This is a genomic window from Streptomyces sp. NPDC006265, from assembly GCF_040613555.1.
Lineage (GTDB): Bacteria > Actinomycetota > Actinomycetes > Streptomycetales > Streptomycetaceae > Streptomyces.
In genome coordinates, this window is record NZ_JBEXSH010000003.1 from 1 (window position 1) to 43618 (window position 43618).

General features: G+C 67.6%; 65 protein-coding genes. 11 read left to right on the forward strand and 54 right to left on the reverse strand.

Annotated elements, in window-relative coordinates; all coding sequences use genetic code 11:
- Positions 1-352: 352 nt before the first annotated feature.
- From ABZ281_RS00615 to ABZ281_RS00630, 4 genes are all read right to left on the reverse strand, one after another.
- The gene (locus ABZ281_RS00615) at positions 353-1966 is read right to left on the reverse strand and encodes a cation acetate symporter (protein ID WP_356650671.1); all 1614 of its coding nucleotides are present in this window, start codon (positions 1964-1966) and stop codon (positions 353-355) included.
- Entirely contained in the window at positions 1963-2412 is a 450-nt protein-coding gene (locus tag ABZ281_RS00620; protein ID WP_356650673.1) for a DUF485 domain-containing protein, read from the reverse strand. Before ABZ281_RS00620 ends, ABZ281_RS00615 begins: the two co-directional genes overlap by 4 nt.
- A gap of 355 nt (positions 2413-2767) precedes the next feature.
- Positions 2768-3277, reverse strand: coding sequence for a GNAT family N-acetyltransferase (locus tag ABZ281_RS00625; RefSeq protein WP_356650675.1), 510 nt, complete (start codon positions 3275-3277; stop codon positions 2768-2770).
- Positions 3278-3297: 20 nt separating this feature from the next.
- Entirely contained in the window at positions 3298-4791 is a 1494-nt protein-coding gene (locus tag ABZ281_RS00630) for an MFS transporter (protein ID WP_356650677.1), read from the reverse strand.
- Positions 4792-5261: 470 nt separating this feature from the next.
- Here ABZ281_RS00630 and ABZ281_RS00635 point away from each other — a divergent pair, with 470 nt between their 5' ends.
- From ABZ281_RS00635 to ABZ281_RS00675, 9 genes are all read left to right on the forward strand, one after another.
- Complete coding sequence (locus ABZ281_RS00635) at positions 5262-6050, forward strand: ABC transporter ATP-binding protein (protein ID WP_030844842.1); 789 nt, start codon at positions 5262-5264, stop codon at positions 6048-6050.
- Entirely contained in the window at positions 6047-6193 is a 147-nt protein-coding gene (locus tag ABZ281_RS00640) for a hypothetical protein (RefSeq protein ID WP_356650679.1), read from the forward strand. Before ABZ281_RS00635 ends, ABZ281_RS00640 begins: the two co-directional genes overlap by 4 nt.
- An 81-nt stretch (positions 6194-6274) precedes the next feature.
- Positions 6275-8017, forward strand: a complete 1743-nt coding sequence (locus ABZ281_RS00645; RefSeq protein ID WP_356650681.1) for a recombinase family protein — start codon at positions 6275-6277, stop codon at positions 8015-8017.
- Positions 8018-8248: 231 nt separating this feature from the next.
- Positions 8249-8521, forward strand: coding sequence for a hypothetical protein (locus ABZ281_RS00650; protein ID WP_356650683.1), 273 nt, complete (start codon positions 8249-8251; stop codon positions 8519-8521).
- Positions 8522-8638: 117 nt separating this feature from the next.
- Positions 8639-8980, forward strand: a complete 342-nt coding sequence (locus ABZ281_RS00655; RefSeq protein WP_356650685.1) for a hypothetical protein — start codon at positions 8639-8641, stop codon at positions 8978-8980.
- On the forward strand, positions 8970-9437 hold the full coding sequence (locus ABZ281_RS00660) for a hypothetical protein (protein WP_356650687.1): 468 nt from the start codon (positions 8970-8972) through the stop codon (positions 9435-9437). Before ABZ281_RS00655 ends, ABZ281_RS00660 begins: the two co-directional genes overlap by 11 nt.
- Positions 9430-9978 carry a hypothetical protein gene (locus tag ABZ281_RS00665; RefSeq protein ID WP_356650689.1) on the forward strand — a complete coding sequence of 183 codons (549 nt, stop codon included), beginning with the start codon at positions 9430-9432 and terminating at the stop codon, positions 9976-9978. The genes ABZ281_RS00660 and ABZ281_RS00665 overlap by 8 nt, the downstream gene beginning before the upstream one ends.
- Positions 9979-10057: 79 nt before the next feature.
- Positions 10058-10450 carry a hypothetical protein gene (locus ABZ281_RS00670; protein WP_356650691.1) on the forward strand — a complete coding sequence of 131 codons (393 nt, stop codon included), beginning with the start codon at positions 10058-10060 and terminating at the stop codon, positions 10448-10450.
- A gap of 76 nt (positions 10451-10526) precedes the next feature.
- A complete protein-coding gene (locus ABZ281_RS00675) occupies positions 10527-10691 on the forward strand; it encodes a hypothetical protein (protein WP_356650693.1) in 165 nt (54 codons plus the stop codon).
- A gap of 48 nt (positions 10692-10739) precedes the next feature.
- Here ABZ281_RS00675 and ABZ281_RS00680 read toward each other — a convergent pair whose 3' ends face one another.
- From ABZ281_RS00680 to ABZ281_RS00920, 49 genes are all read right to left on the reverse strand, one after another.
- A complete protein-coding gene (locus ABZ281_RS00680) occupies positions 10740-12248 on the reverse strand; it encodes a hypothetical protein (RefSeq protein WP_356650695.1) in 1509 nt (502 codons plus the stop codon).
- On the reverse strand, positions 12245-12442 hold the full coding sequence (locus tag ABZ281_RS00685) for a hypothetical protein (RefSeq protein ID WP_356650697.1): 198 nt from the start codon (positions 12440-12442) through the stop codon (positions 12245-12247). The genes ABZ281_RS00680 and ABZ281_RS00685 overlap by 4 nt, the downstream gene beginning before the upstream one ends.
- 2 nt (positions 12443-12444) lie before the next feature.
- The gene (locus tag ABZ281_RS00690) at positions 12445-12651 is read right to left on the reverse strand and encodes a hypothetical protein (RefSeq protein WP_356650699.1); all 207 of its coding nucleotides are present in this window, start codon (positions 12649-12651) and stop codon (positions 12445-12447) included.
- Positions 12648-12887, reverse strand: a complete 240-nt coding sequence (locus ABZ281_RS00695; RefSeq protein WP_356650701.1) for a hypothetical protein — start codon at positions 12885-12887, stop codon at positions 12648-12650. The genes ABZ281_RS00690 and ABZ281_RS00695 overlap by 4 nt, the downstream gene beginning before the upstream one ends.
- Positions 12884-13354, reverse strand: coding sequence for a hypothetical protein (locus ABZ281_RS00700; protein WP_356650703.1), 471 nt, complete (start codon positions 13352-13354; stop codon positions 12884-12886). Before ABZ281_RS00700 ends, ABZ281_RS00695 begins: the two co-directional genes overlap by 4 nt.
- An 8-nt stretch (positions 13355-13362) precedes the next feature.
- Positions 13363-13656, reverse strand: a complete 294-nt coding sequence (locus tag ABZ281_RS00705; RefSeq protein ID WP_356650705.1) for a hypothetical protein — start codon at positions 13654-13656, stop codon at positions 13363-13365.
- Between the two features lie 252 nt (positions 13657-13908).
- Positions 13909-14406: an HNH endonuclease signature motif containing protein gene (locus tag ABZ281_RS00710; RefSeq protein WP_356650707.1), complete on the reverse strand. Its 498-nt coding sequence runs from the start codon at positions 14404-14406 to the stop codon at positions 13909-13911.
- Positions 14403-14918 carry a hypothetical protein gene (locus tag ABZ281_RS00715; RefSeq protein ID WP_356650709.1) on the reverse strand — a complete coding sequence of 172 codons (516 nt, stop codon included), beginning with the start codon at positions 14916-14918 and terminating at the stop codon, positions 14403-14405. The genes ABZ281_RS00710 and ABZ281_RS00715 overlap by 4 nt, the downstream gene beginning before the upstream one ends.
- A 9-nt stretch (positions 14919-14927) precedes the next feature.
- Complete coding sequence (locus ABZ281_RS00720) at positions 14928-15644, reverse strand: transglycosylase SLT domain-containing protein (protein WP_356650711.1); 717 nt, start codon at positions 15642-15644, stop codon at positions 14928-14930.
- 82 nt (positions 15645-15726) lie between these two features.
- Entirely contained in the window at positions 15727-16008 is a 282-nt protein-coding gene (locus tag ABZ281_RS00725) for a hypothetical protein (RefSeq protein ID WP_356650713.1), read from the reverse strand.
- A gap of 2 nt (positions 16009-16010) precedes the next feature.
- A complete protein-coding gene (locus ABZ281_RS00730; RefSeq protein ID WP_356650715.1) occupies positions 16011-16751 on the reverse strand; it encodes a peptidoglycan recognition family protein in 741 nt (246 codons plus the stop codon).
- Positions 16751-17296: a hypothetical protein gene (locus tag ABZ281_RS00735; RefSeq protein ID WP_356650717.1), complete on the reverse strand. Its 546-nt coding sequence runs from the start codon at positions 17294-17296 to the stop codon at positions 16751-16753. The genes ABZ281_RS00730 and ABZ281_RS00735 overlap by 1 nt, the downstream gene beginning before the upstream one ends.
- Positions 17296-17601, reverse strand: coding sequence for a hypothetical protein (locus ABZ281_RS00740; protein WP_356650719.1), 306 nt, complete (start codon positions 17599-17601; stop codon positions 17296-17298). The genes ABZ281_RS00735 and ABZ281_RS00740 overlap by 1 nt, the downstream gene beginning before the upstream one ends.
- Positions 17602-17612: 11 nt before the next feature.
- Positions 17613-18839: a fibronectin type III domain-containing protein gene (locus ABZ281_RS00745; RefSeq protein WP_356650721.1), complete on the reverse strand. Its 1227-nt coding sequence runs from the start codon at positions 18837-18839 to the stop codon at positions 17613-17615.
- Between the two features lie 24 nt (positions 18840-18863).
- Positions 18864-19037, reverse strand: a complete 174-nt coding sequence (locus tag ABZ281_RS00750) for a hypothetical protein (protein ID WP_356650723.1) — start codon at positions 19035-19037, stop codon at positions 18864-18866.
- Positions 19034-19438, reverse strand: a complete 405-nt coding sequence (locus tag ABZ281_RS00755; protein ID WP_356650725.1) for a hypothetical protein — start codon at positions 19436-19438, stop codon at positions 19034-19036. The genes ABZ281_RS00750 and ABZ281_RS00755 overlap by 4 nt, the downstream gene beginning before the upstream one ends.
- A 1-nt stretch (position 19439) precedes the next feature.
- The gene (locus tag ABZ281_RS00760; RefSeq protein WP_356650727.1) at positions 19440-19688 is read right to left on the reverse strand and encodes a hypothetical protein; all 249 of its coding nucleotides are present in this window, start codon (positions 19686-19688) and stop codon (positions 19440-19442) included.
- Between the two features lie 112 nt (positions 19689-19800).
- The gene (locus ABZ281_RS00765) at positions 19801-20052 is read right to left on the reverse strand and encodes a hypothetical protein (RefSeq protein WP_356650729.1); all 252 of its coding nucleotides are present in this window, start codon (positions 20050-20052) and stop codon (positions 19801-19803) included.
- Between the two features lies 1 nt (position 20053).
- Positions 20054-20347, reverse strand: a complete 294-nt coding sequence (locus ABZ281_RS00770; protein ID WP_356650731.1) for a hypothetical protein — start codon at positions 20345-20347, stop codon at positions 20054-20056.
- Between the two features lie 5 nt (positions 20348-20352).
- Positions 20353-20922 (reverse strand): hypothetical protein, encoded by a 570-nt coding sequence (locus ABZ281_RS00775; RefSeq protein WP_356650733.1) that lies wholly within the window; start codon positions 20920-20922, stop codon positions 20353-20355.
- Positions 20919-21659 carry a hypothetical protein gene (locus ABZ281_RS00780; RefSeq protein WP_356650735.1) on the reverse strand — a complete coding sequence of 247 codons (741 nt, stop codon included), beginning with the start codon at positions 21657-21659 and terminating at the stop codon, positions 20919-20921. Before ABZ281_RS00780 ends, ABZ281_RS00775 begins: the two co-directional genes overlap by 4 nt.
- Before the next feature lie 5 nt (positions 21660-21664).
- A complete protein-coding gene (locus tag ABZ281_RS00785; RefSeq protein ID WP_356650737.1) occupies positions 21665-21856 on the reverse strand; it encodes a hypothetical protein in 192 nt (63 codons plus the stop codon).
- Positions 21853-22128 carry a hypothetical protein gene (locus tag ABZ281_RS00790; RefSeq protein ID WP_356650739.1) on the reverse strand — a complete coding sequence of 92 codons (276 nt, stop codon included), beginning with the start codon at positions 22126-22128 and terminating at the stop codon, positions 21853-21855. The genes ABZ281_RS00785 and ABZ281_RS00790 overlap by 4 nt, the downstream gene beginning before the upstream one ends.
- A 2-nt stretch (positions 22129-22130) precedes the next feature.
- The gene (locus ABZ281_RS00795; RefSeq protein ID WP_356650741.1) at positions 22131-22499 is read right to left on the reverse strand and encodes a hypothetical protein; all 369 of its coding nucleotides are present in this window, start codon (positions 22497-22499) and stop codon (positions 22131-22133) included.
- Positions 22500-22616: 117 nt separating this feature from the next.
- On the reverse strand, positions 22617-22904 hold the full coding sequence (locus ABZ281_RS00800) for a stage V sporulation protein S (protein WP_356650743.1): 288 nt from the start codon (positions 22902-22904) through the stop codon (positions 22617-22619).
- Between the two features lie 65 nt (positions 22905-22969).
- Positions 22970-23548 (reverse strand): crossover junction endodeoxyribonuclease RuvC, encoded by a 579-nt coding sequence (locus tag ABZ281_RS00805; RefSeq protein ID WP_356650745.1) that lies wholly within the window; start codon positions 23546-23548, stop codon positions 22970-22972.
- 1 nt (position 23549) lies between these two features.
- Entirely contained in the window at positions 23550-24017 is a 468-nt protein-coding gene (locus tag ABZ281_RS00810) for a hypothetical protein (RefSeq protein ID WP_356650747.1), read from the reverse strand.
- Positions 24014-24922, reverse strand: coding sequence for a hypothetical protein (locus ABZ281_RS00815; protein WP_356650748.1), 909 nt, complete (start codon positions 24920-24922; stop codon positions 24014-24016). The genes ABZ281_RS00810 and ABZ281_RS00815 overlap by 4 nt, the downstream gene beginning before the upstream one ends.
- A complete protein-coding gene (locus ABZ281_RS00820) occupies positions 24904-25269 on the reverse strand; it encodes a WhiB family transcriptional regulator (protein WP_356650750.1) in 366 nt (121 codons plus the stop codon). Before ABZ281_RS00820 ends, ABZ281_RS00815 begins: the two co-directional genes overlap by 19 nt.
- Entirely contained in the window at positions 25269-25583 is a 315-nt protein-coding gene (locus ABZ281_RS00825) for a hypothetical protein (RefSeq protein ID WP_356650752.1), read from the reverse strand. The genes ABZ281_RS00820 and ABZ281_RS00825 overlap by 1 nt, the downstream gene beginning before the upstream one ends.
- On the reverse strand, positions 25583-26629 hold the full coding sequence (locus ABZ281_RS00830) for a hypothetical protein (protein ID WP_356650754.1): 1047 nt from the start codon (positions 26627-26629) through the stop codon (positions 25583-25585). The genes ABZ281_RS00825 and ABZ281_RS00830 overlap by 1 nt, the downstream gene beginning before the upstream one ends.
- A gap of 202 nt (positions 26630-26831) precedes the next feature.
- On the reverse strand, positions 26832-27242 hold the full coding sequence (locus tag ABZ281_RS00835) for a hypothetical protein (RefSeq protein ID WP_356650756.1): 411 nt from the start codon (positions 27240-27242) through the stop codon (positions 26832-26834).
- Positions 27239-27616, reverse strand: a complete 378-nt coding sequence (locus ABZ281_RS00840) for a hypothetical protein (RefSeq protein ID WP_356650758.1) — start codon at positions 27614-27616, stop codon at positions 27239-27241. The genes ABZ281_RS00835 and ABZ281_RS00840 overlap by 4 nt, the downstream gene beginning before the upstream one ends.
- Before the next feature lie 22 nt (positions 27617-27638).
- Positions 27639-29522 (reverse strand): DNA polymerase, encoded by a 1884-nt coding sequence (locus ABZ281_RS00845; RefSeq protein WP_356650760.1) that lies wholly within the window; start codon positions 29520-29522, stop codon positions 27639-27641.
- A 91-nt stretch (positions 29523-29613) separates the two neighbouring features.
- Positions 29614-30357, reverse strand: coding sequence for a hypothetical protein (locus ABZ281_RS00850; RefSeq protein ID WP_356650762.1), 744 nt, complete (start codon positions 30355-30357; stop codon positions 29614-29616).
- A gap of 3 nt (positions 30358-30360) precedes the next feature.
- Complete coding sequence (locus ABZ281_RS00855; protein WP_356650764.1) at positions 30361-30717, reverse strand: hypothetical protein; 357 nt, start codon at positions 30715-30717, stop codon at positions 30361-30363.
- Positions 30718-30809: 92 nt separating this feature from the next.
- Positions 30810-31280, reverse strand: coding sequence for a hypothetical protein (locus ABZ281_RS00860; RefSeq protein ID WP_356650766.1), 471 nt, complete (start codon positions 31278-31280; stop codon positions 30810-30812).
- A gap of 102 nt (positions 31281-31382) precedes the next feature.
- Positions 31383-32969, reverse strand: a complete 1587-nt coding sequence (locus ABZ281_RS00865; protein WP_356650768.1) for a DEAD/DEAH box helicase — start codon at positions 32967-32969, stop codon at positions 31383-31385.
- Positions 32969-33940: a toprim domain-containing protein gene (locus ABZ281_RS00870; protein ID WP_356650770.1), complete on the reverse strand. Its 972-nt coding sequence runs from the start codon at positions 33938-33940 to the stop codon at positions 32969-32971. Before ABZ281_RS00870 ends, ABZ281_RS00865 begins: the two co-directional genes overlap by 1 nt.
- Entirely contained in the window at positions 33918-35150 is a 1233-nt protein-coding gene (locus ABZ281_RS00875) for a DnaB-like helicase C-terminal domain-containing protein (protein WP_356650772.1), read from the reverse strand. The genes ABZ281_RS00870 and ABZ281_RS00875 overlap by 23 nt, the downstream gene beginning before the upstream one ends.
- A complete protein-coding gene (locus ABZ281_RS00880) occupies positions 35147-35425 on the reverse strand; it encodes a hypothetical protein (protein ID WP_356650774.1) in 279 nt (92 codons plus the stop codon). Before ABZ281_RS00880 ends, ABZ281_RS00875 begins: the two co-directional genes overlap by 4 nt.
- Entirely contained in the window at positions 35422-35697 is a 276-nt protein-coding gene (locus tag ABZ281_RS00885) for a hypothetical protein (RefSeq protein WP_356650776.1), read from the reverse strand. Before ABZ281_RS00885 ends, ABZ281_RS00880 begins: the two co-directional genes overlap by 4 nt.
- A complete protein-coding gene (locus tag ABZ281_RS00890) occupies positions 35698-36159 on the reverse strand; it encodes a hypothetical protein (protein WP_356650778.1) in 462 nt (153 codons plus the stop codon).
- Entirely contained in the window at positions 36156-36821 is a 666-nt protein-coding gene (locus ABZ281_RS00895) for an AAA family ATPase (RefSeq protein ID WP_356650780.1), read from the reverse strand. The genes ABZ281_RS00890 and ABZ281_RS00895 overlap by 4 nt, the downstream gene beginning before the upstream one ends.
- On the reverse strand, positions 36818-37348 hold the full coding sequence (locus ABZ281_RS00900; RefSeq protein WP_356650782.1) for a hypothetical protein: 531 nt from the start codon (positions 37346-37348) through the stop codon (positions 36818-36820). The genes ABZ281_RS00895 and ABZ281_RS00900 overlap by 4 nt, the downstream gene beginning before the upstream one ends.
- A 167-nt stretch (positions 37349-37515) precedes the next feature.
- Positions 37516-37926, reverse strand: coding sequence for a hypothetical protein (locus ABZ281_RS00905; RefSeq protein WP_356650784.1), 411 nt, complete (start codon positions 37924-37926; stop codon positions 37516-37518).
- 97 nt (positions 37927-38023) lie between these two features.
- Positions 38024-38875 carry a hypothetical protein gene (locus ABZ281_RS00910; protein ID WP_356650786.1) on the reverse strand — a complete coding sequence of 284 codons (852 nt, stop codon included), beginning with the start codon at positions 38873-38875 and terminating at the stop codon, positions 38024-38026.
- A gap of 174 nt (positions 38876-39049) precedes the next feature.
- Positions 39050-39358 carry a hypothetical protein gene (locus ABZ281_RS00915; RefSeq protein WP_356650788.1) on the reverse strand — a complete coding sequence of 103 codons (309 nt, stop codon included), beginning with the start codon at positions 39356-39358 and terminating at the stop codon, positions 39050-39052.
- Positions 39359-39371: 13 nt separating this feature from the next.
- Positions 39372-39857, reverse strand: coding sequence for a hypothetical protein (locus ABZ281_RS00920; protein ID WP_356650790.1), 486 nt, complete (start codon positions 39855-39857; stop codon positions 39372-39374).
- A gap of 132 nt (positions 39858-39989) precedes the next feature.
- Between ABZ281_RS00920 and ABZ281_RS00925 the strand changes: the two genes are divergently transcribed.
- The gene (locus ABZ281_RS00925) at positions 39990-40676 is read left to right on the forward strand and encodes an SDR family NAD(P)-dependent oxidoreductase (protein ID WP_356650792.1); all 687 of its coding nucleotides are present in this window, start codon (positions 39990-39992) and stop codon (positions 40674-40676) included.
- 217 nt (positions 40677-40893) lie between these two features.
- Here ABZ281_RS00925 and ABZ281_RS00930 read toward each other — a convergent pair whose 3' ends face one another.
- The gene (locus ABZ281_RS00930) at positions 40894-41967 is read right to left on the reverse strand and encodes an SIS domain-containing protein (protein WP_356650794.1); all 1074 of its coding nucleotides are present in this window, start codon (positions 41965-41967) and stop codon (positions 40894-40896) included.
- 278 nt (positions 41968-42245) lie between these two features.
- On the opposite strand from ABZ281_RS00930, the gene nagB reads away from it, so the two are divergent.
- On the forward strand, positions 42246-43031 hold the full coding sequence (gene nagB, locus ABZ281_RS00935) for a glucosamine-6-phosphate deaminase (protein WP_356650796.1): 786 nt from the start codon (positions 42246-42248) through the stop codon (positions 43029-43031).
- Positions 43032-43618 lie beyond the last annotated feature (587 nt).

Below are 43618 nucleotides of genomic sequence, written 5' to 3' on the forward strand. Positions count from 1 at the left end.
GAGCGGCTATTGCCCAGTGGCCGACAGCCCGCCCGTCTGCGGTCGGCAGCCTCCCATCGAGCGGCCAGGGGCCTGCGGCCGATAGCCTGCGGCCCGCGGCTGGCAGTGTCGCGGCGAGCGGCCAGCACCCGACAGCCCACCGCCCGCGGCCGGCGGCCCCGCGGCGAGCGGCCATGGGCCGGCAGCCTCAGGCCAGCCGTCGGCCAGACAGCCGCCAGGCAGCCCACCGCCAGGCAGCCAACCGGCAGGCGCTCAGCCGCCGACCGTCAGACAGCCCGGCCTGGCGCGCCGGTCCCCCTCTGCGTCCGCCCGGCGGCACGGCGAGCCGTTTCCGGCTGCCGTGCCGGCCGTGTCACTGGTCCCTGCGGACCGCACCCGCCAGGATCCAGCCCTCCACCGCCTCGTACCGGTGGCGCTGTTCCTCCGACTTCCGGTGGCCGGAGGCCATCGTGCCCAGCCAGCCGCAGGCGAAGCCCAGGGGTATGGAGACCAGGCCCGTGGTGGTGAACGGGAACCAGTTGAAGTCGGCGTCGGGGAAGGCCGAGACGGGTGAGCCGGAGACCAGGTTGGTGCCCGGCATCAGTAGCAGGACCGCCAGGGAGCCGCCGATGAGCGTGCTGAGCAGGCCCGCTCGCGTGAAGCGGCGCCAGAACAGGCTGTAGACCAGCGCGGGCGCGATGGCCGAGGCGCCCAGGCAGAAGGACAGCGTCACCAGCCATTGCAGGCTGCGGTGCTGGACCTGGGTGGCCAGGAGGATCGCGGAGACGCCCACGGCCAGCGCCGACAGCCGTGCCACGGTCATCTCGCGCCGCGGCGACATCTCCTGCACCCGGGCCGCGAACACGTCGTGCGCGAGGGAGTTGGCGCAGGCAAGGATCATGCCGGCGACGGAGGCGAGCAGGGTGAGGAAGACCGCCGTGGTGACGGTCGTGAACAGGAACGTCTCCGCCGACGACACGTCCGCGCCGAACGCCGCCTGCGATCCCAGCAGATACGCCGTGTTGCCCTGCGGGTCGACCTGCGCGATCAGCTCCCGCCCGACCAACGCGGTCGCGCCGAAGCCGACGACCGTGATGACGAGGACGAACAGGGCCACGCCCGACACCGCCCAGGACATCGAGCGCCGCACCTGGCGGGCACTGGAGGCCGTGTACATGCGCATGGTGACGTGCGGCAGGACGCCACCGCCGAGGACCACCGTCAGCTGCGCGGTGATCATGTCCAGGTCGGGGCTGGGACCGCCGGAGAACTGCAGGCCCGAGGAGACGAACGCCGAGCCCACGCCGCTGTTCTGGGCGGCCGCGGCGAACAGGGCTCCCGGGTCCCAGTCGAACCGGTTGAGGATCAGCACCGCGACCACCATGCCGGAGCCGAGCAGCATCACGATCTTCAGGATCTGGATGAGGGCGGTGCCCTTCATGCCGCCGATCGCCGCGTAGCTGATCATCAGCGCGCCCACGCCGATGATGCAGCCGGTCTGCAGTGACTCGCCGGAGAAGCCGAGGATGAACGCCATCAGCTGCCCGGTGCCCGCCAGCTGGACCAGCATCAGCGGCAGCAGCGCCGCCAGGGTCACCGCGCAGGCCGCGATGCGGACAGCGCGTCCCGGCATCCGGCGGGTCAGCGCGTCGCCCATGGTGAACCGGCCCGCGTTGCGCAGCGGTTCGGCCAGCAGGAACATCAGCAGCATCAGCGACAGGGCCGTGCTCAGGGCCAGCACGATCCCGTCGTAGCCGAACAGCGCGATGACGCCGCCGGTGCCGAGGACGGTCGCGGCGGAGATGTAGTCGCCCGCGATGGCCAGGCCGTTGCGCATGGGGGACAGGGAGCTGTAGCCGGTGTAGAACTCGTCGAGGTCGTCCCGGTCCGGGCCCGTCATCACGCACAGCAGCAGCGTGATGGTCGCGACGGCGGAGAAGCCGACCAGGGACATGGCCTGGGCGTTGCCGCTGAAGTCGGTGGTCACCGCGCCCCCTCCCGCTTCGCGTCCAGCTCGGCGTGCTTGCGTATCCGGTCCGCGATCGGGTCGACGCGGCGGCGGGCCGTCTGCTCGTACAGGGCGATCGCCAGCCAGGTCACGGGGACCTGGATGAGCGCGAGCAGCAGGCCGGTGGGCAGGCCGTCGGTGACGGTGCTCGTCATGAACGACGGCGCGAACGCCGACAGGATGAGGAACAGGATGAAGTAGCCCAGTGCCGTGAGCGTGGCCACGCGTCGCTGCCGGCGATAGGCGCTGCGCAGCACCCGCAGGTCGCTGTGGTGCCCGAGCGCGGTGTGGCGCTGGGGGCGCCGTCCGGCCGGTTCGGGCGCCTCCCGCGGGGCCCATGGGTAGGTGTCGTACGTGTACGGGTCGTAGGGCGGGGACGGATCGGGTGGTCGGTACGGGTAGGACGGGGACGGGTCGTAGGACATCCCGGTTCTCCTTGCGAGGGTTGGATCCGGTGCGGCGGGCCGCAGGGAGGTGGGGGGCGGGAGCCACGCACGCTACTTCGGAGTAGGGGTTCAGCGCGAGGGTTTCCACAAACTGATCGGTCGGTATGCGCTTACCTTTCCGACCTCGGGTGTTACCCGTGTTGACTCAGATATTTCGCAGGTCCCGGTGTGCCACCCGAGGTGGATCGGCGGCACGGACGCCGCTACTTCGGGGCGGTCGTCGAAGGTCGCCCGGAAGGCCGGCCGCCGGCCGACCCGACGCGTGACCGAACTGCCCGCGGTGCAGAGGCCGGCGGGGGTGCGGGGGACGTGAGGACCCGGTCGGGGCCCCGCCCTAGAGACTGTCGGGAGTGGCGTCGAGGGACCGGCGCACGTAGCGGACTCCCGGTTGTCCACCCACCGTCGTGTTCTCCACCCACGTGAAGCCGTTGCGGGTCAGGACCCTCATGGACGCCGGGTTGTCGAGGGTCGTGCGCGCGGTGAGGGACGTCAGGCCGTAGTCGGTCGCCGCCAGCCGGCACACCTGCGCGACGGCCGCCGTCGCCACACCCCGGCCGGCGGCCTGTTCGCCGACGCGGTAGCCGAGTTCGGCGGTGCCGTCCGCCAGATCCATCAGGTTCACCCGGCCGATCAGCTCGCCGTCCTCCCCGAGGACCACATGGAAGCGGCACACGCGCGCGTGCTGCTCGTCGAGGAGCGCCTGATGGCGGGCGGCGAACCCCGCCGCCGTGAAGAAGGCGTCCCCGCGGTCCGGCACCGTACGCGTGAAGTACGCCCGGTTCTCCCGCTCGAACGCCAGCAGCGCGTCCGCGTGATCCGCCCGCAGGGGTTCCAAGGTCACCATGGGCGTGAGGATACGGGCGCTCAGTCCCCCAGCACCGGGAATTTCCGGGGCGCGAGGAACAGCAGCACCAGGAACGCCAGTGCCGCCGCGCCCGCCGCGCCGAGGTAGACCGCGTGCACCGCGTCGGCGATCGCGCGCCGGGTCGCCTCCGGTGCCGTGCCCGAATCGAGCGCCCGCGTCACCGAGTCCAGGTCGCCCGCACCGCCGAGCCTGGCGGCCAGCACCCCGTTGGCAACCGCGCCGAACACCGCGGCGCCGACCGTCTGGCCGGTCTGGCGGCAGAACAGCACGGACGCGGTCGTCGTACCGCGCTCCGCCCACCCCACCGTCGACTGCACACCGACGATGAGCGGCAGCTGGAACAGGCCCAGCGCGGCGCCCAGCAGCAGCATCAGCAGCGTCGGCTGCCACGCCTGCCCGGGATAGGGCAGGAAGGGGAACGCGAGAAGGATCAGGGCGGCCGTGCCGATGCCCAGCATCGCCGTGTTGCGGAAGCCGATCCTGCGGTACACGTGCTGGCTCAGCGCCGCCGACAAGGGCCAGCTCAACGTCCAGACGGACAGCACGAACCCGGCGGCCACGGGCGCGAGGCCGAGCACCGACTGGGCGTAGGTGGGCAGGAACACCGACGGCGCGACCATCAGCAGGCCCAGCGCGCCCAGGGCCAGGTTGACCGCGGCGATCGTACGGCGCCGCCACACCCAGCCCGGGATGATCGGCTCCGCCGCCCGGCGCTCCACCAGCACCACGACCGCGACCAGGGCGAGTCCCGCACCGAACAACGCCAGTGAGGGAGCCGACAGCCACGGCCACGCCACCCCGCCCTGCACCAGGGCGGTGAGCAGAACGCCGCCGCAGGCGAACACCGCGAGTGCGCCCGCCCAGTCCACGCGCGCGCGGGGGGTGGTCTCCCGCTCCGGCTCGTGGAGGTGACGGACGATCAGCCACAGGGCGACCGCGCCGATCGGCAGGTTGATCAGGAAGATCCAGCGCCAGTCCGCGTACGCGGCGAGCACCCCGCCGAGGCCCGGGCCGGCGACCGCGGACACCGCCCACACCGTCGACAGCTTCGACTGGATCCTGGGACGGTCCTTCAGCGGGTACAGGTCGGCGGCGAGCGTCTGCACCGTGCCCTGGAGCGCGCCGCCGCCCAGGCCCTGCACGACACGGAAGGCGATGAGCGCCCCCATGTTCCAGGCCACCGCGCACAGCAGGGACCCGAGCAGGAAGACCACCGACCCGGCTATGAGGACCGGCTTGCGGCCGAAGGTGTCGGAGAGCTTGCCGTACACGGGCAGGGTGACGGTCACGGCCAGCAGATAGCCGGAGAACAGCCAGGAGAAGACGGAGAAGCCGCCCAGGTCCCCGACGATCTGCGGGACGGCGGTCGAGACGATGGTCGCGTCGAGCGCCGCCAGCGCCATCGAGAGCATCAGCGCCGCGACGACGGCTCCGCGCCGGCCGGTCGTGGCGGGACGTGCGCCCTCTCGTGCCGCGGAACTGGTGCTGCCCACCCCGGTGCCTCCCCCTCGCCCCGGCCGCGCCCGCGCCACGGGTTCCGTCGTATGCCTGCCCCTTGCACCTACCTGCCGCGGACAGCTTCCCACTTGACCCTGACGCAGCGGGAGGGTGGAGCCTGACTGTGCCGACGGGTGGAGCAAACCCTGAGACCGCCTCCACCCTGCGGTGGACTGCCCCTAGGGGTACCTCCGTACTACGACCTGGGGAGGGTTCGTACCGGCGGAGGACGAGACGGGCAGGGGTCCGTCCTTAACCTGGCTTTACGCCGCCGGGGGGCGGTTGGCACACCGGCGGGGGTGGGGTTTTCCACAGCAAAAGACTGCGCTGAACACCAGGGCGCGGGACCCCTCCCCGCCGCGAGACTGACAACGCGTCGAACGGACTCCTGGTCCGGCAACGCGCACAGCGGCTGTCGACCAGGCGACCGCCTTCACCATCTGCTGACCGATATAGGAGACATACCGTGACTTCGGCTGTGACCATTCCCAGGCACGGGGGTACTGGAGGGCGTACGGCCGTTGCCGCGCGAGCGCGGCAGGTCGTGAAGGCGTATGGATCCGGCGAGACCCGTGTCGTCGCCCTCGACCATGTCGACGTGGACATCGCACGCGGCCAGTTCACCGCGATCATGGGCCCCTCGGGGTCCGGCAAGTCCACGCTCATGCACTGCCTCGCCGGACTCGACACCGTGACGGACGGCCAGATCTACCTCGACGAGACGGAGATCACCGGCCTGAAGGACAAGAAGCTCACACGGCTGCGCCGGGACCGGATCGGGTTCATCTTTCAGGCGTTCAACCTGCTGCCGACGCTGAACGCGATCGAGAACATCACCCTGCCCATGGACATCGCGGGCCGCAAGCCGGACAAGGAGTGGCTGACGCGGGTCGTGGAGACCGTCGGGCTCGCCGACCGCCTCAAGCACCGCCCCACCCAGCTGTCCGGCGGCCAGCAGCAGCGCGTCGCCGTGGCGCGGGCCCTCGCGGCCCGGCCCGAGATCATCTTCGGGGACGAGCCGACCGGAAACCTCGACTCCCGCGCCGGCGCCGAGGTCCTCGGTTTCCTGCGCCGTTCCGTCGACGAGCTGGGCCAGACCATCGTGATGGTCACCCACGACCCGGTGGCCGCCAGTTACGCGGACCGGGTGCTGTACCTCGCCGACGGCCGCATCGTCGACGAGATGTACAAGCCGACCGCGGAGGCCGTCCTCGACCGCATGAAGGACTTCGACGCCCGGGGGCGCACGTCATGACCGTCATGAAGACCTCGATGCGCAACTTCTTCGCGCACAAGGGGCGGATGGCGCTCTCCGCGATCGCCGTCCTGCTGTCGGTCGCCTTCGTCTGCGGCACCCTCGTCTTCACCGACGGTACTGCACACATACCACCCGGGTAGCGGTACATACGCCCTGCTCAGGTGGCAGAACCTGGGGGTCAGCCGCATGTCGGTAGCGCTGGCCGCTTAGGAGCACCACCGGTGAACAGTCGCCTACTCGTCCCCGCACACAAGGGCCCCGCCCTCACGCTCGCCAACGGTCGCGTCATCCGGCGAGCGATCGTTTACGTCCGGGTCTCCACGGCCCGCGAGAACATGAAGAGTCACACGGAGCAGGCAGCCATCTGCCGGTTCTATTGCGACACCAAGGGCATTCAGATCGTCGGCGATCCCGTTGAAGACCTCGACCTGTCCGGCGCCGACTTCGCCAAGCGACGAATCGCCGAGTGCATCGAACGCGTGAAGCGCAAGGAAGCCGATGCTGTCGTGGTGTGGGAATACAGCCGCTTCGGCCGCACACTGGTCGGCTCGCTCCACTACATCAACGAGCTGACGAACGCCGGTGGCGAACTCCTCTCGGCCACACAAGACATCGACGCCAGCACTCCGGCAGGCCGCTACATGCGGGACCAATTCCTGCGCCTCGCCGAATACCAGCTCGACACCATCCGTGCGAACTGGATGACTGCGCACGCGCGTCGCTTCAAGGATGGGCTACCGCACAGCGGCACACCGAGGTTCGGGTACGTGCGCTGTCCCTCCTGCGAGAAGCGGCCCGGGGAGCGCTTCTACTACTGCACGGCCCGCTGCGGGGGAATCCTCATGCCGGACACCGATCTCCCGCCCGAGTTCGCGCCTCCGATTTATCAGGCTGAGTGGTACGCGAAGGCATACGACATGTGGGCCAATGGTGCCTTCCTGTATCGCATCGCGAAAGACGCGGAGCGTGCCGGCGTCCGGTCCCGCTTCGGTAACGTGATGCGCGAGAACGCGTGGCGTGCAGTCCTCGACTCTGGATTCGCTGCCGGTCTTCTGCGTGCTCGCAGTGAGACGGCGGAATCGCCGAAGAGTACGAGTCCCGCTGAATACGACATCTGGGCGGACGCCAAACACAAGGCTCTCATCGGGCAGGATCTGTGGGACGCATACGTGGATCGGCGCGTTACCCAGTCCAGTCCAAAAACGAGGAAGCGCACCCCGTCGTACACGTTGTCCGGCTTGGTGCGCTGTGGAGAAACCGGCACCGACGGCTCGGTTTGCTTCGAGAGCATGGTGGTAGTGCAGGGCGGCGGAAGCAAGAAAAGCGACGGGACGCGGCGGCCGTACATCAAGCTGTTTCGGTGCGACCGCAAGGAAAAGCACGCGCATGGAAAAACGTCCTCGATGGACATGTCCCGCATCGAGCGGACCGTCTACGAGTGGCTGCTGGCGTCTGCGAAGGGTGAACACCTCGCGCAGATCAGCATGGAGCAGGCCGCGGCAGTAGAGCAGAGCGCCGCAGAAATCCCTCAAGTCGAGCTGCTTATCACGGCGTTGCTGAGGAAGAAGGAGCGTATCAACGAAGGCTACGAGGCCGGCCTAACCACCCTGGAGGAATCCAAGGTGCGTATGGAGTCGGTCAACCTTCAGTTGGAGGAGTTGCGCGCCAAGCTGCGGCTGCTGGAGGCGGAGGTGGCTGCAAACAACGTCCCCGAGAAGGAAGAGTTCCAGGGGCTCGTGGTGGTGTGGGACAGGGCCACGGTCGAGGAGAAGCGAATGGCGCTGGCGAAGGTCATCAACCACGTGCGGGTCGAGGAGCCGGAAATCAGCGCGTGGCACGGGCGAAGCGCCCGAGTGGTTCCCCACTGGGCGCCGCCGAGGGAGCGCTACTTCGACCGTCGGTTCAAGCGTGAGGAAGATGCGTCGCTTGCGGAGGAGGAAGGGGAGCTTGCGTCGGCTGGGTGATCCTCCAGCCAGATTCGGTGAGCGATCTCGCCGAGCACCTTCCAGAAGCCGGCCCAGCACTCATCTTCTGTTGTAGGCCGAACGAGGGCACCTGGGGAACGGTCGTGCGTCAACATGGCACTGACCTTCCCTGGGTGCTTTTCTATGCGACAGCGCCCATATGGGTGGTCGAATTTCTAATCGAAAATGGCACCCCAAGAAGGAGGCGTGGTGCGGCGTCGGTACACACGAATGGCGGGCACCCTGCTGGGCCTGGTCTCGCTGGCGGTGGCCATCTACGTGGCTGTGCAGAGCGTCACGGCCGAACCAGAGCGGGACGAGAGGAGCTATCGGAAGGGATACCACGCCTTCGGAGACGCCCAGTTCGTGGTGAGTGACGAGGACCGGGCGGTTGATGAAGCCCGCTGCGAGGAGCTGTGGGGTCAATTTCCGGCCGAGGAACTGGCCGGCGTCAACAAGGATGACTGGGTGGCCGGCTGCGCCGACTACATCGAAGGTAAATGACTCCGCCTTTACGGTGCGCGGTCAGAAGGTGTCTGGGCCCTGCTTCCTTCGGGAGGTACGGGCCCTTGTCAGTGGGAGCGCCTACGCTGTGCGCTCTGAACCGGGACGGGAGTCGAAGTGACGATCGAGATTGCGCTGACCGAACACGACTGGGAGCGGCTGAGCCGTCGGGCCTTCCGGTGGGGTCCGAACTTCGCCAACCAGGCCGAGTACTTCGAGAACTACACGAGCCGTGAGGCGGAGTTGGAGAACCGGCCGGCGCGGGCCGACTGGGCATGGGCGTATGACGTGGGTCCGGAGTGGGTCGGCGTCCTCTTCGCCAGGGCCTACCTGCGAGGGCTGGGGGCGGATCACGAGGTGGTGTGGGACATGGCCACGTCGGATGAGGCGACATACCTGATCCTGTGCAACCTGGTGCCACGCGGATACGACGAGAAGGAGCAGAGCAGTGGCGAGTGAGCCGTACACGGGATTCGTGCCGGTGACGACGGAAGCCGCGATGAGCCTGAAAGGTGACAACGTCGCGGCGGCGGCTTTTGTCAACGTGGCTTCTCGGTTCATGGAGCAGGAAGCGCCGCTGATGGCGGTGGCGGCTGGCCTGCTGCGGAATGTCCACCGGAGCCTGGGCAAGCGCGAGACGATCGAGGAGGGCACCGGCGAGTTCGCGCATCGTATCTACATCACGAGGAAGCCGTGGGCCGCGTTCGTGGTGATGCCCCGGGCGCTGGGGCCCGGAGACGCGGGTGGGTTCGTGGAGAACGTGGGGCCGGCTGGTGACCACCTCGTTGTGGCCGCCCAGTCGTATAAGCCGGGGTTCCGCGCCGAGCTGGCGGAGCGGTGGGGCAAGCCGCTGATGCTGCTGACGTTCGCCGGCACCGAGGACAAGCACGAGTACGAGGTGTACGAGGGTGAGTAAGGGCAGGCGTTACACGGCCGGGTACCTCGGCGCGTTGCACCCGGACATGCTGCCGGGTGAGACGGAGGCGGTCATTGCCTGGAATGAGGGCGAGGAACCTGACCGGTGGTTCGTCGACCTTGAGGACGACAGGGCTGAGTTCAAGGCGCTCATCGCGGAGATCGCGGAGAACCGAGTTCATCGTGTCGTGCTGCGGGACCGGCACGTGCTGCCCGACAACACGGCCCTGACGGGTGAGTTCTTCGACGTGCTGATGCAGTCGGCCACGGAGCTGCACTATGTCGAGCGCGGCACGACCAACGCGACCGAGAAGCTGCTGGCTCAGCTCGTTCCGCTGCTGCACGAGTGGAACACCGGCGAGGCCGAGGACATGGCGGCCAACGGCTGGTACACGATCCACGCCGACCGTGAGGACGTGACGTGGCTGCGGGCGTTCCTCAGCCGGAGCGACACGCCGGAGGCCGCCAAGTGGTTGGAGCGGTTGCTGCCGGACATCGCCAAGCGCCCGGAAGGGCCGACCAGACAGCGTGACGACGGGTAGTACCTGACGCACGCAGCGCCCCTTGCCTCAACGGAGGTGGGGGGTTTTTTCATGCCCGAAAACAGGAGGGGAAATCGGAATGACCGAGGAGCAGAGGAAGCCGCACGGTCTGATCGGCTACACGAAGTGCCTGCCGGACCCGCGGTGGGACAACAACGAGTTCGTGCAGGCCATGGGTCACGCCTTGCTCGGCCTGGTGCAGATGAAGTTCTCGGAGTTGAGCAGCGCGGGCCAGGCGGAGTTGGAGGCACTCGCGAAGACGGCCGAGAAGACGATCACGGAGAAGGCTGACGTCTTCCAGTTCCAGGCGGACCAGCGGAAGAAGGGCTGGAAGCCGAGCGGCGTGCTGAGCGCGCTGGCGACCGCGTACGCGGTCCTGGCGCTGAATACCCCCGACACGGGGGTCACGGCCTTCGCGTTCCACGCGTGCTTCTGGGAGCACGAGGGCTGCCCCATGGACAGCGACCGGTAGGTGCCGGCCGCGTAGGTCGTCTGCCCCCGTTTCCGGTTCGGAGCGGGGGCTTCGTCATTGTGAGGAGGGAGTGGCGATGAGGGTCCTGGAGTTCGCGGCCATGTGGGTCCTGGAGTTCGTGTTCCAGAGCGACGTGTCGACCGTGACCACGATGGTGGTGCTGGCCGGCGGGACGTTATTCGGTGCGCACCGGTGGATGACCGCGGAGGAGCGCAAGGCCCGGCGGAAGCACCGGCGGTAGCCGGTTGCGGTACGGGCGTGGTTCCGGTCGTTGAGTGGCGGGAGGGGGTTACTCCCTCGGCGCAGGCTCCTCGACGACCTCCGCGTCCATGATGCCCATCTGGGACAGGGCGTCTTGGGTTGACACTGTCCCGGCCGGCGAGAGGGCGGGGGGCCCATCGGAGCGTGCTCCGAAGAGGCGGGAGATGATCCCGACCTCGTTGCCGGTCCCCTGCCCTCGGCCTTCCATCTTCATCGAGAACGTAAATCCTGCCTCTTCGATGTCTGCCTTGAGCTTCACGTACTTGGCGAGACGGTCCATCTCGCCCGACAGATTGGGGTCCGCATAACCGCCCTCTACCTCCTCTGACATGCGCATAGAGAAGACGCGCATGGCTTGCATGGTGATAAGCGAGTCGAGCAGTGCGATGTACTGCTCTTTGGTTTTGACCTTGATCGGCATCTCGTAGACGCACGATTCTCCGGGGGAGTACTCGGGGCATTTCTTCGCGAGGAAGCACCCGTCGCAGACCCGGACGTTGGGGTCGATGGCGTTGATGCGGTGCTCGGTGCGGGTCTTTCGTTCCCCGGAGTCGGGGTCCGTGTAGCGGTGGACGAACTCCTCGGTCGTGATGCCGGGCAGGAGCTTCTTCACCCGTTCGGAGGGGGCCGGAGTTGCTCCCTCGTTCCCGGCTTCCTGGCGGATCGCCGTAACTGACGCGAGGTGTTTTTCCCTGTTCCCGGGTGTGGCTGTTTCGGTGGTGGGAGTTACTCCGTTGCCATGGCGCTGCGAGATGTGTGCGATCTGCTGCTGCCAGGACCACAGGCTGAGGCGGAGGTTCTCGGTGGCGTCGTCGGCCTCGATCTTGTCGATGTCGAAACCGGCGCCGGAGATGAGGGTGCGGTGCCGCTTGCGGGCTTGGGCCTTGTAGCGGGTGGGGTAGCGCTTCATCTCGCTGCCGGTCCAGATGAACGTCTCGCCGTGCTGAGCGGCTGAGAGCCAGGTGGTGGAGGAGACGGAGTACCAGTCGGCCGAGAGCATGAGGGGCGGGGAGCTGAAGCCCATGCCGTGGAGCTTGATGGTGCGGCTGATGGAGCGCAGCAGGGGGATGATGTCCCTGTCGCCGCAGGTGGCCTGGCCGACGGCGATGTAGGGCCAGTTGTCGGCCATCTGCTTGAGGATGTCGATGCCCCATTCCTCGTGCCAGACGACGATGGCCTTTTCGGGGTCGAGGTGCTGCCGGCGTTGCGCGATCCAGTCGCGGCCCATGGGGAGGGCGTCGAATTCGGTGTATACCTGGACGCGGTCCAGGTTCTGCTCCACGAATTCGTCGTAGTGATCGGCGATGTCCTGGATTTCTTCGGGTGTGACCTCGACGCCGGCCCGGTTGAGGGTGTGGCAGCCACTGTCCAGGAACACGGACTGGGCCGGGGGGTAGTGGTCGTTGATGAGCCAGGGCTTGGAGAATTTGACCCTCCGGCGTAGCCCCATGTAGCTCATGCCGACGTGGGGTGCCTCCTCGGCTGTGAGGAGGTTGCGGTGGGAGGGGATCTCCGCGCCGGCAAAGTACATGATCACGTGTGGTCCTCGAAGATTGCGTCCATGAAGGTGGACCGCCGGAAGCTCGGGTTGTCCTGGGCGAACATGGAGGCGAGTCCGTCGGCGATTTCCTGGACGGTCGCGCTTCTGGTGGGGCGCCGCTTGCCCTTGGGTGGGAGGGCGGCGCGCAGCAGTGCGGCAGCTTCGCGGTAGTGCTTGCGGGACATGGCCACGATCAGGCGTCCTTTTCGGCTTCGCGTTCGGCGCGGGTGCCTTGAAAGGCGGACCAGTGGGCTGCGACGTTGGCGTAGAGGCTCATGAACGCCACCCACAGGATCGAGTTGCGCCACCAGAGGAGGGTGGGGATGGCCAGCAGCGCCCACGTGAGGGTGAGGGTCAGGTGGACGCGGGCCATCACGTGGGCGCTGGGGCGTGGGGTCATTCGGGGTCGGTGAATTCCACGTGGGTGGCGCCGTCGTGGCCGTGGATGTGCTCGACGTGCTCGACCTGGTCGTAGAGGGCGTGGGTGGCGACCTGGGTGCGCCAGCGCAGGGCGCAGGTTCCGTCGGGCCACTGGACGCCGTCGGCGATGTGGCCTTCGCCGGAGACGCCGGTGACGTCGGTGCGGCGGATCAGCTTGAAGCGGCGGGGCGCCTTGTCGGCGGGGATGACGGTCACGAGGGCTCCTGTGTGCGGGGGTCGGTGAGGCGGAGGGCGGTTTGGCGTTCGATTTCTCCGGTGAGGTCGTCCCAGCGGCGGGGGGTGCCGTCGTAGTCGGGCCGCCATTGGGGCTGGGTGTAGGCGGAGTGGGTGAGGACGGCGGTGTTCCAGCCGGCGCGCAGCAGTGCGGCGGCGATGCTGGGGTTGGGTTCGAGGACCAGGCCGATGTGCCAGGAGCGGACGCGGTCGAGTGCTTCGAGGCGGCCGGCGGCGCCGGGGATGGTCTGGTGCAGGTAGCCGATGTGGCCGCGGAGTTGTCGCTTGGCCAGCCAGAGGGCGCACTGTTCTTCGGTCCAGGTGGCCGAGAGGAGGTAGAGGCGGCTGTTCTTCGCGAGGGCCTGGTAGAGGCTCCAGCCGGTGTCGTAGTGGCCTTCGCCGTCGGGGACGCGCAGGACACCTTCGACGACCATGACGGCGGCGAGCACGGCTGGCCTTAGATCTTGAGCTGGTCGACGAGGGACCGGTTGGCGGCGGCCTGCTGCATCTGTGCGGTCACGGCCATCAGTTGGTGGGCGGTGATGGCGGCTTGCTTGCTGGCCTCGATGTCGGAGACGACCTCGGACGCGCCGAACTTCATCTCGATGACAGTGGCGATGTGCTCGGGGGTGACGGCGGTGGTGAGGTCGTTGATGGCTTCCCACTCGCCGTTTTCGTGCTGGACGACGACGAAGGCGGTGCGGCAGGTGATGGGCTGGCGGTCGGCGCCGTTGGGGGTGTCGAGGGGCATGGGGGTGCTCCTAATCGAGTTCAGGGTGAGTGCGGTGTGATGTGGGGCCGGCCGGGCAGAGGCAGCCGTCTACGGGGCTCCAGGAGGGGCAGGTGTCGCGTACGCCGGCGGTGTGTCGGCAGGGCAGGTTCCAGGTGGGGGCGGTGCAGCGGCAGGCGTCGGGGTTGTGCCAGGCGCTGACCGTGTCTTCGCACTGGGTGCACACGAGGTAGGGGTTGGCGAACTCGATGCGGGTGTGGGTCCGTGTGTGAGTCACTGCCAGCCCTTTCGTGTGGTGCTCCAGGTGCTTTCCTGGGTTTCTGCGCGTTTGGCTGCTCGCCGTTCGCGGTCGCGGGCTCGAATGCAGGTGATGCACTCACGCCGGCCGGAGTGCCACCGGGTGTTTTCTTCGGTGTACTTGTGGCCCTTGGGGCAGTGCGTTTTGCGGGCGTTGCGGGCGGAGAAGGACTCGCCGCGGGCGACGTTCTCGGTAGCCGGTACAGGTTCGAGATGGTCGGGATTGCAGCAGCTTCGAATTCGGCACCGGTGGTCGACGTGCCAGCCCGGGGGAACGGTCTTCTGGTTGGCCAGTTCCCACGCGATGATGTGGGTGCCTTTGGTGTGGCCGTTCGGCAGCCGGAATTTTCCGTAGCCGTAGTCGTCCTTGGCGCCGAGCCAGATGTGGCAGTCGTCGAATTCGGTGCCGGGGTCGACCTTGTCGAAGAATCGTTTCGTCCAGTCGCGCTCGGCGGGCCGGCGGCGTGCGCTCACTGGTAGAGCCCTCGCTTGTGCCGCATCTTCTGCTCGTTGACGCTGCGGATGGGGCAGTAGTCGCAGAGGTAGCGCTGGTTGGTGGGGTTGGACTTGTCCCACTTCGGCAGGCCCTCGGCCTTGCGGTCGCCGGCGGTCGGCGGGGTGATGAGCTTCTTCTCCGAGTGGAAGTCGGAGCAGGTCTCGGGCCGGTGGCGAGAGCGCCAGCACTGCATGGCGTCGGCCTTGAGGGTGTCGACGGCCTGGTAGACCCAGGGCTCCATTCCGGTGGCGCCCTCCTGCTGCCAGACCCGCTTGAGGATTTCGTCGCGGATTTCTGCTGAGGAATGCCAGCGGTCCTCGTCTACGCCGTCGATCGGGTAAAGACGACCGAAGTGCCGTTCACCGTTGGGGTACTGGTGCTTGGCTACGGCGTATTCGAGGACCGAGTCTCCGCGGGGATCACCCTGATAGGCGGGAAGCACTTCAGTGGTGTGGCAGTCCTTGCAGAGGAGGAGGCGGATCTGCGTCATGTGGGGACGCTAATACCACCTATTTTTTGTCCAGAAATCCCAGGCTCCGCACGGGCTTCCGTACCGCGCGTTCATATAGGAAAGCCCCCACCGCATCTGGGTGAGGGGATTGCTCTGCCAGTCGCTGCCGGCGGACGACATCTTCGATCCGGGCAGTGCCTGGAAGAGGCCGTAGGCGCCGGAGGAAGGGTTTGTGGCCCGGTGGTTCCATCCGCTTTCCCGGCTGACTACGTTGCTCAGGCACTGGTACTGGGCGGAGGAGAGCCGTGAGCGGGCGTAGCTTCTGGCGCCGGAGACGGTCGTGGAGGGGCCGGCCAGGGTGGCGGCCTGCTGGCGCTGGGCGCTGCGGGCGGCTCGCTGCTCGGCCTGCCGGGCTCGTTCGCGCTCCCGTGCCTGTTCTCGTGCGTGCTCGCGGGCGGCGGCTGCTGCGGCTTCGGCGCGTTCGCGGGCCTGGCGCTCCTGTTTCGCCTTTTCGGCCTTCTCGACGGCCTGCCGGTGAGCGGCGGCCTGGGCGCTGGCCTGGGCGGTGATGGCGGCACGTGTGTCGACGGTGAGCGGCCGGTCGAGCATGGTCATCGACGGGGCGAGGGCGACGGTACGCGAGGGAGGGTCTTCGGCGTCTGCCGGCTGGGCGAGGTACGCGGCCGTCAGGAGGACGGTGAGGGCGGCTGCTGAGGCGACGCGGGCTTGACGCCAGGAGAGAGTGGGGATCTTCGGGCGGGACACGGGATGCCTTTCAACGGGGACGTGACCCCGGCCATCCCGCAGGCGTTCCGGCGTCGGTCACCCTAGGGGTCCCGAAAATGAATCAGGTAGCCGGCGGTTTTCCCCAGGGGGTCACCGTCGGGTCGGGCTTGGTGTAGGCGGGCGGGCGGGCCAGCCCGAGGAGCCAGCCGAAGGCCGGGTTGACCTTGGCTTCGAGCAGGCGGAACAGGCCGTAGTAGACCACCGCGAACACGGCGGCCAGGGACTGTGAGAGAGCCTGCTCATCGACGTCGATGTAGATGTGCGCGAGGAGCGCGCCCACCCAGCCGACGACGATGGGTACCGCGGTCCGCCACAGCGAGACCAGAACGTCGTACACGGTCATTTCTAGGCCGCTTTCTTTTCCAGAGCGACGATGCGCTTCTCCTGCGCCGCGATGAGCTTTTCAAGGGCGGCCACCCTCGTCTCGATGGTGGAAACCGGGGGAGGGGTGGGGGTGGTCGGGTTCCAGTTCGCCGCGTGCTTGAGCCGCTCGGCGACGCGGTCGCGGATGGAGGGCATCGTGAAGCCCTTGGGGTCGATCTTGTCCCGGGACCACTCGGCGTGGGCGAGGGTGGACTTGGCGCTCCACCCGTGTGCGCGGCAGATGGCTGCGGAGGCGCGGACGATGGCTTCGATCTGCTTGGCCGGCCACGGGTCCTTTCCGTCGCCCATGTTTTCGCATTCGAAGCCGTACATCCGCGCGTTGCCGTCCACGCCGTCGGCGTTGCCCTTGGTGGGCTTGGCGGGGGCGGTGCCGTAGCTCTCGTTGATGAGCTGCTGGAGGACGTTGGGGTCTCCGCCGCCAGCGTGGTTCGCGCGTCCGTAGCCGACGAGGTAGACCACGCCGTCTTTGCCGATGACGCCGTGGCACAGGGGGCCGGGCAGGGCCGTGTAGCCGGTGCGGCAAATGGTGACGGTGTTCTGGGTGCCCTTGGTCACGGTGTGGTGGATCAGGACGCCGTGGACGGGGCCCCAGGCGCCCTTGGAGTTGCGGTTGTGAGTGCGCCAGGAGCCGACCTCGACGACAGTGATGCCCTCGGAGCGCAGGGCGTTGAGGAAGGCGGTGGCGGTGAGAGGGGTTGCCATTACGCACCCTCCTGCGGGGAGTTCCGTTCAGATGTCGCGAATTGCATGAAGAACGGCGGCTGGTAGAACCGGCCGGGGTAGCCGACCTCCATCCGCTCGGTGCGGTACAGGTCGACGAATTCCTGCTGCTGCTGGTGGGTGAGGTGCTGGAAGTAGAACTTGGCTTCCTTGCTGCCGGCCGTGAGCGGGGCGACCTGGGCGTAGTACGCGGCTTCGAGCGCGGCGTGCGTGGCGTCCGCTGTCTCGCCTCTGGCGAGTGCCGAGTCGCGCAGCTCCTGGGCGGTGAACCCGCCCAGCCAGCGGGCCTTGTGGACGGCCTGTTCTTCGTCGGTCAGCGGGCGGGAGAGGTAAGCCTTGTAGTTCTTGTCGGTGGGCCCGACGACCCATCCGTCCCGCACGAGTTTCATGAAGCGGTCGGGGTGCAGGGAGCCGCAGAAGGAGCAGGAGGGGCCGCCGTGTCCGCTCGTCCAGGCGTCCAGCCCTTCCTCTCGTTTCCAGGGGCCCATCTCGTGCATGCGGCGCGGGCACGTGTGCGCGCCCGTCATCACACACGCTCCGGCCAGTGCCAGGTGCCGACGTCCTCGCCCTCCTTGCGGGAGGTCGCCCAGAAGGTGTCGTTGCCGTCGAGGAGGACTTGCAGGTTGGCCGTGCCGACGTCCCAGACGCGCACGACGACGGCAGGGAAGATCTGGCCTTCAGAGACGTCGTTGCCGACGTGGGCGATCGTGCCGTCTTCCTGGGCGTAGGCGCCGCTCTTGTAGGCGTCCTTGCGGCGTTTGTTGATCCGGACCGCGTCGTCTGCGGAGGCGCGGTAGTGGACGGTGCGGCCGATGGTGGGGGGTGTGCTCACGTGCTGGCCTTTCAGGACGAGGGAATGGTGCCGGCCAGGGTGTTGGAGGCGGGGCTGATGCCCGCGCTGTTCCCGGCGACGGTCGTGAAGGAGTAGGTCTGGCCAGCCGCGTACTGGAGCTGTACGTGCGGGGCGGTGCCCAGGGGGGCGTTGACGGTCGCGACCTTGCGGGTGCCGTCGTAGAGCGCGTACCACTCGGGCGGGCCGTTCACGGTGCCGATGGCCGGCGGCGCGATGGTGATCTCGACCAGGCCGTTCGAGGTGGGGGCCGTGGTGAACGTCGGTGCGCCGGGCTTGCCGGGTGCGTTGTTGGACGCGGGGATGGTGCCGCGCAGCGGGGTGGAGAACTCGCTGACCGCGGTGCCGTTGGTGTCGGTGCGCACGGCTCGGACCTTGAGGCTGAAGCGGTGGCGCGGCACGGTGTAGTTGGGCGTGGTGAAGGTGACGACGGTGGTGCCGGCGCCGGGCTGGTTGACCTCGCCGAGCTTGACGTCGCTTTCGTTGAGCCCGATGCGGGTGAGGTCCATGGCCTCGGTGGTGTCCTGGCTGGTGTTGTCGAAAATTTCGTACTTGGTGACGTTCGCGATCTTCGTCCAGCGGAGCTGGATTCCACCGCCCCCGGCGGAGGTGATGACCGGCAGCGGGGCCGCGTAGTCGATGTCGTTCGGGGGCCGGGGCGGAAGGGTGACGTGCTGAAATTCGTAGCCCACGGCCGGCGTGGTGAGGGTCAGCGGGTCCGAGGCGGGCCCGTACTCGCCGGCCTGGTTGTGGGCGGCGACGGTGAAGGTGTACTCCGTCTCGGGTTCGATCTCGGTCAGTACCGAGTTCTCCGGGTCGGTGTTGTCCCAGTACTGGGTGATCGTGGCCGAGGACTCGCTGCCGGGCTGGTAGATCTCGCCGGTGCCGTTGACGGTGACCAGGTGTCCGGCCACGCCGATGCCCTGGAGGCCCCTGACGCCCATGTAGTAGCTGTCGTCGAGGTCGGCGGCCATGTCGCCGATGTTGGAGCGCCAGAACAGCAGCACCTTGTAGGGCTCCGTGACGCCGCGGGAGTGCGGGTTGGCGTCCTTGTCGAGGTACCACAGAGGCTTGGGCGGGACGACCTGCTCTCCGTAGTCGGCGGGGCGGTCGGTGACATGCTGTTCCGCGGTGCGCGGGGGGTTGACCAGGCCGACCGGGCTGCCGGCTTCGGCAGTCAGGGCGCTGGTCGTATTGAGGTTCCACTTCTCGTTCGCCATCAAGACGGCCTTTCACGTCGTGACTCAGACCTGGGCGTCGTCGTCTTCGCTGTCGTTGTTTCGAGCAGGCTTTCTGCGGGGGCGTACTACCGGCTCGGGGTCTTCCGGGAGGTACTTGGCGATCAGGCGGAAAATGACGAGGCCGATGGCGCTGATGAGGATGGAAACCATCTGCGCAGCCACGTCGGACATCGTCATGGGCCCTCCCGCCGGTATCGGAGCCAGGCCGAGAAAGCGGCCAGGGAGATGGCGATGAACGACACGACGTTGGCGAGCTGCATCCACGGAGTTGCGGGGCTGTTGAACAGGCTGACCGCGGCGAACGCGAGGAGGTAGGCGCCGAGATAGCCCATCAGGCGCAGGCTGGATGTCTTCAGGGAGTACATCGCCGAGACCACTCCCAGAGCGACGCCGAGGGTGGTGTAGATGAGCGCGATGTAATACGCGCAGCTATCGCTTGGTGCGTCGACCACCGAGAACGGTGTTGAACCCAGGGCCTTTTGCAGCGCAGCGGCAGCCGTGAAAATACTCAGGCCCGCGCCCAGCATCCGCTTCGTGAATGCCGGGGGGTAGATGAGTACTTCGTGGTCTCGCTTCACGTCACATCCCGAAGTAGAGGTGCGCCGGCGGGTTCGGCACGTAGCCGGGAGTCCGCGTGGCAATGCCGTCCGGGCGCCGCTTGACGGCCGTCTCGTGCACGCCGTACCAGAGGTCGTTCAGGTCCTGGCGGACGGCGTAGGTGGTCGGCTCGACGCCTCCCCCGCGGTCGGTGTTGATCTTCTTGTAGGTGCCGTCGGTCAGACCTTCGTTGAGTTCTCCCGCCAGAGGGCGGTTCGGTGCGTAGCTCATACCGGCGGGGCCTTTCTGCTCTGGTTGGCGCGGCGGCGGGCGCGGAATGCCGCCCACTTCGCCTTCAGCCGCTGGGAGATGGAGACCAGGAAGCTGGACAGTGCTCGCATGCTCATTTCTTCTCTCCGAGCCGCCTGACGGCCGGGGCCGCCCTCTTCTTCGAGCCGCCTGCCGGAACCCCCTTGGCCATGGGCCGCCCCGCCGAGACGCCAGCTTCGAACTCCGAACGGGCGGACGGCGTCTTCGGCGAATACCGGCCGGCCGTGCGCTGGTCCTGGAGGTTGTTCTTGGCACCGACGACGCCGGTGGAGTTGTCTCCGCGGCCGTGCTTGCGGCGGTCGGTAAGGCTCGTGGCCTTGGGCATTTCAGATCACTCCCAGCGCTGGAAAAGAGGTCCCGGAATACCCGGACTGGCGCTGCGAAAAGTCCACGCGGGCGCCGGGGTACACGTCGTCGAGGCGTGCGATGTCCGTGATGGAGAGCACGTGCTGGGCGTATCCGAATCGCGGCGGTGTCCTGCCGATATTCGGGATGGGCGGTTTCATGCGGCGGACGGCGTCCGGGGGCATGTCGGTCCACTCGCGCAGAGCGTCGCTGACCTGCTGCTCCCGGGCACTGGACCAGGGCCGGCGGGCGTAGATGGAGTCCTGTTGCAGCACGGCCGTCACCTCCAGGCCGGCTGGAAGCGCAGGAGCTGCTGACGGCGCTGCTCGTTGATGGCCGTGTAGGAGGGGGTGATCTCCTGCGTGTAGACGCGCTGGGCGGTCGCGAACCGGGACTGGGTCGACACCAGCGTCTCGGACTTGCCGTCGTTGACCAGCGGCGAGCCGATCATCGAGCCGTGCTGCGTCCAGCGTTCGCCGCGGGCCTGGGCCTGGAGGGCGGCGGCCGGGTGGACGTCTGCGGTCCAGTAGTAGTCGGCCGGGTCGATCCTCTCGCCCTTGTGCACGCCACGCTGGTACGACTTCTGGGTGGCCCTGTTCCCGATGTTGTTCAGGAGCCGGTCCTGGCGGCGGGTGCCGGCGCCGATCGTTCCGAGGTATCCGTCGGGGTACTCCGCGCTGGGCACGTGACCGGTGTCCATCAGCCGGCGCGCGTCGAGGATGTCCCGGGCGCCGGACATGAGTGTGCCGCCGGAGCCGCCGGTGTACGTGATCGCACCCGCCTGCGCCTGGGAGTAGGGCGGGTTGTACATGATGTTGGAGTTGGCGCCTGCGCGGTTGGGGTAGCTCATCGCATCCACCCCTGGTTCGTCTTGTAGAGAGGGTTGCCGGAGCGCTTGGGGTCGGTGGCGGGCCGGCTGATGGACTGAAGGGCCTTGGCGGCGACGAAGACGCCGACGCCTGCCGCGCGGCCGGCGCGGGCCATGCCCGGGGTGACGCGGCCGGGGCGGCTGGTGGAGGACGGCGGGGCAGGCGGCCGGGCCGGCCTGGTCGGACGCGGGGGGACGGTGGAGGGAGCGGGCTCGGGCGGCGCCGGGGGCGGGCCGAACCGCATGCTCGTGCTCCGGTACGCCAGATTGTTGATGGGCGCCCGGCGTCCGGGCCCGCTGGGGGTGTCAGGCAGCGGGGGCGGGGTGAGGTCGGGCACCGAGCTGGGGTCCACGCGCGGGGGCGTGCGGGTGGCCTGTGCGGCGCGCTGCTGGGCCTTGGTTGCTCGGGCCTCTGCCGCGGTCTGGCGGTGGGTGGCGGCCTGGGCGTTGGCCTGTGCGGTGGCCACGCGAGCCGTACGGGTCTCGGCGCGGGCGGCGGAGATGTCGGCGCGTGCCTGAGCGGCCGGGGTGAGGCGGGCAGGGCTGGCCGGGGCGGCGGGCGGGTCGGGAAGCTGGGGCTGGGTCCAGCCGCTGGGCGTGCTGGCCGGCTGTGGGTCGCTGGCCGGCTGGGGCCGCGAGGTGCGGTAGGGCCGCATGGGGCGCTCCCCGAAACCGTCGAACGAGTTCTGGCGGAACTGGTCCGGGTTGAACTCCGGCATGGGGGTCACCTCCCTGTGGTGGCTCCGTGGGCAAACTCGGCGGCTGCGGTGCTGTCGTGTGGTGCGGTGGCGGTCGTGGTACTGCCCGCGTTCGTCGGCGGTGCCGGGGCGAGGGAGCCGTCATCGGTCGTGCCGGTCATGCGGATGGCGCTGCGGAAATCGGCCACCGGGCTGGGTGAGGTGACTGCGGTGCTCACGAGCGCAACCACCCCGCCTGGTCGCCTACGGGGGCCTGTGGGCTCCCCTGCGACCGGCTGCTCCCGCCGCCGGAGAACGCGTTGGCGCCGACGTTGGCGAACTGCGTGGCGGACAGCAGGCGGCTCCCGGAGCTGGCGCTGGCGGTGCCGGCGCTGATGGAGCCGCTCGACGCGGCCGAGGTCACGGCCGAGCGCGTGGCGGTGGTGGCTGCACCGCGGGCCGCGGTGGACAGTCCGACCCTGGCGGCGACGCCGGCGAGCAGAGGCCACATGGTCAGCCTCGCTTCCCGGTGGCGGCGCCCCCGCGGAACTGGTCCTGGCTGCCGAATGCGCTGGGCATGCGGTAGCGGCCGGTGGTCGCGCAGCAGACGCAGCCGGGTCCGTGCAGGGACCGCTTTACCTGGACGACGCCGGCCGGGCCGAAGGTCTCGGCGGACGAGGTCGTGCGGTTGCTGCGGTGCGTGTTACGGCCGAGATCGCCGTCGCCGGACTTCGACATGCCCTGGCGGCTGACGGTCTGGCCGCTCTCGGGGCGAATCCAGGTCACTCGGTGCAGCTCGTCGCCCATGGTGGGGAACTGACCCGTGGACAGCGGGCCACCGAGGTTGGTCTTTCCTCGGTTGGGGGGAGTCCAGTGCGTCATGATCTTCCTCCGCGCGGCGTTGCGTGGCCCGGGGGAGTCAGAACATGAGCAGTGTGTGAGTCAGCAGTGAGTGGGCCTGATGTGGCGAGTTTAGGTCTCGGATTTTCGGAGCGATATTCACGTGCCCATCACGCGGATCGCGATGCCCAGGATCTCGCCTTCCGGAGTCTTGCTGCGGAAAAAGGTGATCTCCTCAATCAGCTTCGTTCCGAAGGAAGACACGAACGACTGGGCGATGGGGATAGCCTTCACGGCCTGATTGATGGCGCCGGCGCCAACGGCCTTGAGGACGACCTGGTGACCTGACTTGATTGCGTGGGCAATCGCGGAGCCAAGCTCCGGAGGGGGAGTCACGCTCTTGACGCGGAACTCCTTCTCCTTCACCTCGGCGGGCTGAGTCTGCACGACAAATACGCTCCCTGCATTTTAGAGCTGATGCAGGGAGCGTATGGCGGAGCAATTACCGCGTGTTATGCAGCGTTCTTGGCCCGGGTCTTCTTCGGGGGGTTGCGGATCGTGGCGAGCACTTCCTGCTGGAACTTCAGCTCGGGCGGCTCCGGGGTGGCCAGGGCGTCGGCGATCCGGGCGAGTGCATAGGCGTCGGCCGCGTCGTTGCTGGACGGCTCATGCTGCCAGCGCATGTACACCGCCAGCATGATCTTGTCCTTGTCCGCCCTGCCGCTGCCGGTCACGAACTTCTTCACGGTGGTCGGTGCGACGGCGTGGATACGGCGTTCGAGGTGCATGGGGAACTGCGTGGCCAGGGCCAGCTTGAGCGCACAGCCGAGTTCGCCCAGCTCCTCGCGCCTGAACTTGGAGCCGTAGGAGTAACCCTCGTAGCAGATGTGGGTGATCTGGCCGAGGCGCTCGATGACGGCGAAGTGCTCGCGCAGCAGGGCGTGGACGGTGACGAGGCGCCGGATGCCCGTGCCGACCTGCTTGGGCGAGAAGTCGAAAATGGTCTCGGAGGCGGTGCCGTCGGTGGGGCTGTAGCGGACGATCGCGCAGCCGGAGTACGACTGGTCGATCCCGATGGCGTAGCGGGGCACGTCAGGTCCCCCACTTGCTGTAGCGGCTGTCGGCGGTGGAGTTCTGCCGGCGGGAGAGGTCTCGGGAGCAGAACTGGGCGCGGGCCTCTGCGTTCTTGTGGACCATCTCCAGGCCCTCGGCCAGCGCCACGGCGTCGAGGTGGCGCTTCTCGTCTTCCTGGACGTGGTCGTCTGCGGCGGCGGCGGCCTTCCGGCCGGCGACGGTCTTCTCGGTGGAGGCGGCGAGCGCGGCGCGGGCGCTGCTGTAGTCGAGGTTCTGCTTGGCGGCGCGGACGTTGGTGCGGGCCTCGACCAGGCGCATGGCGGCGTAGGCGGTCCAGCTCACGTACTCGCCGTACAGCGTCATGAGCTGGCGGTCGTCGAGGGAGGTGATGTCCGCGGGGAGCTGCGGCATGAACCCGTCGGGCTTTTCTTCCTTCTCGAAGCCGAGCTTTTCGAGCTTTTCCCAGAGGTCGTCGGCAGCACTCACTTGTTGTCCTCCTTGAATTCCAGGCACGAAGGGCAGCCGGAGCGGCCGTTGATGTTGCAGAAGGGCGCGGTGTCCGTCTGGAGGCAGTCGACGATCGCCGCGGCGGCTTCGATGAGGGGCTCGCTGAACGATTCGTCGTAGGTGACGGTGAATGACTTCGTTTCCTGGGTGGATTTGAAGTCGTAGAAGAACACCGTGCGGTCGCACGGCAGATCTTCGAAGTGGTTGGCCAGGTACATGTAGAGCTGGGTCTGGCGTACCGCGCTGGGCAGCGGCCGGCGGAAGTCCCGCCAGAGCCGGGTCAGGTCATGGACCTTTCCGTGCTCGGTTTCCACTTCGTAGCGGGCCAGGAATTCGGGCCGTTCGAACCGCAGTGAGCCCAGGCCGAGAGTCTTGATCTCGATCAGGGCACCGTCTTGCGGGGCGTAGCCGTCCGCCTTGCCGCCGATCCGCAAGGGGTGGGCGTTCAAGGGGACTTCGGCGTACAGCAGGGCCGCGGGGGGTGCGTCGCATGCACCGCAGCCGTCGGGGGTGGTGTCGCACCAGAAGACGTCCTCGCAGTACTGGCAATACCAGTCGCCGGCGAGGCGTCCCATCTCGCGGAGCCACGTTTGCCACTTCGAGTGGGTCTGGTGGCCTTCCTGGAAGATGTTCTCGCGGGTGAAGGTGGTCCGTTGCCGGTCCGGAGATTCGGCCAGCAGGCGCAATCGGTGGAAGGCGGCGAGGTGGCACCAGTCGCTCTTGATCATCTCGCTGGGGTGGAGAACGTCCTGCCGGCGCCCCGAGGGCTTGGCGGCCTTGTCCAGGACGTGCTTTTGGAGGTCTCCGAAGAGGGGCTCGGCCATCTTCGAGGCGGCGATGTACTCGGTGAAGGCGGGGCCGCCCTTCACGACGCGTGGGGCCACTGGGTCTCCTGCTGTTCGGGGGTGACGTCGTCGCTGGGCGGATGCCAGGTCCAGCGCTCGGGCATAGCCGGGTAGCGCATGCGCAGTGCGAGCCGGGCTTCGGGCGTCATGCCGCCCCAGATGCCGTAGTTCTCGCGGTTGACCATGGCGACGTGGAGGCATTCGGCGCGGCGGGGGCAAATGGCGCCGTCGTACGTGCCGTTGCACACGTCGAGGGCGAAGGTTTCGTCCGAGAAGAAAATGTCGCGCCGGCGGCTGGGGGTGAGGGATTCGTCGCGGCATTTGGCTTCTCCCCGGTGGTGCTTCGGGGACCAGTCCGGGGCGTTGATGACGGCGCGGATTCCCATTAGGTGTCCGCCTCCAGTTCCAGGAAGCGCAGGAAATTTTCTTCCGAGATGACGACCCAGTGCCTGCCGCACATCTCGATCGCGAAGGCCATTTCCCGCATGTCGAGGAGGGCGTGCCTCTCGGCGCTCAGCAGATCCCGGTTGGTGAGGCCGAAGCGGGCTGCCGACGTGGTCTTGCATTCGATGGACCATTTGTTGTTCCGGACGTCGTTCTTCACCGCCCACCCGGCGCCGGAACGGGCCGTGGTGACCCCGCCCACCTTGTGGGCAAGTCGCTTCTCCTGAGTGCGCGAGGCTTTGATTCGGCGGTCCATCAGGCCGCACCGGGCTGCACCAGGGCCAAGACGTCCGCGGCGAGCTGCTCTTGCAGGTCGAGGTCTTCCAGAAAGGAAGCCCGCATCTTTTTCTCGCCCTGCCACTGATGACCCGCGTACTTGTACCAGCCCCCGGCGAGGGTGATCAGGCCGTACAGGACGCCCATCGTGACCATCTCGGCGGCGGTGTCGTAGTCGCCCTTGCAGATGCCGGAAGTGGAGTCGGCGAAGTAGAAGCGGACGGAGGCCACCTGCTGCGGGGCCGCGGACTTCGACTTGATCGTTTTCATCTTGATGACCTGGCCCACACGGAGACTTCCGCCGCCCGGCCGCTTCTCGTCGATCCACTCCGTGCGCGAGGCTTCAAGGCGCGTGTAGTACGCGTAGTTCTTGGCCTTGCCGCCCGGTGAGGTCTTCGGCGTCATGCCGGCCGGTGACCATCCCCCGATCTGGTCCCTCCACTGATTGATGATCAGGGCCAGCAGGGGGCGCTCTTTGTCGACGAGGCTGCGGCGGGTGGCTGAGCCGACCTTGCGGAAGAACCGGCCTGTCACGCGGGCCCCGGCGCTGATGGTGGCCTGGTCCATGTCCTTCTCGGCCTCGTCGTCGGCCACCAGGGCGGGGTAGCTGTCGAGGACCACGGCGTCGAATGCGCGGGACTCCGCGGCATTCAGCATGGCCGTGTAGGCGTCTTCCATCGCGTTCGTCGAGTAGACCGCTACGCGGTCGACGTCCACGCCGAGGGTGGCCGCCCACTCGATGTCGTAGTGCTCGGCGGCGACCCAGAACGTCTGGAATTCCGGGTCCCGCTGTTGATTCGCTGCGATCGTCTTGTGGACGATCGTGGACTTCCCCGAGCTTTCGGCGCCGAGAATCTCATTCCACTGATTCGCGGGCCAGCCCCCTCCCAGCATGACGTCGAGGGAGAGGGAGCCGGTGGTGAATCGCGAGACCGCGGGCATCGTCGAGGCGACGACGACCGAGCCGGGGCCATGTTTCTTATTGATCTGCGCCATGACGGCGCGGGCCTCATTACTGAGCGGCATACGACGACCGTATGGACCGAAAAAATGACCGCACAGCGCCAAACGGGTGGCCTATTTTCTATTTACGGGCAGCCCGCAGGTTCGTCGTCCGTTCCGTAGCAGTGGTGCACGCGCGGATCGCTGGCGGTGTCCACGGCCGACCAGATGCAAAGGGCCGCCCCGGCGACAAGACATACGGTGGCGCAGAGCAGGAGAATGCGGCTCACATCCGGCCCACGATGACGTCGGGCCGGTACCCGGCGCCTTTCGGCTGGTGCAGCGAGGCCCTCGCCGGTGCGTCACGGTTGGAGATGGCCACGCCCTGGGTGGAGTTCTGGACGGGGTAGTGGCACTGGTTGCACCGGGCCTGGGCGTTGACGGTGGGCCGCCAGTACTCGTCGCTGCCGCAGGAAGGGCAGATCTCGTGGGACTTGGCTGACTGCGCCTTCGTCGTCTGGTAGACCGCCTGGGGCTGCTGGGCGGGCTGCTGTGGCTGCGCCGGGGGCTGCGCGGGGCCGTAGGTGGGGTGAGCCCACCACGGGGCGCCCGTGGGCGTGAGGCCGGCCTGGGGGACGGCCGGCGCGGGCGCTGCTCCGCCTGCCTCACGGAGCTTGTTGAGCCAGAAGTCACTCATCGCGAAACTCCCAGGGTTCCCTTTTCGAGTAGGTGGCCGATGACAGTGGCTACCGCGGTGCGGCTGACGACCGTGAACATCGCGCGTTCCGGGTCATCCTCGTCAATCTCGTCGTCCTCGCCGTCACGGTTGAGTCGCACCAGCCGGTACAGCATGTCGGCCGCGATATCGGCGTGGGGGAAGACTTCGTCGGCCACCGTGTTGAACTCTTCGATCCGCATATGCGACTTGTAGTGCTCGACCTGGTCCACTTCCGGGCCGGCGGGCACCAGGCCGAGCATCCGGCACACCTCGTGGTAGTCGCTGCATGCGACGACGTCGCGCAGCATTCCACGGAAGATGGCCGGTGCTTCGGAGATTTCGGTGTCGGGCATGCTGCCAGAGTAGATCGAATGATTATTTGGCTTCACTCCAGCGATTGCAGATTTTCACGTCCGTGGTGACCGGCACGGAAAGGAGCTGCATGTCGGGGCCGGCCATCGCTTCGTGCAGCACCTTGGCGCCCTCTTCCGCGATGTCCACCGGGCACATGGCAGCGATTTCATCGTGGACCGTGAGCAGGATCTGCATTCCCGGCAGGAGGCTCTTGTGCAGGCGCACCAGGGCCAGCTTGGTGATGTCCGCGTTCGACCCCTGAATGTGGGAGTTGACGACCTGGCGCTCCGCCTTGCCGCGGCGGCCGTGGTCGTGCGACAGCAGGTCGGGCAGGCGGCGCTTGCGGCCCAGCAGCGTGCGCAGGAACGGCTCCGGCCGGCGCGAGCGGACCGTGCGCAGCAAGCGTTTCTTGTAGGCGTAGACCTCGGGGAACTGCCGCTCGTGCTCGGCCAGGATCTGCTTCGCGCGGCGCAGGGTGGTGTGGGACATGTCGGCGACTTTCTGCGGGCCGGCGCCGTAGTTGATGGCAAACGCGATGGCCTTGGCGACCTGCCGCATTTGCTTGGTGACGTCTTCGGGAGCCACGCCGAACACCGCGGCGGCCGTGGCGGTGTGGGCATCGACGCCGTCCCAAAACCCCTGCCACAGGGCGCCCTTGCCGGCGAAGTGGGCCAAGATGCGCTGCTCGATCTGGGCATAGTCCGCAACCAGGAGGCAGAAGCCTTCGAGCGGGTCGATCAGGTCGCGGATGGCCTTTCCCCACTCGGTCTCCGCCCTGGGCCAGTTCTGGACGTTGGGCTTCGAGGAGCTGAAGCGCCCGGTCACCGTGCCGTACTGCTTGAGGATGGGGTAGATCCGGCCGTTGAAAATCTGGGTCGGCTTGTCGTCCTCGGGATTGCCCAGGTACCCCTCCACGTAGGTGGAGAGGATCTTCGTGACTTCCTGGTAAGAGAGGATCGCGTCGACCACGTCGTTGCGGCCCTTGTAGGGCTCCAGGGCCTCGGCGTCGGTACTGGGGGCGCCCTTTTTCGTGAGCTTCCGCGGGCGCAGGCCCTGCTCCTCGTAGAGGATGCGCTGCTTCTGCGGGGTGCTGCCGATGTTGAAGACCTTGCCGGCCGCGCGGTAGACGTCGCCCTCGCACTGGGTCATGCGCTCACGCAGCGAGGCGCGGAGCTGCTCCAGGGCCTTGATGTCCACCGGGACGCCGGCCGAGCCCATGTGGAGGAGACAGGCCAGGACGTCCATCTCCAGGGCCCACGTGTCCTCCAGGCCCTCGGCGGTGATACCGGGCCGGATCTGGAGCCACTGGAGCCAGGTGGAGGCCGCGTCCATGTACGCGTAGTCGGCGACCGTGCCGAAGCCGTGCTTCTCGATGCAGCGGCCTACTTCTTCCAGGTCGTAGACCAGGTTCCAGCGCTCTTTGTCGAGCGGCTTGAGGCCGATGGGCCGGTTTTCATTGAGCATCCACGCGCCGACGATGGTGTCCCCGTACGGCGGCGGAGGGTATTTCCCCTTGTAGTACTTCGCGACCGACAGCAGGTCGAAAGGCGCGTTGTGGGCGATTTTCATGCGGTCGGAGAAAAGCAGCTCCTCCAGGGCGTCGAACACGGTGCTGGGGCGGAGCTGTGGTGGTGGCTCCTCCCACTCGGCGGGGAGGTGTTCCCACTCGCCGGTGCGTTTGTTCTTCCGGCGGGTCGCCTTCCGCAGCAGGTGGTACCCGTTGGGGTGCCCCATGGGAATGACGACGGTGCGGCCGTCGGTGGCGAGCGAGATCCATACGACCTCGTTGACGGCGGGCACTCCGCGGTACGCGCCGGTGGTCTCGACGTCGAATGCGAAGCCGTCCTGATTCCTGAAGTGGGCGACGGCGTCTTCGAGTTGAACGGTGTCGGTGATGAGCTGCACGAGTACCCCGGGCCGGTGGAGAGACGGGAAAGCCCGCGCCGGCAGAAGCGAGGGGACGGCCGGCGCGGGCAGCTTTCGGGGGCGGGGACGGTCAGGCGTCGTCCATCAGCAGGCGGACGATCTCCTCCATGCCGTCCTCGTCGAGCGGCTCCTTGACCTTGTCGCCGTACTCGTGGCACTCGGCCTGGAAGGTGCGCAGCTCCTCTTCGCCGAGCGGGGCGACGTTGTACTCCTCGTCCAGGTCCCTTTCCTTGACCCGCTCCAGCGTGTACTCGACGCTCTTTTTCTTCGTCTCCTTGCGGATGGTGAAGTACAGGTCGGGCCGGTTCAGGGGGCCGCGCTTGTCGTCGGCCGCGATCTCCTTGAGCTGGCGGGCGATCTTGATTCCGACGTCCCACACCTTCATGACCGGGACTTCCGGGTCCTCCAGGGACACGACGTCGAAGCACGCCGAGAAGCGCTTGGCCTTGTCGCCGATCTGGCACAGCGGGCAGGTCGGGTTGCCCCAGCAGCGCACGGACTTGGAGCCGTCCTCGATCTCGTCAATCCAGTGGCTCGCGAAGACATCGAACGGGCCGTCGCCGAGGATTTTGATGACCATGCGGTTCTCGTTGACCTTGAGGTACAGGTCTCCACCGCCGGCCGCGGAGGCGACCTTGTCGACGTCGTCCCAGCCGGCCTGGGTGGTGGGGGCCGAACCGGACTTCACCACGCGGCCGGTGATGACCTCCCGGCGGGAGACGGCTTTCTCCGAGCTGGCAGCGGGGGCCGGCTTCTCGGCCGCCGGCTTGGCGGGGACGGCACGACGACGACCGTAGGTACGGGCTTCGGGCATGAGTCAGCTCCAGTCTTCAACGGGTTCTGGCAGGACGGCGCGCGTCTGCCTGAACAATTCGTGGCAGCGAGCCGGGAATTGGGTGTGCGAGATGAATCGCTTCGTCCCTGAAAGGACGCCCTCTTCGTAGGCGATGGCGATGACGCCTTCGATCTGCCGCCGCGTGTACAGGCGGCGCCGGCCGTTCTTGGATTCGCTGTTGTAGATCCAGGTCGCGCCGGGGAAATGGCCGAGCGATTCCCACTTGTAGAGCGTTTTCGTGGACCGGCCGAGCGCTGCGGCCATGTGGCTGATCGCGAAGAACTCGCGGAACTGGCCGTTGATTTTCTTGTAGACGGGGTCCTCGTCCCAGCGGGACACCTCCCCGACGCTCGGGGTCAGGGCGGGGTGGGGAACTCCGAGGGGACGTGCCGTTCCGGGGTACACGTCGAGCGGCTGCCGCGGGGGGCCAATCACGAGGTCAGTCCCCGGAACGCGTAGGTCTCCCGCTGAACGAGAATCTCGTCCATCTCGGCCTCGCTCAGGTGGCCTTCCTGGAGCAAGACGTACAGCTCGTCCGCGTCCAGGGTCGGCACGGGCGGGAAGGCCCGGCGGTACAGTGCCTCGCTCTTGGCCTTGAGAATCCGCTCGGCGGCTTCCTCGTCGGCGGCGACGGAAACGCGGCGCTCCCGCTTGATGCGGATGTACTCGTGGTCGCCGGCGGGCACCGGGAAGGGCAGATCGAGGTACTGACTTCCCTTGTGGTCGGTGTACCCGCGCTGTTCGACCGCGCCGGAGACTTTGTCGCGGAGCTTGTTGAGCCGCGAAGTCTCTTCGGTTACCTGAGCCTTGAGGACAGCCCACTCCCGGAACACCGGGATGATCGGGTCGAACGGAATTCGCTGAGGCTGCGGGGCGGCCGTGGGATTGTTTTCTTCAGGCACGCAATGCTCCCGTAGGGGTTAAGCGAAGGAGCTACTCCATAGCTCCGTGCCGTTGACCCTACGAGCGGAAAAAATGACCGCCAATCGACCAAACGAGTGCCCTCAGAGGTTATTTCCGATGTGGTCCGAGAGGCTTTCCACGTCCATGTCGATGGAGTGGGTGCCGCGGCCGTCGATCACGGCCTGGGAGAGGCTCTGGCGCAGCCGGAGCGTGGCTTGCACCCGCTCCTCGATGGAGTCCTCCACGACCAGGTTGACCACATGGACACGGTCGAACGTCGAGCTGGCGCGCACGTGCCGGGTGTTGCGCTGGGCCAGGAGGCCGTTGGAGTAGGGGAGGTCATAGTTGATGAGGTACTGCACCTCGGGGAGGTCGAGGCCGTACCCGCCGGCGTTCGTCGAGAGGAAGATCCGGCAGTCCGGGTCCGTCTTGAATTTGGCCAGCGCGGCGGCCTTCCTGTCCGCGGTGAGCTGGCCGTGGAAGTGCACGAGGTCGCCGTGTTTTTCGAGCCGCTCGGACAGGTACGGCAGCATTTTCCGGTAGTCCGTGAAGACCGCGACCTTGGCGCCCTCGTCGACCATGGTGGAGACCAGGTCGTCCAGGGCGTTCAGCTTGGGGGAGTGGCTGAGGTCGGGCAGATCGGTACGGCTGGCGGCGAACTGGGCGGCGTACTCGGAGCCCTCGGCCTTGGTCTCGTGGAAGGCGACCGCGGAGTCCATGAGGAGCTGTGGGTGGTCCAGCAGCAGTCGGGCCGCTTGGATACGCGCCATGACCTTGCCCTGGGCGCCGAAGCCGGCCTCGGGGCGGACGCCGGCGTAGTAGGCGGCGACGTCCAGCTCCTGGCCCGCCTCCGCTAGCTCGTCCATGGCGGCCTGGAGGTCGAGGAGGATGGCCTTGTAGATGGCCTTGGTCGTCTTGTCGAGCTGGACCGGGTGGGTCGTCTCGGTGACGGCCGGCAAATACCGCGCGACCTCGGGGTCCAGGCGGGACTTGCGGATCATCGCCTTGGACAGGTTGCGGTGCAGCAGGTCCAGGTTCTTGTAGGAGACGACACCGCCGAACCAGTTCCGGTTGATGTAGCTCTTGTCGAACAGGTCCCATCGTCCGAGGATCTTGTCGTTGACCCACTCCATGATGGAGAAAACCTCTTCGGGCCGGTTCTCCACGGGAGTCCCCGTGAGGGCGACGCGTACGGGCGGCCGGAGTTTCTTGATGCGCTTGGTCGTCTGGGCCGCGAAATTCTTGATGGCGGTGGCCTCGTCGAGGACCAGCGCGTCGGCCCAGACGGCGCACAGGTGTTTCCAGTCGTGCAGGACGGCGCCGTAGGAGGCGATCACGTAGTCCGCGTGCTGGGCTCTCTCCCACTGCTGCTCGCGCTTGGCCGGCGTCCCGTTCACGATCACGCACACGTCCTCGACGGGGACCGTGAGTTTGGCGCCGCGGACCTTGAGGGTGCGCTTCGGGGCGTCGGTGAACGCGGCGATGGCCTGGGCCCACTGGAATTTCAGGGAGGACGGCACGAGGATGACGACGCATCGGATGTCGCCGCGGCCGAGCATCTCTTCCAGCGCGGCGATGGCCATGACCGTCTTGCCGGTGCCCATCGAGTAGGCGACCAGGAGGCGGCGGTCGGACAGAATCCGGTTCACACCGTCGTGCTGGTACGGGTGCAGAGTTCCGGTGAACATCAGCGCCTCCTGCGCCACGGATAGTGGGCGCCGGCGTAGGCGGACTTCGCCGCCTCGTCGTCCATTTCGCCCAGGTCTTTCGCAGGGGTTCCGGCGTAGTCGAGGAACCGCATAGGCAGTCCACGCGGGCGCCAGCGCTGGTAGAGCCGGTCGCGCGAGGTATTGCCGGCCGTGTCGTTGTCGAGGCCGAGGATGAGCGTGGTGCAGCGGGCCTTGATGAGCCGCATCTGCATCTCGGAGACATGCGCTCCGAAGGATGCGAATGCTCCCCCGATGCCCAGCGAGTGGGCGCGGACGGCGTCGAGCGGTGATTCCAGCAGCAAGGCCGTGGAGCCGTGCCAGGCGAAGTCACCGAAAAGGGTGCGCGACTTCAGAATTCCTTTTGGGTAGTTTCGGAAGAACCGTTTCCCCTTCTCCTGCCAGCCCCACAGCTCACCTGTCATGGGGTTGCGGATTGGAAGAATCCAGTGCCCCTTCCCCGGGTTCCACAGCACACCGAAGGCGGCGCACGCCTCGGCGGTCAGCCGTCGCTTGGCAAGGGCCTCGGGGGGAGGGGGCACGAAAAGCGCAAGCGCAGCTTCAGTGATCCGCTCCTCGGGCTCCTTGCGTTCGGGCTGATCTTCGTCGCGTGTGCGGTATACGCCGTGGCGTGCGATCCAGTGCCAAGCCTCGATCCGGGCAAACCCCAGGGTGTCTTCCACAAGGTCGATGAACGCCCCGGAGTACCCGCACGAAAAGCAGTTAAAGAGCCCCGAACGGGAGTTGACCGAGAACGACGGCCGGCGGTCCGCCTTCCCGGTCAGAACAAGGTGGGCGGGACAACGAGCAAGAAACTCCGTTGAGTCGTCCCCACTCACCTCCCGCAGTACCTCGACCCCGAGCCGGCCCATCGCGCCGGCGACGTCGGACGGCACCGGGTTCGCGTAGGCGGCGAGCTGCGCCCATACGTCAGTAGGGGAATTCGTCTTCAACGTCTTCCTCCTCGAAAGCGGGAGGGTCCCAGGAGATGGAGATGAGGTGTTCCTGGGGCGGTGCGTTACGGGAGGCGAGGACTTTCATGCGGTAGAAAAAGTCCTCGTCGGTGCTTTCCATGCCGACGACCAGGTCCGCGTCCTGGCCCCAGGCAGATGTGTAGCCGAGGCTGTTCACGGTCAGGCCCTTGGCGCCGACCTTGTGAGACAGCGACTGAGTGGTGACGACGACCGGGATGTCGTTGTTCAGTGCTAGCTTTTTCAGGCCGCGGCTGATGTTGGTCAGCGCGAGGGGTGTCCCCGACTCACGGGACACCTCGTCGAAGAGGAAGTACGCGCCGTCGACAAAGACAACACTGGGCGAGAGCTGGTCGATTTTTGACTGGATTCCGGTCAGCGTCATGACGCCGGCGCGGTCCTCGGTGACGATGTACGGCTGGTCACCCAACGGTCCCTTCAGCGCCGCTTCCAGCGCTCTCCACTCGCGGGGGCTGAGGTCACCGGTCTGGAGTTTCTTCGGGTTGACCTGGGCGAGGAACCCGTCGAGGCGCCGGGCGATTTCGGCGTACGGCATCTCGAAGGAGATGAGGAGCGGCTTGGCGCCGTAGTCGTACGCGCTGCGGGTCATACCGAGCATGACGGTGGTCTTGCACGACTTCGCGAGACCGGTCAGCACGATCATCTGCTGCGGCTGAATGCCCAGCGTCACCTTGTCCAGGAACCTGAAGCCCGTGGGGATGCCCAGGAGTTGATCCGGGTTGTCCCGGGCCTGCCGGTAGAGGGCCAGACGATCCGTGCCGGTGGCGGCGTAGTCGATTTCGCGGGAGGTGGCGGAGGTGGTGGTGGCGTGCGCGAGCATCATCCGCAGCAGCGGCAGCGCGGCCTCGGAGCCGTTCTTGTCGAGGGCCTCGGCGACCGCGTCCAGGCCGAGGTCGATGATGACCCGCCGGCGGGCCTCGTGCAGCTCCCGGATGAGGTAGTCGAGCGGCCCGGAGGAGTCCTCGTGGAAGGTGAAATTCGGGTGGTCGCGGGCGATGACCTCGGGCGTGGGCGGCTCCCCGAAGTCCGCCCGGAAATTCACGATGTCCTGGAACACCTTGCGGTTGGCCGGGTCGAGGAAGTGATCAGCCGTGATGCGCGCCTGGGTGACCTGCTCCAGGTCTCCCGTGAGGGCGATGTAGCTGATCACTTCCTCTTCGATCGTGCTCACGAAATGTCCACCAGCGTCAGCGGCCCGACTTCCTCTTCGAGGTCGCCCAGGGCGATGGGGCCGTGGCATTCGTCGTCCACGACGGGCTCGAAGGTCACCTCGGGCAGCTCTCCCTCGCGGGCGCGGATGACGACCGCCCACCCGACAAGAGGGAGATATTCCATGTCGGACGCGCCGGACTCGGAGCGGAACTGGCAGGTCTTCCCGGTGGTGTCAGGGATGAGCTGGGCGACGATGCGGTTGCTGTCCTCGGAGGGAATGCGGTAGCTGATCACACGATCTCCAGCAGCGTCAGAGGACCGACTTCCTCTTCGAGGTCGCCGAGCGGAACGGGGCCCATGCACCGGTCGTCGACCACCGGCTCGACGGTGAGGCGGGGCAGCTCGTCGGTCTCGAATGTCGCGACGAGGGCCCAGCCGACCAGGGGTAGGGAGTCGTAGCCCTCCAGCCCCAGCTCGGAGCGAAAGAGACCGGTCTTGGCGAGCCGGTCCGGAATGAACTGGACGGTCTCGCGGCGAAGTGCGCCTGCCGGGCGGTAGCCACTCACTCAGACCACCCGGCCCATCAGCTCGCAGTGGTGCGGGTGCACGTAGATGCCTCGGGGGCCGTAGCGCAGCGCGTGCTCGGGCAGCGAGTGGAAAATGTGGGCGGTGCCCAGCAGGCTGACCAGTCGCGCCATTTCGTTGGGCGTGGTGACGACCAGCCGACTGGTGGGGATGGACTCCGCCTCGACGCGAACGGCGAGGTCACCGGCCAACTCTTCGGGCAGGTAGGTCACCAGGGCCACGTTCACGTCGCGCTGCCACAGTCGCCATAGCTCGGCGACAGCGCGGCCGTTGGTTTCCTCGTAGAGGTCCAGAGCGCTCCTACTGGCGCGGTTCCAGCGCAAGCGCCTGCGGAATCGTTTCTCCGTGTAGCTGGGGCCGGGGAGTCCGATCAGGCCCTCCCACACGACGAAGATCTCGATGGGGATCGGCTCGTCGTCGGCGAGGTCGGCGTACCCGATCACACCTCTGCCCTCCGCGTGACCTCGCCGACGAAGATCTGCCGGCGGGTGCAGCGGTCCATGAAGGAGCGCAGGGGCTTGGAGTAACGCTGCGCCCACTCACTGCCGCCCAGGTTGGTGGTGATGAGGGTGGGCAGGCCCTCGTCGTGACGCTGGCGCAGCAGCTCCGAGAGGGTGTCTTCGGCGTATCCGGTGCTGGTGGTGTGCTCCTGTCCGACATCGTCGAGGAGGACCACGTCGGCCCATTCGACGCGCTCGACGGAGTACGTCAAACGCGACACTTCCTCGGGGTTGGCGTCACCGCCGGCCTTGAGCAGGGTGATCTTGCGATCCATGTGTGCCGGGAAACGGGTGTAGTAGACGCTCACGTTCCAGCGGCGGCGCAGCTCGCACAGGACGGCGGCGGCGAGAGTGGTTTTCCCCGTGTTCGGAGGGCCGGCGAACATCAGGCCCTGGCCGAAGATGTTGGGGTTGGTGGGCAGGCCCTTCCAGTTTTTGTCCTGCTGGCCGCGGAACTGCTCGACGTAGGCGCGGGCCTTCGCGAGGGTCTCGGGGTGGCTGGGGCCCATCTCCTCGACGTCGTTGAGCGTCAGGCCGCGCAGCCGCGGCGGGATGCCGGTGCCGACCCAGCGGGCGCGCTCGGGGTCCATGGGGCGCGTGATCATGACTTCTCCCAGGAGGCGATGAACGCCTCGTCCTCGGTCTTGCTGGTGCAGGCGGTCTCGGTCCAGCTCTGGTAGTCGGCGTCGGTGCGGGTCACGCCGGAGTTACGCAGGGCCGCCAGGAGCTGGTAGCGCTGCCACTTGAAGTCCCAGATGTAGGGGCGCTGGGGCCGGCGGTCGCCGAGCCGGGTGACGTAGAGGTCCACCAGGGCGCGGCAGTCCTCGGGGGTCAGGCCGACGCTGTGCCGCAGCTCGCTGAAGACCGTCATCAACGCCTGACGGTTGCCGATTTCCAGGCCGCCGGCCCAGCTCAGCGGGGGACAGGAGCGGGTGAAGTAGTCGGCGAGGCCGGCGACACTGTCAGGGCCGTATGCGCGACCCCTGGAGCGCCTCTCCCGGCGCGGGGCGGGCTCCGGCGGGGTCCAGCCGGCCTGCGGGGCTGGCGAGGGCTCTGAGGCGCCCTGGAGGAGTTTCCGGGCGCAGGCTGTGGAGTCGAATTCGGAGTCGGGGTCGATGTTCTGTCGAGCCATCGCGGTCTCCTGATGGTGTGGCGGTCCAGAAAGTGCACGCGAACGAATGTTCGCGGGCAGCTAATAGAAACCGAAGGTTTCTATTAAGCAGTTCTCCTGCTTGAGCTGACGCTTTCGCTTGAGCGTGTATGTGCGCGCTCGATGCGTCAGTTGATGCGTCAGCCCAGTTACTCCCTTTCGGACATGCTGTCCTCCAGCATTCGATTGGCTTTCACAAGCATCCGGATTGCGCAGTCCACCAGTTGGTGGTGCGGCATCCTCTCCTGCTCCATTCGGATCAGGCCGAAGGGGCTCTCCACGCAGACGCTGCCAACTCGAACCTGGGTCTCTGTCTGAGCGCCCGGCCAGGCGAGAACGCGCACAAGTCCGATGGTGCGCAGGTCACTTAGTGCCCGAGTGGCAGTGCGGAGGCAGACTCTCATCTCGTCCGCGAGATCCTGCTGGGTGACGTAGGCGCATGACCAGCCGGTGTCCTGGTCGTAGCGACTGCTCTTGTGCGTAACGAGATTGGTGTACGCCGTGCGAGCCCTTTCGGGGACTCGGGCGAGAATCTCGTCAACGGGAATTTCTAGGCTCATGCTATTCTCCCCGTGGAATGAGTTGAGATGGCGTGGCAGCCAGAATGAACGGCCCCCGGCGGAATCCGGTCAATGTCCGCCGGGGGTCTTCCATTTGTCAGGCGGGGACCCGGCGGGTCTGCGCTGTCTTGGGGGGACGGCCGCGGCCAGCCGGCTCCCACTTCCCGGACTCGGGGTTGAAGATTTCGAGCCGCGTCTTCTTGGGCTCATCGCCCTGGGACTCGGCCGGCGTATCCGGCCGGGGTGCGAGCAGGGAGCGTCCGTGGATGAGGCTCTGCCGCAGGACCGCGGCCTCGTTGACCAGGTCGCCGAAGAGGCGGTCGACGAAGGTTTCCGCCAGTTCCAGCGACCGGTTCACCGCGGCGACTTCGCCGGCCTTGAGCGTGACGTCGGGGGCGTCGCTGACGACGAGCGCCATCTGACCGTCTGCCTCGACCTCCATGGCCGATTCCACGGGCGGCTCGTGGTCGGGCAGGTGCTGCCACGTGACTTCGAGCAGCATGCGGGACAGGTCGTGGACCGGGATGCCCTCCCGCAGGGCCGCCGCCGCGGCATCCGCGGTGACTCCGTCGAGGAACTGGCCCTCGTTGGACAGCACCAGCAGCATCGGGTTCTCGGACTTGGTGAGCCTTTCCACCATGCCGAGGTCCGGGTCCGTGCAGTTGATGTAGATGTCGTTCTCGGGGTTCTCGACGTTGCCGAGGATGTCGTCGGTGCGCTCGTTCATGGTCTCGTCGAACAGCACCTTGTACGGCAGTTCGCACCGCACGACCCATTCCCAGAAGGCGTGGATGCCCTGGGAGGTGGCGGTCTCGCCGGCCGGGATGAGCGCGTGCAGCTCGTAGCGGTCGGAGGCAGCGAAGTAGCCCTCGTGGTCCTCGGGTCCGAGGGAGAAGTGCGCGTTGAGGGTGTCGACGATGAGGTTTCCGGCGACCTCCGCATCCCCCAAAATCCCCAAGGTGACCGAACGCAAAGGCATATTTTCCTCACATGGGTTGATCGGGCGGGGTGTCAGCGATAGTGCCTGTGTTGACCCGTAGGAAATAGGTGCGACAGGGCATTTTGTTTAAGACCACTCGCATGGCCGAATCCCGGCCGTATGGGTGAGACAGTGGCTTTGACCTCATGGGCCGGGCATTGGCATCCCCCGTCCGGACCTGCCACGCGTCACGGTGGCAATTCGGGGGGTCTCACTCGAACGGCTGAGGAGGTGCAGCGTGCCGGCGATCGAGGCAGCCGCCATTACCGTCTGAAAATCACGTCCGACCCACCGGTCCAGGGCGACTGCGACCCCCAGTGCGGTGAGCGCTTTCGCGTAAGCCGAGACGGCGTCAGGGATCGGCAGCACCGAACACAGGGCGCCAACCAGCGGGCGCACGAGGCATTCCCAGACGAAGAACGTGGCGAGTGCGAGGACAATCAGAGAGAGCATGGCGATTCCCGGGTCACGGGGCGCTGGCATACACGAGCCGATAGGAGGCGCCCACGCCGATCTGCCGTTGAATGAGCTGATCGAGACGGTACTGACTGACCCTTTTTCCGCGGTAATAATGCGAGCGGGAGTCCCCGGGGGTGCCTTCCCACACGTAGTCGGCCGAGGGCTCGTTGCCGTCGAAATAGGGGGCGAGCTTGTCGGCTTGCTCGACCAGGAGGCGGTCGTAGCGGAAAGTCAGCGGGCCGATGTTCGCGTGAGGCCCGTTCTTCACGAGGGACTGCCACAGCAGGCCGTCCCACTGCACTAGAGCGCCGGCGGTGTAGGGGAAGCTCTGCGACCAGGCCGGCTCGGCGGTGGGCGCCTCTTCCTGGAGCTGCCAGACGGCGTCGCTGGTGCCCGGCGGTACCGCCGCGTAGACGCTGGCGACGTCGTCGGCCGCGTAGCCCAGGTAGAGCCGGAGCGTGCCGCCGTACGTGGTCGACGTCTTGAAGCTCACCCACAGCCTGGTCCAGGCCGTCGTCGTTCACCATGGGGTGCATTCTATAGCGGTCACTAGAGAAATGTCTGCGGGCTGCTGTACGGTCATTTCTGTAGTGGCCGCTAGGGAAATGAGAAGGGGGGCGCCACCATGGGCGTGCTCACGGGCAGAACCGCACTCGTCACGGGGGCGAGCAGGGGCATCGGACGAGGCATCGCCGAGCGGCTGGGACGCGAGGGTGCACGGGTCGCGGTGCACTGCGGCAGGAACGAGACGGCGGCGAAGGAGACGGTCGCAGCGATCGAGAGGGCCGGGGGCTCGGCGTTCCCGGTGGGCGTGGAGCTGGGGCACCGGGGGACGCCGAGGCACTGTGGGCGGAGTCCGACCGGCACGCGGACGGGCTGGACATCCTGTGAACAGCGCGGCGATCGGCAACACGCCGCGCCGATCGGGCAGGTGGCGGAGCGGGAGTACGACGAGGTCTTCGCGGTGAACGTGAAGGCGCCGCTCTTCATCCTCAAGCACGGCATGACGCGCCTGCGGGACGGCAGCAGGGTCGTCAACATCTCGTCGGGCCTGGCCCGCTCGGCAGTGATGCCGGACAACATGGCCTACGCGATGACGAAGGGCGCGCTGGACGTCTTCTCCCGGGACCTGTCCAAGGTGCTGGGGCACCGGGGCATCACGGTGAACTCGGTGACCCCGGGGATCATCGACACGGACAACACGGCGGAACTGCTGCGCGGCACCTCCGAGGCTGGGCGAAGGCCGCGGCGATATCGGCACTGGGCGGGGTGGGCGAGCCTGCCGAGGTCGCCGACGTGGTGGCGTTCCTGATGTCGGACGGGGGGCGGTGGGTGACGGGCAGTTGGGTGGATTGACGGGGGGGTTCGCTCACGTAGCTGCGGTGGGGTGGGCCACACTGGCCGCGGTGACCGGACCATGGGTGGAACCGCGGCGGGCGCTTCGAACAGAGCCCGCGGTGACCAGACCGCCCTGCATGTGGCCGGCCAGGCCGCCCCCGGCGCGATGGCGTTCGTGGACTCCCCTGCCCTCAGCGGGTCTCCGTGACCTTCGCCAGCGCCCGCGGCGCGTCAGGATCCTGCCCCCGGGCGATGGTGACCTCGTAGGCCAGAAGCTGGAGCGGGATGATCTCCAGCACGGGCTGGACCTCCTCGGCCACGTCGCCGGTGGGCAGGACGAAGCCTGCCGACGCCTGCTCGACCTGGTGTCCGGGGCCGATGACGACGAGATCGGCGCCCCGGCCGCGCAGCCGGTCCAGGACGGGCTGGAGCGCTTCGCCGCCCTTGCCGTCGGTGACCACGGCGATGACCGGGGAGACGTTGTCGACCATGGCGAGCGGTCCGTGCAGCAGGTCCGCGCCCGAGTAGGAGAGGGCGGGGATGTAGCTGGTCTCCATGAGTGTGAGGGCGGCCTCCTTGGCCGTGGGGTAGCCGTAGCCGCGGGAAGTGATCACCATGCGCTCGGCGAAGCGGTAGCGGGCGGCGAGGGTGCGCACCTCGTCCTGCCGGGCGAGCAACTGCTCGGCGAGGTCAGGCAGCACCTGCGCGGGCGCTCCGTCGCCGCCGCGCAGGCCCTCGACGAAGAGGTAGAGCGCTAGAAGGGAGGCGGTGTAGGTCTTGGTCGCGGGGAGGGCCTTCTCCGGTCCCGCCATGATGTCGATGTGATGCTCGGAGACGCCGGCGAGCGGTGAGTCCGGGTTGTTGGTGACGGCCAGCGTGATCGCGCCGGCTTCGCGGGCGGCCCGGGTCGAGGCGACCAGGGCCGGGGAGCCGCCGGACTGGCTGACGGTGACGACGAGGACGTCGGTGAGGTCCGGCCGGGCGCCGTAGGCCGTGGTGGTGGACATCGAGGTGAGTCCGCAGGGCAGACCGAGCCGGATCTCCAGAAGGTACTTGGCGTACAGGGCGGCGTGGTCGGAGGTGCCGCGGGCGGTCAGCAGGACGAAACGGGGCGCGCGGGCGGCGATCTGCCGGGCCACGTCCTGGATGGCGGGGGCGCCCCCGGACAGGATGCGACGCAGGACAGCGGGCTGCTCCGCCATCTCACGGGCCATGGTCCGGCCCGGGAGTTCGCCGAGGGGGTCCGGTGTGGCGGCGGCTGTCATGGCGGGTTCCTTCCGGAGCGGGGCGGCTGCAGACCCCATTCCACTCCCCCGGGCCGCGCCATGCCCGCCCGGGAGGCGGTCATACCGCTTCCACGCCCCGTGCTGAGCGACGCTGTTCACCCCGTGGTTGCCGGGTCGGCACGGCAGCGCTGCCCGCGTGGGAGCAGCGGTGTTCACCCTGGGAGGGACAGACCCGCTCTGTTAGATTGGTCTAAACCACACGGCCCCTCCCGGGTCCAGTCCCAGTTGAGCACTCCTCTCAGATCGGCAGGCCCAGCGTGGAAGTTGTCATCGTTCCGGACGCCAAGGCGGGCGGCGAGCTCATTGCCGAGGCCATGGCCAAGCTGCTCCGGCGCAAGCCGCACGCCCTGCTCGGTGTGGCCACCGGCTCGACGCCGCTGCCCGTGTACGAGGCGCTGGCGGCGAAGGTGCGTTCCGGTGGCGCGGACGTCGGGCGGGCGCGCATCGCGCAGCTCGACGAGTACGTGGGGCTGTCCGCCGAACATCCGGAGTCGTACCGCTCGGTGCTGCGCCGCGAGGTGCTGGAGCCGCTCGGGATCGGGATGGACCAGTTCACCGGCCCGGACGGCACGGCGGAGGACGTGCAGGGGGCGTGCGAGGCCTACGACAAGGCGCTGTCGGACGCCGGCGGTGTGGACCTTCAGCTGCTCGGGATCGGGACCGACGGGCACATAGGCTTCAACGAGCCATGTTCCTCGCTGGCCTCGCGGACGCGGATCAAGACACTGACCGAGCAGACTCGGATCGACAACGCGCGCTTCTTCGACGGCGACATCGACCAGGTGCCCCACCACGTGATCACGCAGGGCATCGGCACCATTCTGGAGGCGCGGCATCTGGTGCTGCTCGCCACCGGTGAGGGCAAGGCGGATGCCGTCGCGGCGACGGTGGAGGGCCCGATGGCCGCGGTGTGTCCCGCGTCCGCGCTGCAGCTCCACCCGCACGCGACCGTCGTCGTCGACGAGGCCGCCGCGTCGAAGCTGAAGCTGGCGGACTACTTCCGGCACACGTACGTCAACAAGCCCGAGTGGCAGGGGATCTGAGGCCTCCCATCGGCGCCGGACAGCGGCGTCGCTTCCCCGCCGCCTGATCCGACCGAGGGGGCGGCGCCCGAGAGCCCCAGCGGCCGAGGTCCCCGGCTCCAGCACGACGGCGGCATCGGCCGGCTCGTCCTGGGCGCGCCGGCCGGCCACCCACAGGGGCATCGCCCAGGCGACGACGAGGACGGCGACGAGCAGGGGTGCGGCAGGCCTTCGGGGCGTCGCCGGCGGCCCCTCCCGTGATCAGCAGGGTGACCGCCGCTGCGGCCAGGAGCAGGGTCGTCACGCGGTGAGCCCGGGCCAGGACGCGGCTGCGTCCTGCCGACTTACGCTCGTCCAACGCACGTTCGCGCAGTCCCAGCAGGTCTCGGCGGGCGCCGTTGATCACGCCCTCGCGGATGTGCGCCTTCTCGCGGACAGCAGCTCGTCATGGGTCCTCTGCCCAGTGGCCGGGGTTCACCACGAGCGGGCGGCCGGACAGTGCGGGGGTCGCGTCGTCCGGCAGGGTCGTCATGATGTCCTCGGGGGCTTCACTTGGGCGCAGGAGGTGGTCCCGATCAGCGCGACCGACGTAACGCCGCAGAACACCC

Excerpts from the sequence above, each read along its gene's own strand:
- ABZ281_RS00620 (WP_356650673.1), bottom strand. The coding sequence starts at position 2,412 with ATGTCCTACGACCCGTCCCCGTCCTACCCGTACCGACCACCCGATCCG.
- ABZ281_RS00625 (WP_356650675.1), bottom strand. The coding sequence starts at position 3,277 with ATGGTGACCTTGGAACCCCTGCGGGCGGATCACGCGGACGCGCTGCTG.
- ABZ281_RS00640 (WP_356650679.1), top strand. The coding sequence starts at position 6,047 with ATGACCGTCATGAAGACCTCGATGCGCAACTTCTTCGCGCACAAGGGG.
- ABZ281_RS00650 (WP_356650683.1), top strand. The coding sequence starts at position 8,249 with ATGGCGGGCACCCTGCTGGGCCTGGTCTCGCTGGCGGTGGCCATCTAC.
- ABZ281_RS00670 (WP_356650691.1), top strand. The coding sequence starts at position 10,058 with ATGACCGAGGAGCAGAGGAAGCCGCACGGTCTGATCGGCTACACGAAG.
- ABZ281_RS00675 (WP_356650693.1), top strand. The coding sequence starts at position 10,527 with ATGAGGGTCCTGGAGTTCGCGGCCATGTGGGTCCTGGAGTTCGTGTTC.
- ABZ281_RS00690 (WP_356650699.1), bottom strand. The coding sequence starts at position 12,651 with ATGACCCCACGCCCCAGCGCCCACGTGATGGCCCGCGTCCACCTGACC.
- ABZ281_RS00705 (WP_356650705.1), bottom strand. The coding sequence starts at position 13,656 with ATGCCCCTCGACACCCCCAACGGCGCCGACCGCCAGCCCATCACCTGC.
- ABZ281_RS00715 (WP_356650709.1), bottom strand. The coding sequence starts at position 14,918 with ATGACGCAGATCCGCCTCCTCCTCTGCAAGGACTGCCACACCACTGAA.
- ABZ281_RS00725 (WP_356650713.1), bottom strand. The coding sequence starts at position 16,008 with ATGACCGTGTACGACGTTCTGGTCTCGCTGTGGCGGACCGCGGTACCC.
- ABZ281_RS00730 (WP_356650715.1), bottom strand. The coding sequence starts at position 16,751 with ATGGCAACCCCTCTCACCGCCACCGCCTTCCTCAACGCCCTGCGCTCC.
- ABZ281_RS00735 (WP_356650717.1), bottom strand. The coding sequence starts at position 17,296 with ATGACGGGCGCGCACACGTGCCCGCGCCGCATGCACGAGATGGGCCCC.
- ABZ281_RS00745 (WP_356650721.1), bottom strand. The coding sequence starts at position 18,839 with ATGGCGAACGAGAAGTGGAACCTCAATACGACCAGCGCCCTGACTGCC.
- ABZ281_RS00750 (WP_356650723.1), bottom strand. The coding sequence starts at position 19,037 with ATGACGATGTCCGACGTGGCTGCGCAGATGGTTTCCATCCTCATCAGC.
- ABZ281_RS00760 (WP_356650727.1), bottom strand. The coding sequence starts at position 19,688 with ATGAGCTACGCACCGAACCGCCCTCTGGCGGGAGAACTCAACGAAGGT.
- ABZ281_RS00765 (WP_356650729.1), bottom strand. The coding sequence starts at position 20,052 with ATGCCCAAGGCCACGAGCCTTACCGACCGCCGCAAGCACGGCCGCGGA.
- ABZ281_RS00775 (WP_356650733.1), bottom strand. The coding sequence starts at position 20,922 with ATGAGCTACCCCAACCGCGCAGGCGCCAACTCCAACATCATGTACAAC.
- ABZ281_RS00780 (WP_356650735.1), bottom strand. The coding sequence starts at position 21,659 with ATGCCGGAGTTCAACCCGGACCAGTTCCGCCAGAACTCGTTCGACGGT.
- ABZ281_RS00790 (WP_356650739.1), bottom strand. The coding sequence starts at position 22,128 with ATGTGGCCTCTGCTCGCCGGCGTCGCCGCCAGGGTCGGACTGTCCACC.
- ABZ281_RS00795 (WP_356650741.1), bottom strand. The coding sequence starts at position 22,499 with ATGACGCACTGGACTCCCCCCAACCGAGGAAAGACCAACCTCGGTGGC.
- ABZ281_RS00820 (WP_356650750.1), bottom strand. The coding sequence starts at position 25,269 with ATGGGAATCCGCGCCGTCATCAACGCCCCGGACTGGTCCCCGAAGCAC.
- ABZ281_RS00825 (WP_356650752.1), bottom strand. The coding sequence starts at position 25,583 with ATGGACCGCCGAATCAAAGCCTCGCGCACTCAGGAGAAGCGACTTGCC.
- ABZ281_RS00830 (WP_356650754.1), bottom strand. The coding sequence starts at position 26,629 with ATGCCGCTCAGTAATGAGGCCCGCGCCGTCATGGCGCAGATCAATAAG.
- ABZ281_RS00835 (WP_356650756.1), bottom strand. The coding sequence starts at position 27,242 with ATGAGTGACTTCTGGCTCAACAAGCTCCGTGAGGCAGGCGGAGCAGCG.
- ABZ281_RS00840 (WP_356650758.1), bottom strand. The coding sequence starts at position 27,616 with ATGCCCGACACCGAAATCTCCGAAGCACCGGCCATCTTCCGTGGAATG.
- ABZ281_RS00850 (WP_356650762.1), bottom strand. The coding sequence starts at position 30,357 with ATGCCCGAAGCCCGTACCTACGGTCGTCGTCGTGCCGTCCCCGCCAAG.
- ABZ281_RS00865 (WP_356650768.1), bottom strand. The coding sequence starts at position 32,969 with ATGTTCACCGGAACTCTGCACCCGTACCAGCACGACGGTGTGAACCGG.
- ABZ281_RS00895 (WP_356650780.1), bottom strand. The coding sequence starts at position 36,821 with ATGATCACGCGCCCCATGGACCCCGAGCGCGCCCGCTGGGTCGGCACC.
- ABZ281_RS00900 (WP_356650782.1), bottom strand. The coding sequence starts at position 37,348 with ATGGCTCGACAGAACATCGACCCCGACTCCGAATTCGACTCCACAGCC.
- ABZ281_RS00905 (WP_356650784.1), bottom strand. The coding sequence starts at position 37,926 with ATGAGCCTAGAAATTCCCGTTGACGAGATTCTCGCCCGAGTCCCCGAA.
- ABZ281_RS00915 (WP_356650788.1), bottom strand. The coding sequence starts at position 39,358 with ATGCTCTCTCTGATTGTCCTCGCACTCGCCACGTTCTTCGTCTGGGAA.
- ABZ281_RS00925 (WP_356650792.1), top strand. The coding sequence starts at position 39,990 with ATGGGCGTGCTCACGGGCAGAACCGCACTCGTCACGGGGGCGAGCAGG.
- ABZ281_RS00930 (WP_356650794.1), bottom strand. The coding sequence starts at position 41,967 with ATGACAGCCGCCGCCACACCGGACCCCCTCGGCGAACTCCCGGGCCGG.